52 protein-coding genes, 7 tRNA genes and 1 riboswitch (1 of these 60 running past the window's edge) are annotated in these 57671 nt (G+C 43.0%); of the genes, 49 read left to right on the top strand and 10 right to left on the bottom strand.

Annotation, left to right across the window (positions count from 1 at the left end; translation table 11 throughout):
• From LJE09_RS09580 to LJE09_RS09565, 4 genes are all read right to left on the bottom strand, one after another.
• Nucleotides 1-261, bottom strand: the beginning of a protein-coding gene (locus LJE09_RS09580) for a TylF/MycF/NovP-related O-methyltransferase (protein WP_008708066.1). The gene continues 600 nt to the left of window position 1, outside the view; only the first 261 of its 861 coding nucleotides appear in the window; its start codon is at nucleotides 259-261; the stop codon falls past the left edge of the window.
• Nucleotides 258-1283 (bottom strand): XdhC family protein, encoded by a 1026-nt coding sequence (locus LJE09_RS09575; RefSeq protein WP_055059910.1) that lies wholly within the window; start codon nucleotides 1281-1283, stop codon nucleotides 258-260. Before LJE09_RS09575 ends, LJE09_RS09580 begins: the two co-directional genes overlap by 4 nt.
• A 69-nt stretch (nucleotides 1284-1352) precedes the next feature.
• Nucleotides 1353-2426 carry a histidine phosphatase family protein gene (locus LJE09_RS09570; protein ID WP_227311250.1) on the bottom strand — a complete coding sequence of 358 codons (1074 nt, stop codon included), beginning with the start codon at nucleotides 2424-2426 and terminating at the stop codon, nucleotides 1353-1355.
• Nucleotides 2419-3348 (bottom strand): NTP transferase domain-containing protein, encoded by a 930-nt coding sequence (locus tag LJE09_RS09565; protein ID WP_055059912.1) that lies wholly within the window; start codon nucleotides 3346-3348, stop codon nucleotides 2419-2421. Before LJE09_RS09565 ends, LJE09_RS09570 begins: the two co-directional genes overlap by 8 nt.
• Before the next feature lie 210 nt (nucleotides 3349-3558).
• Here LJE09_RS09565 and LJE09_RS09560 point away from each other — a divergent pair, with 210 nt between their 5' ends.
• From LJE09_RS09560 to LJE09_RS09525, 8 genes are all read left to right on the top strand, one after another.
• Complete coding sequence (locus LJE09_RS09560) at nucleotides 3559-3819, top strand: hypothetical protein (protein WP_008708070.1); 261 nt, start codon at nucleotides 3559-3561, stop codon at nucleotides 3817-3819.
• A 36-nt stretch (nucleotides 3820-3855) separates the two neighbouring features.
• Complete coding sequence (locus LJE09_RS09555; protein WP_055059913.1) at nucleotides 3856-6618, top strand: molybdopterin-dependent aldehyde oxidoreductase; 2763 nt, start codon at nucleotides 3856-3858, stop codon at nucleotides 6616-6618.
• An 83-nt stretch (nucleotides 6619-6701) separates the two neighbouring features.
• Nucleotides 6702-8996: a pyridine nucleotide-disulfide oxidoreductase/dicluster-binding protein gene (locus LJE09_RS09550; RefSeq protein WP_055059914.1), complete on the top strand. Its 2295-nt coding sequence runs from the start codon at nucleotides 6702-6704 to the stop codon at nucleotides 8994-8996.
• Nucleotides 8996-9217 (top strand): DVU_1557 family redox protein, encoded by a 222-nt coding sequence (locus tag LJE09_RS09545; RefSeq protein ID WP_005427475.1) that lies wholly within the window; start codon nucleotides 8996-8998, stop codon nucleotides 9215-9217. Before LJE09_RS09550 ends, LJE09_RS09545 begins: the two co-directional genes overlap by 1 nt.
• Entirely contained in the window at nucleotides 9218-9751 is a 534-nt protein-coding gene (locus LJE09_RS09540; protein WP_022380795.1) for a class I SAM-dependent methyltransferase, read from the top strand. It begins immediately after the preceding gene.
• A 3-nt stretch (nucleotides 9752-9754) separates the two neighbouring features.
• A complete protein-coding gene (locus LJE09_RS09535) occupies nucleotides 9755-10186 on the top strand; it encodes a DVU_1555 family C-GCAxxG-C-C protein (RefSeq protein ID WP_008708077.1) in 432 nt (143 codons plus the stop codon).
• Nucleotides 10183-11508, top strand: coding sequence for a radical SAM (seleno)protein TrsS (trsS, locus tag LJE09_RS09530; protein ID WP_022380797.1), 1326 nt, complete (start codon nucleotides 10183-10185; stop codon nucleotides 11506-11508). Before LJE09_RS09535 ends, trsS begins: the two co-directional genes overlap by 4 nt.
• A gap of 20 nt (nucleotides 11509-11528) precedes the next feature.
• Complete coding sequence (locus tag LJE09_RS09525) at nucleotides 11529-12701, top strand: DVU_1553 family AMP-dependent CoA ligase (protein WP_334303161.1); 1173 nt, start codon at nucleotides 11529-11531, stop codon at nucleotides 12699-12701.
• Between the two features lie 75 nt (nucleotides 12702-12776).
• Here the strand turns inward: LJE09_RS09525 and LJE09_RS09520 are convergent, their stop codons facing one another.
• Both LJE09_RS09520 and LJE09_RS09515 read right to left on the bottom strand, forming a co-directional pair.
• Nucleotides 12777-13514, bottom strand: a complete 738-nt coding sequence (locus LJE09_RS09520; protein ID WP_008708080.1) for a DUF5714 domain-containing protein — start codon at nucleotides 13512-13514, stop codon at nucleotides 12777-12779.
• Nucleotides 13515-13519: 5 nt separating this feature from the next.
• Nucleotides 13520-14551: a 3-deoxy-7-phosphoheptulonate synthase gene (locus tag LJE09_RS09515; protein WP_118758770.1), complete on the bottom strand. Its 1032-nt coding sequence runs from the start codon at nucleotides 14549-14551 to the stop codon at nucleotides 13520-13522.
• Nucleotides 14552-14842: 291 nt separating this feature from the next.
• On the opposite strand from LJE09_RS09515, the gene LJE09_RS09510 reads away from it, so the two are divergent.
• The 11 genes from LJE09_RS09510 (at nucleotide 14843) to xylB (ending at nucleotide 26237) form a co-directional block, all read left to right on the top strand.
• Nucleotides 14843-15079 (top strand): hypothetical protein, encoded by a 237-nt coding sequence (locus tag LJE09_RS09510; protein WP_022380801.1) that lies wholly within the window; start codon nucleotides 14843-14845, stop codon nucleotides 15077-15079.
• A 76-nt stretch (nucleotides 15080-15155) separates the two neighbouring features.
• Nucleotides 15156-15674, top strand: a complete 519-nt coding sequence (locus LJE09_RS09505) for a GNAT family N-acetyltransferase (RefSeq protein WP_020437248.1) — start codon at nucleotides 15156-15158, stop codon at nucleotides 15672-15674.
• 31 nt (nucleotides 15675-15705) lie between these two features.
• Nucleotides 15706-16404 (top strand): metallophosphoesterase, encoded by a 699-nt coding sequence (locus LJE09_RS09500; RefSeq protein WP_173681174.1) that lies wholly within the window; start codon nucleotides 15706-15708, stop codon nucleotides 16402-16404.
• Between the two features lie 165 nt (nucleotides 16405-16569).
• A complete protein-coding gene (locus LJE09_RS09495) occupies nucleotides 16570-17655 on the top strand; it encodes a leucine-rich repeat protein (RefSeq protein WP_227311247.1) in 1086 nt (361 codons plus the stop codon).
• 21 nt (nucleotides 17656-17676) lie between these two features.
• Complete coding sequence (locus LJE09_RS09490) at nucleotides 17677-19044, top strand: vWA domain-containing protein (RefSeq protein WP_227311254.1); 1368 nt, start codon at nucleotides 17677-17679, stop codon at nucleotides 19042-19044.
• Between the two features lie 116 nt (nucleotides 19045-19160).
• Entirely contained in the window at nucleotides 19161-20714 is a 1554-nt protein-coding gene (locus LJE09_RS09485) for an ATP-binding protein (protein WP_227311245.1), read from the top strand.
• Nucleotides 20715-20870: 156 nt separating this feature from the next.
• Nucleotides 20871-21308, top strand: a complete 438-nt coding sequence (locus tag LJE09_RS09480; RefSeq protein ID WP_025578938.1) for a GatB/YqeY domain-containing protein — start codon at nucleotides 20871-20873, stop codon at nucleotides 21306-21308.
• 191 nt (nucleotides 21309-21499) lie between these two features.
• Complete coding sequence (locus tag LJE09_RS09475) at nucleotides 21500-22348, top strand: AraC family transcriptional regulator (protein ID WP_173683517.1); 849 nt, start codon at nucleotides 21500-21502, stop codon at nucleotides 22346-22348.
• Between the two features lie 94 nt (nucleotides 22349-22442).
• Entirely contained in the window at nucleotides 22443-23060 is a 618-nt protein-coding gene (locus LJE09_RS09470; protein ID WP_008708127.1) for a DUF4867 family protein, read from the top strand.
• 93 nt (nucleotides 23061-23153) lie between these two features.
• Entirely contained in the window at nucleotides 23154-24635 is a 1482-nt protein-coding gene (locus tag LJE09_RS09465) for an L-fucose/L-arabinose isomerase family protein (protein ID WP_008708129.1), read from the top strand.
• 144 nt (nucleotides 24636-24779) lie between these two features.
• Nucleotides 24780-26237 (top strand): xylulokinase, encoded by a 1458-nt coding sequence (xylB, locus tag LJE09_RS09460; protein WP_173743646.1) that lies wholly within the window; start codon nucleotides 24780-24782, stop codon nucleotides 26235-26237.
• A gap of 110 nt (nucleotides 26238-26347) precedes the next feature.
• Here xylB and LJE09_RS09455 read toward each other — a convergent pair whose 3' ends face one another.
• Complete coding sequence (locus LJE09_RS09455; protein WP_227311244.1) at nucleotides 26348-27283, bottom strand: LysR family transcriptional regulator; 936 nt, start codon at nucleotides 27281-27283, stop codon at nucleotides 26348-26350.
• Between the two features lie 97 nt (nucleotides 27284-27380).
• Between LJE09_RS09455 and LJE09_RS09450 the strand changes: the two genes are divergently transcribed.
• Nucleotides 27381-28823: an aspartate ammonia-lyase gene (locus LJE09_RS09450; RefSeq protein ID WP_008708134.1), complete on the top strand. Its 1443-nt coding sequence runs from the start codon at nucleotides 27381-27383 to the stop codon at nucleotides 28821-28823.
• Nucleotides 28824-28931: 108 nt separating this feature from the next.
• Here LJE09_RS09450 and LJE09_RS09445 read toward each other — a convergent pair whose 3' ends face one another.
• The 3 genes from LJE09_RS09445 to LJE09_RS18800 all read right to left on the bottom strand — a co-directional run bounded on the left by LJE09_RS09445 (nucleotide 28932) and on the right by LJE09_RS18800 (nucleotide 31217).
• Entirely contained in the window at nucleotides 28932-30617 is a 1686-nt protein-coding gene (locus tag LJE09_RS09445) for a formate--tetrahydrofolate ligase (RefSeq protein ID WP_008708136.1), read from the bottom strand.
• Between the two features lie 164 nt (nucleotides 30618-30781).
• A riboswitch (ZMP/ZTP riboswitch) is annotated at nucleotides 30782-30867 on the bottom strand.
• A gap of 169 nt (nucleotides 30868-31036) precedes the next feature.
• Nucleotides 31037-31117: a hypothetical protein gene (locus LJE09_RS18805; protein WP_306505412.1), complete on the bottom strand. Its 81-nt coding sequence runs from the start codon at nucleotides 31115-31117 to the stop codon at nucleotides 31037-31039.
• A gap of 46 nt (nucleotides 31118-31163) precedes the next feature.
• On the bottom strand, nucleotides 31164-31217 hold the full coding sequence (locus tag LJE09_RS18800; RefSeq protein WP_319792444.1) for a DUF6783 domain-containing protein: 54 nt from the start codon (nucleotides 31215-31217) through the stop codon (nucleotides 31164-31166).
• Between LJE09_RS18800 and LJE09_RS18795 the strand changes: the two genes are divergently transcribed.
• From LJE09_RS18795 to LJE09_RS09305, 29 genes are all read left to right on the top strand, one after another.
• Complete coding sequence (locus LJE09_RS18795; RefSeq protein WP_319792445.1) at nucleotides 31194-31286, top strand: DUF6783 domain-containing protein; 93 nt, start codon at nucleotides 31194-31196, stop codon at nucleotides 31284-31286. The two genes, LJE09_RS18800 and LJE09_RS18795, sit on opposite strands and share 24 nt — an antisense overlap.
• Nucleotides 31287-31905: 619 nt before the next feature.
• Nucleotides 31906-33363, top strand: a complete 1458-nt coding sequence (locus LJE09_RS09440) for an aminotransferase class I/II-fold pyridoxal phosphate-dependent enzyme (RefSeq protein ID WP_020435601.1) — start codon at nucleotides 31906-31908, stop codon at nucleotides 33361-33363.
• 2 nt (nucleotides 33364-33365) lie between these two features.
• A complete protein-coding gene (gene speE, locus LJE09_RS09435) occupies nucleotides 33366-34226 on the top strand; it encodes a polyamine aminopropyltransferase (RefSeq protein ID WP_008708139.1) in 861 nt (286 codons plus the stop codon).
• The gene (locus LJE09_RS09430) at nucleotides 34223-35503 is read left to right on the top strand and encodes a saccharopine dehydrogenase family protein (protein ID WP_008708140.1); all 1281 of its coding nucleotides are present in this window, start codon (nucleotides 34223-34225) and stop codon (nucleotides 35501-35503) included. Before speE ends, LJE09_RS09430 begins: the two co-directional genes overlap by 4 nt.
• Entirely contained in the window at nucleotides 35493-36614 is a 1122-nt protein-coding gene (gene nspC, locus LJE09_RS09425; protein WP_008708141.1) for a carboxynorspermidine decarboxylase, read from the top strand. Before LJE09_RS09430 ends, nspC begins: the two co-directional genes overlap by 11 nt.
• A gap of 34 nt (nucleotides 36615-36648) precedes the next feature.
• Complete coding sequence (gene aguA, locus LJE09_RS09420; RefSeq protein ID WP_008708142.1) at nucleotides 36649-37752, top strand: agmatine deiminase; 1104 nt, start codon at nucleotides 36649-36651, stop codon at nucleotides 37750-37752.
• Nucleotides 37753-37853: 101 nt separating this feature from the next.
• Nucleotides 37854-38732: an N-carbamoylputrescine amidase gene (gene aguB, locus LJE09_RS09415; RefSeq protein WP_008708143.1), complete on the top strand. Its 879-nt coding sequence runs from the start codon at nucleotides 37854-37856 to the stop codon at nucleotides 38730-38732.
• 199 nt (nucleotides 38733-38931) lie between these two features.
• Entirely contained in the window at nucleotides 38932-39393 is a 462-nt protein-coding gene (locus LJE09_RS09410; RefSeq protein ID WP_008708147.1) for a DUF1700 domain-containing protein, read from the top strand.
• 202 nt (nucleotides 39394-39595) lie between these two features.
• Nucleotides 39596-44305, top strand: coding sequence for an isopeptide-forming domain-containing fimbrial protein (locus tag LJE09_RS09405; RefSeq protein WP_227311242.1), 4710 nt, complete (start codon nucleotides 39596-39598; stop codon nucleotides 44303-44305).
• A complete protein-coding gene (srtB, locus tag LJE09_RS09400) occupies nucleotides 44302-45189 on the top strand; it encodes a class B sortase (protein WP_020437297.1) in 888 nt (295 codons plus the stop codon). The genes LJE09_RS09405 and srtB overlap by 4 nt, the downstream gene beginning before the upstream one ends.
• Before the next feature lie 191 nt (nucleotides 45190-45380).
• Nucleotides 45381-46472: a GntR family transcriptional regulator gene (locus LJE09_RS09395; RefSeq protein ID WP_008708150.1), complete on the top strand. Its 1092-nt coding sequence runs from the start codon at nucleotides 45381-45383 to the stop codon at nucleotides 46470-46472.
• Between the two features lie 49 nt (nucleotides 46473-46521).
• Nucleotides 46522-48021, top strand: coding sequence for an L-arabinose isomerase (gene araA, locus LJE09_RS09390; RefSeq protein WP_008708151.1), 1500 nt, complete (start codon nucleotides 46522-46524; stop codon nucleotides 48019-48021).
• 226 nt (nucleotides 48022-48247) lie between these two features.
• Nucleotides 48248-49852 (top strand): xylulokinase, encoded by a 1605-nt coding sequence (locus LJE09_RS09385; protein ID WP_055053063.1) that lies wholly within the window; start codon nucleotides 48248-48250, stop codon nucleotides 49850-49852.
• Nucleotides 49853-50296: 444 nt separating this feature from the next.
• Nucleotides 50297-50494 (top strand): hypothetical protein, encoded by a 198-nt coding sequence (locus tag LJE09_RS09380; protein WP_022379894.1) that lies wholly within the window; start codon nucleotides 50297-50299, stop codon nucleotides 50492-50494.
• A gap of 125 nt (nucleotides 50495-50619) precedes the next feature.
• Nucleotides 50620-50931 carry a rhodanese-like domain-containing protein gene (locus tag LJE09_RS09375; protein WP_025581338.1) on the top strand — a complete coding sequence of 104 codons (312 nt, stop codon included), beginning with the start codon at nucleotides 50620-50622 and terminating at the stop codon, nucleotides 50929-50931.
• Nucleotides 50932-51192: 261 nt separating this feature from the next.
• Complete coding sequence (gene yfcE, locus LJE09_RS09370) at nucleotides 51193-51735, top strand: phosphodiesterase (protein WP_008706224.1); 543 nt, start codon at nucleotides 51193-51195, stop codon at nucleotides 51733-51735.
• A gap of 33 nt (nucleotides 51736-51768) precedes the next feature.
• Complete coding sequence (locus LJE09_RS09365) at nucleotides 51769-52920, top strand: THUMP domain-containing class I SAM-dependent RNA methyltransferase (RefSeq protein WP_008706223.1); 1152 nt, start codon at nucleotides 51769-51771, stop codon at nucleotides 52918-52920.
• A 50-nt stretch (nucleotides 52921-52970) separates the two neighbouring features.
• Entirely contained in the window at nucleotides 52971-53555 is a 585-nt protein-coding gene (locus LJE09_RS09360; RefSeq protein WP_008706222.1) for an XTP/dITP diphosphatase, read from the top strand.
• The gene (locus tag LJE09_RS09355) at nucleotides 53552-54031 is read left to right on the top strand and encodes a metallophosphoesterase family protein (RefSeq protein ID WP_008706221.1); all 480 of its coding nucleotides are present in this window, start codon (nucleotides 53552-53554) and stop codon (nucleotides 54029-54031) included. The genes LJE09_RS09360 and LJE09_RS09355 overlap by 4 nt, the downstream gene beginning before the upstream one ends.
• A 441-nt stretch (nucleotides 54032-54472) precedes the next feature.
• Nucleotides 54473-54547: transfer RNA gene (locus LJE09_RS09350), tRNA-Pro, on the top strand.
• Nucleotides 54548-54582: 35 nt separating this feature from the next.
• Nucleotides 54583-54653 (top strand) — tRNA-Gly (locus tag LJE09_RS09345).
• Between the two features lie 21 nt (nucleotides 54654-54674).
• Nucleotides 54675-54748 (top strand) — tRNA-Arg (locus LJE09_RS09340).
• A 5-nt stretch (nucleotides 54749-54753) separates the two neighbouring features.
• Nucleotides 54754-54827, top strand: a tRNA-His gene (locus tag LJE09_RS09335).
• A gap of 9 nt (nucleotides 54828-54836) precedes the next feature.
• Nucleotides 54837-54908: transfer RNA gene (locus LJE09_RS09330), tRNA-Gln, on the top strand.
• A gap of 10 nt (nucleotides 54909-54918) precedes the next feature.
• Nucleotides 54919-54991, top strand: a tRNA-Lys gene (locus LJE09_RS09325).
• 97 nt (nucleotides 54992-55088) lie between these two features.
• A tRNA-Leu gene (locus LJE09_RS09320) sits at nucleotides 55089-55169 on the top strand.
• 99 nt (nucleotides 55170-55268) lie between these two features.
• A complete protein-coding gene (locus LJE09_RS09315) occupies nucleotides 55269-56033 on the top strand; it encodes a hypothetical protein (RefSeq protein WP_008706220.1) in 765 nt (254 codons plus the stop codon).
• Nucleotides 56034-56071: 38 nt separating this feature from the next.
• Nucleotides 56072-56776, top strand: a complete 705-nt coding sequence (gene deoD / locus LJE09_RS09310; protein WP_022380050.1) for a purine-nucleoside phosphorylase — start codon at nucleotides 56072-56074, stop codon at nucleotides 56774-56776.
• A 432-nt stretch (nucleotides 56777-57208) separates the two neighbouring features.
• Nucleotides 57209-57589 carry a metal-dependent transcriptional regulator gene (locus LJE09_RS09305; RefSeq protein ID WP_008706218.1) on the top strand — a complete coding sequence of 127 codons (381 nt, stop codon included), beginning with the start codon at nucleotides 57209-57211 and terminating at the stop codon, nucleotides 57587-57589.
• The last annotated feature ends 82 nt before the right edge of the window (nucleotides 57590-57671 follow it).

Here is a 57671-nt window from a genome sequence, read left to right as displayed (position 1 = left end):
ATAACCTAAGTTTTCCATCTGCTTTATCATAGAATTGCGCCGTTCTTCATCCAGAACTCCCAGGATGACCAGATCCGGGAGAAGTGCTGCTGCAGTATCCGGAGAACAGACTGGAATATTTCCAATATATGATCCGTGTTTATGGGGGTCATTATCAGCAAAGCACAGGAGCTGACAGGGACTGCTGAGAAGTCTTGCGGTCATTTGTCCAATTTGTCCGGCACCAAATATTACAGTTTTATATACTGATTTTGCCATCATTTTGATGTATCCTTTCTGTCAGCGCGAACCTGGATCATCTGTCCTGTGATGGAGATGGCGATTTCAGCCGGTGTTTCTGCTTTGATCTCCAGTCCTATAGGTGAGATGATACGGTTTAAATCTTGTTCATTAATGTTGTATTCTTCAATCAGACGGCGAAATACAGCAGCTTTTTTTGCACGGCTTCCAATGACGCCTATATAACATGCAGGTGTAGCGAGAAGCTGTGCCTGTACAATGGTATCATAGGAATGTCCACGTGTCATGACGCAGCAATAATCAGCAGCTGTAATAGAAACATACTGGTCCAGATGGTTGAAATCACAAAGTATTGTTTCAACTGCTCCTGGGAAAAGAGCAGGATTTGTAAATTCCGGCCGGTCATCCAGGACAACACAGCGAAAATCAACGCTTGCAAGGATTGGGACAAGCTTTTGTGAGACATGTCCGCCGCCGAATACATAGACAGTTCCTGAGGTTCCAATCTGTTCAGAAAACAGATCATAATCTTCACTGTGATATCGGTGTGGCTTTAGAGACAAAGAAGATAATACAGAAGAAGGAACATTGGCAGTTCCGATGAGACCGCATGCAGGACTGTAAAGGCTCACACCGGAGGTGGTGAGAAGATCGCAAATCAGCCAGAAATCTTTTCGCTCTTCATAGAATTTTTCAGCAGTTTCCGTGATTTCCATAATAATCGGATCGTTATGATCAAGATACTGGAAAAAGGCCGTAACATCACCACCACAGATCATACCAATATTTTCAACATCTTTATGATTCAGCCGGAATTCATGCTCGCAGGATTCCTTTTTTTCAAGAATATCCAATGCCATACATTCAGCACGATATTCTACAGCTCCACCTCCGATGGTTCCGGAAATTCTGCCGTTTTTTCCGACCAGCATGCGGGAACCGGCACCTCTTGGTGTAGACCCTGAGGATGCTGTAACGGAAACAAGTACAAGATCGTTTCCCTCCAGGAATTGTTGTTTTATTGTCTGAAATAATGTTCTCATATAATAAAATACCTCCTAACTAAATTAAGTGATTTTTCTGCTCCAGTTGTGTACGTCTGCCCGCCTGAACTAAAGCGTGATATGGCAGAGTGATTGTATAATGTCCTGCAGTTTGCGGGCTTGTTCTAACTGCTGCTCATGAGCTTTGCGAGCTTCCGGACTTTTGCATTTACTCATGCTGTCGGCAAATCTTTTTTCTATGGTTACACGCTGTGTTTCCTGAATCAGTTTATCAGCCAGAAATACAATAGCTGCTTCATCCAGCGTGGCTTCCAACAGACCATGGTGCTGTGAAATGATCTGGCTGATCTCAGGATAACCTAACTGTAAGAAAAGTTCACCGCCTGTTTTTGTGTGATGCCTCTGAAGTCTGGCAATATCATGCAGAAGTGCACCGGAGCGAACAAGCTTCTGGTCAAAGATATAACCATTGGATTCCAGCATATTGCATAAACAACAGGCAAGTTCAGTAACAGCATCACTGTGAGCTTGTACATGACGGGGCAGAGAAACAGCATTGCGAAGCCTGAGACATAGTCCGTCATTTAATTCAGGATGAGGCAGTATATAACTGGGATCAGAGAAAGAAATATTATTTTTTTCATTCACTTCCAGATGATAGTAAGAGCCGCAGGGCAGACGAAACTGCTGCCTGCTGTACATATCAGAATGTAATGCATGTAAATAAGAAGAGATTACATCTGTATGAGTTACCACTGCAATATCACCTTCAGAAGCGCAAAGAATCTTATGAACTGCCTGCGAAAAGCGAAAACCAGATGCAGCAGGAGTTTCTGCTCCCGGGATCGGATGATCAGGGTTATTCCCACGCGCTTTATAAATGTCCGGCCATCTCTGGCGTATTTCATCAAAAGAAAGGCCATCCCATTCTCCCAGATTTCGTTCTGACAGATCAGAAACAATGATATGTGGAAGCTCAGGTGCCATATGGCCTGCTGTCTCAACAGTTCTTAACAAAGGACTGCAGTATACCCCTGATATTTTATCGGACAATTCTTCATTAAGAAGGACTGCCTGCAGATGTCCAAGCATGGATAGAGAGAAATCTGTCTGTCCTACACAGTAAGAATGTTCATCCGGATACTGTGGTTTTCCATGCCGGACCAGATAAAGGTTACGCATTTAAAAACCCTCCGAAACATTCTTCAAATATTTTTTTTGAACAGGAACGTGTTTCTTCTGAAAAACGGGCATATCGTTTCAGAAATTCTTCGCCGTATGGTGTCAGTTCGCTATGGCTTCCCCTTGTACCGCCCTGGCTTCTGATGATCAGAGGTTCATGAAGCTGTGATTCCAGGGTATGGATCAGGTTCCAGCTGGTAGAATAGGAAATGTGCATGCGCTCACAGGCATCGCGGACAGATCCTGTTTCATGGATCAGTGTAAGCAGCGAATAGAGTTTTTCATCAAAAAAAACTTTTTCCCGGGCTAGCTGAATATGGATTTCAGAACGGATCAGACTCTGGTTGTGTATGCGGAGAAGTTCAGCATAATCCTCTGGTGTATCAGCATCATGAATAATACCAGGATCCTTTACATTAAGATAATACATGGGTTCCCCGCAGTTATCCACAGCACCTTTAAGTCCTGATTTTCCGTCATCACTTAGGATGGAATCAATCAGTGTGGAACGGATCAGAATGGGATGACCGGGATTGCCATTACAGACCGGAGTTACAAGGGGACGCCCCAGAGAGAGCATTTGAGTGACTGTCTGGGCTGTGAACAGCGGAACATCAACAGGTGTAAAGAGCACCGTATCCACTTTGTCTTTCAGATACTCAAGTCCGATTCGGACAGAATCAAACATATGAGTGTTTGCATAGTTCTCATTTCGAAGAAAGACTACATTATTGGAAGCCAGGTGGCATTCCAGAACATCTGCATGATATCCGGTTACCACTACTACTTTGGAGATTCCGGCCTGCCGGAAATTATTGATCACGCGCTGTGCGATGGAAATGGAGCCAAGCTGAAGCATGGGTTTAAAGTCTACCATTCGTGATGATTTCCCCGCAGCCACGATGAGGGCGCCTGTCTGCATTTAGATACCTCCTTCTTTCAATGATATTATACAAATTTGATATTATTATAACATATAAAAGAATAAAAATAGTTAAAATTTTAAATAAAACAAAATAAAATTGTCTGCAATATATAAAATAGCCAACTATTAATTATTTGTAATTTGTATAATTGTGCAAAATTATGGTAGTATGGATATATAAAATAACGTGGACAGGAGAACTTTTTTATGGATAAGATTTTTGAGATTACCGCAAAAGAAGTTACTGTACAGGTAAAAGATGAGCGTACAGGGGTTGTATATAGCCGGACGCTTCCCATCGATTATTATGAGAATGCAAATGTTTTAAAGCTCAGCGGTGAGAATCTGGACGGGAGCAGCTCTTCCATTGTTTTCTATTCCGCCAGAGGAATAGAGAGACTGAAAGATCTGACAGGCAGGGGAGCTGACCATGATTCGTGCGGAACACATAAGCCTGAAGATCAGTAAGATTGAAATGAATTTTTTTAAAAGGAGGAATGGGACATGATTAAAAAGACATTGAAGATTAATGGTGTTGAGAGAATACTTATTCTTGATAAGGATGAGACACTGGCGCAGGTGCTCCGTGATCACCTTCTTCTTACAGGATGTAAGATTGGCTGCGGTGAAGGTCACTGTGGAGCCTGTAATGTTATTATGAACGGAAAAGTCACAAGATCCTGTATCTACAAGATGAGCCGTGTTCCCGATCATGCAGAGATCACAACCATTGAAGGTGTGGGAACACTTTCTGATATGCATCCGATCCAGGTTGCATGGATGGCATATGGATGCGCACAGTGCGGTTTCTGTTCACCGGGATTTATTATTTCAGCAAAAGTGCTTCTGGACAATAATCCAAGTCCTACCCGTGAGGAGGTAAGAGACTGGTTTAACAAACAGCGTAATCTCTGCCGTTGTACAGGCTATAAGCCGCTGATCGATGCTACTATGGCTGCAGCAGCAGTTATGCGCGGCGAGATGACAAAGGAAGACCTTGTGTTCAAACAGACAGGTGATTCTATTGTTGGAACAAATTATATCCGTCCGTCAGCAGCACAGAAGGTAACAGGTACCTGGGATTTTGGTGCAGATGATGCATTAAAGATGCCATCAGGAACACTTCGCCTTGCTCTTACACAGGCAAAGGTTTCTCATGCAAATATTCTCAATATTGACACAGCAGAAGCAGAGAGTATGCCTGGTGTTGTTCGTGTTATCACAGCAAAAGATATTAAGGCAGCAGGCGGAACCAATAAGATCAATGGTCTTGTAATGCTTCCAAAACACAACAAGACAGACGGTTTCGAACGTCCTGTACTTTGCGATGAAAAAATCTTCCAGTTTGGTGATGCGATTGCCATCGTAGCTGCTGATACAGAAGAGCATGCAAGGGCAGCAGCAGAAGCAGTTAAAGTTGAGATCGAAGAGCTTCCTGCATATATGAATGCAATGGATGCCATCGCACCGGATGCGGCAGAGATTCATCCCGGTATTCCGAACGCATTCTTTGAGACAAACTGTATCAAGGGTCCTGATTTTGACTGGGACAGCATTCCGGATTCACAGCAGGTTGAGATCGAATCTTACTGTTCACGTCAGCCTCATCTTCATCTTGAGCCGGACTGCGGTTATGGTTACATTGACGAAGACGGTATGATAACTGTTCATTCCAAATCCATTGGTATCCATCTGCATATGCCTATGATCGCTGATGGTATCGGTGTGCCAATGGAGAACTTACGAATTGTTCAAAACCATGCAGGAGGAACCTTTGGTTACAAGTTCTCTCCTACAAATGAGGCTCTGATCGGCGCTGCTGTTAAGATCCTTGAACGTCCTGTGTCTCTGGTATTTAATCAGTTCCAGAATATTACTTATACAGGAAAGAGATCCCCTGCATTTATGAATATCAAGCTTGCAGCAGATGAAAATGGTAAGCTTCTTGCACTCTGGGGCAATAACTATGTGGATCATGGTCCATACTCAGAATTCGGTGATCTGCTTACAATGAGACTTTCCCAGTTTACAGGTGCAGGCTATGGAATCAATTCTATCCGTAACAAATCTACAACAGTGTTTACAAACCATGCATGGGGTTCAGCATTCCGTGCTTACGGATCTCCTCAGTCTTATATGGGATCTGAGATTGCGATAGATGTTCTGGCTGCAAAGATGGGAATCGACCCCTTCGATATCCGTGAAATGAACTGTTACAAAGAATCAGAAGGCAGTACGATCCCTACAGGTTATCCGCCTGAAGTATACTGTGAAGAAGAACTGTTCAAGACAGCTCGTCCACTGTATGAAGCAGCTAAGAAACGTGTGGCTGAAAAGAATGCAGCTTCTGATGGCAAGATCAAATATGGTATCGGTGTATCTCTCGGTGTATATGGCTGTGGTCTTGATGGTGTTGATACATCAAACGCATTTGCAGAGCTGAATCCGGATGGAACAGTTACAATGTATGCTGCATGGGAAGATCACGGACAGGGCGCTGATATGGGGGTTCTTGTATCATCACATGAAACACTTCGTCAGGCAGGAATCAGACCGGAACAGATCAAACTTGTTATGAATGATACCAAGACATGTCCTAATGCAGGTCCTGCAGGTGGATCACGTTCACAGGTTATGTCAGGTAATGCATGTCGTCTGGCAGCAGAAAACCTTGTGGCAGCCATGAAGAAAGAAGACGGAACCTTCCGTACTTATGATGAGATGGTGGCTGAGGGTCTTGCAACAAAATATGAAGGTAACTGGGTGACAACCTTCTGTGCAGATCATCCGATCGATCAGGATACAGCACAGGGTGATCCGTTTGCAACCTACATGTATACGATCTTCCTTCCGGAAGTTGCTGTTAATACAGAAACAGGTAAAGTTAAAGTTGAAAAATTCACCTGTGTGGCTGACGTAGGTACCATCATGAACAGACTTCTTGTAGAAGGCAACTTCTACGGCGGCCTTGTACAGGGTATTGGTCTTGCTCTTACAGAAGATTTCGAGGATCTGAACCATGATACTTCTCTGAAGAACTGTGGCATTCCGTATCCAAATGATGCGCCGGATGATATTGAACTTCATTTCAATGAAACATATCGCCCAAGCGGTCCTTACGGTGCTGCCGGCTGTGGTGAGGCTCCGCTGGATGCTCCTCATCCTGCAATCCTGAATGCGATCTACAATGCTACAGGCGCACGTATCACACGTGTTCCTGCCCGTCCTGAAAAGGTTCTTGCAGCATTAAAGGAACTTGAGAAATAACTGTCAGTATAATTTTATCATGTGATATAATAAGGGGAGACGGGAGACTGTCTCCCCTTTGGAAATGAAAGGAGTATCGGGTTATGACATATATACAGGAAAGAGGTTCCACTCATGTTTATCACGTAAATCGAATGTCAAAGGAAGAGATGGATCATATGATCAGCCTCTGTGTTCATGAACAGCCGGCGTACTGTGTTGCAGCCTGTCCTTTCAAAGCAGATACAAAAGAAATGCTGTTTTATGCTGCAAAAGGAAACTTTAAGAAAGCTCTGGCTATCTATGAAAAGATCACACCATTTCCCATGATCCTCTGTAACGGATGTACTGCACCATGTGAGGAAAAATGCAGACTCTGTGAGCTGGGTGATGGCATATCCATACGTGAAGTAGAGCGTGCCATTGTACGATATGGGGAACCTGGAAAACGGAGCAGTGTATTTCGTATCAGAAAGAAAAAAAAGGCTGTGATCTTTGGCTCAGGATTGTTCCCGCTGTTTCTTGCAGGGGAACTGGAAAAGAAGATGTATCCTGCAACCATTTACTGTCAGGAGAAAGATTATGAAGCCTATATTGCAGCAGCAGCTCCGGAGCTTTTGGAATCAGATCGCAAAAATGAGGTAAAACGTCTCAGTTCCATGGACCTTTCCTTTGAATTCGGATGCAGTCTTGACCTTCCGTTTATCAGAGCGAAAATGAAGGAGGCAGATGTGGTCTGTGCTTCAGAGGAGGTGGCCAAAAAGCTGGCTCCAGAGGAAACAGCAGACGCAGAGATCATGCTGAGAGAACAGGCGGGAATTGTCAGCGGTCCGGTCCGGTCTGTGATGGATGCAGCTTTTGCTGCAAAGAGAGCTGCCCTGACTGTAGACCTCCTTGTACAGAATCTTTCGCCCCACAGCAACAGAGGCAGTGAAGGAGCAGTTACCACCAGGCTCTATACAAATATGGACGGGATGAAAGGCTCCAAAAAGATTCCCTGCAGCACAGATGGATATTCAAAAGAAGAAGCTATTGAGGAAGCAAAGCGATGCATTCAGTGTCACTGTGATGAGTGTATGAAAAGCTGTGTCTATTTAAGGGAATATAAAAAGCATCCGGGTCTTCTTGCACGTGAGATTTATAATAATACCCAGATCATTATGGGAGATCACCAGATGAATAAACCGATGAATTCCTGTTCACTCTGCGGACAGTGTACTGTAACCTGTCCAAATGGGTTTGATATGAGCCAGGTCTGCAAATCTGCAAGAGAAAACATGGTATCTACAGACAAAATGCCTCTGGCACCTCATGAATTTGCACTGATGGATATGCTGTTCTCCAATTCGGAGGCTTTCTTATGCAGACCTCAGCCGGGATATGAAACCTGCAGATATGTATTTTTCCCAGGATGTCAGGCAGGAGCTATAGCGCCGGATGTTGTCACAGAGGCATATGAGGATCTGTGCAGGAGGACAGAGGGCGGTGTTGCTCTGATGCTGGGATGCTGTGGTGCTATCAGTGAATGGGCAGGACGCTATGAAATGACAGAAAAGGTAAATGAACAGTTGAAGCAGGAGCTTGCAAAACTGGGAGATCCTATGATTATAGCAGGCTGTCCAAGCTGTATGAAACAGTTAAAAGAGAGTCTTGGCGCCAAAGTCACAGGAATCTGGGAGATCTTAAAGGAAATCGGACTTCCCGGACAGGCAAAAGGACTGGAGATACCTGTTGCAATACATGATGCCTGCGGTGCCAGGGGAGATACACAGACACAGGATACAATAAGAGAGCTTCTTGCAGATATGGGGTGCACTGTTGTAAATACAGAATATTCCAGAGATCGGTCTCCCTGCTGCGGATACGGCGGACTGACTGCCTACGCTAATAAAGAGATGGCAGATAAAATGACAGAAAAGTGTCTGGAACGATCCGATTGCCCATATATAACGTACTGCATGGCATGCAGGGACCGATTTGTCAGGGAAGGCAGGGAATCCAGACATATCCTGGAACTTCTGTATGGTATAAATGCCGCCAATATGCCGGATATCAGTGAGAAACGCTACAACCGGCTTGAGCTAAAAGAGAAGCTTTTAAAAAATATATGGAATGAGGAACTGATGATGGAGAAAAAAGATTATACCGTTGCATATACAGAAGATGCCATCAGTATGATGGATGAACGTATGATCCTGAAAAGCGATGTGGAGCGTGTATTATCAGATTACAGAGAAAATCAGGAAGCGATCTTTGATGAAGAGACAAAAGAACTGGTGACAAGGAGCAGACTTGGAAATGTTACATTCTGGGTGAGATTTGTGGAAACAGAAGAAGGGTATCTGGTACGCAGAGCATACAGTCATAGAATGAATATTATGAAAAGGGTGGGACAGTAATGGCAGTAGAGAGAACATATTATACCATTGATCCTGAGGGAAAGCTGACCTGCATGAAATGCAAGGTTCCTCTTGTAAAGGGAAAAGCAAAATTTATGTATCTGGAGAACGGTTTTCCTGTTGAGATGCCGGTCTGTCCCAAATGTGGCTTTGTCTATGTTCCGGAAGAACTGGCTCTTGGAAAGGTTTTGGCAGTGGAACGTGCACTGGAGGATAAATAGATGAACAGACATCCCGGCAGGGAAGAGCAGACAATTCATCTTCTGAAAAGCATAGAACTGAAAAAAGGAATGAAAGCTCTGGATCTGGGAGCAGGAGAGGGAGAGACCGTGCGGATCATGAAAGCATTTGGTCTGAATGTGCAGGGTGTGGATCTTGTTCCGCGAAGCAGTGAGGTGCAGCAGGGAGATTTTCTGGACCTTCAGTATGCAGCAGACAGTATGGATCTCTGTATCAGCCAGTGTGCATTTTTTGTCAGCAGAGATCAGAAAAAGGCAGTCTCTGAATGCTGGCGTGTACTGAAAAAGGGAGGATTTCTTTTGCTGTCAGATCTGGATCCGGGCAATCTTCTGGAAATTGTGAAAGAAACAGGGTTTACGATTCTCTGTCAGGAGGATCAGACTGCTCTCTGGAGAGAATATTATCTGGAAGCAATCTGGAATGATTCATTCTGCTGCGAGGATCATAAGCTTCTGCAGAAAGAATACAAAGGCAGAAAAATAGGCTATACCATGGTGGTTGGCAGAAAGGAGTAATGTATGGATCTTTACGAAAGAATAATGGAATTAGGTAGCATGGGATATCATTGTTCACAGATCATTATGATCATGACTCTGGAAACCATAGGAGAGGAAAATCCACAGCTTGTAAAGGCAATGGGAGGCCTTGGCGGAGGAATCGGTTACTGTGGAGATACCTGCGGATGTCTGACAGGAAGTGCCTGTGCCATCGGATATTTTCTCGGAAATCTGGCTCCTGAGGAGAAGGAAGATGCACAGATGAAACCGGCTGTACAGGAATTATATCAGTGGTTCCGCCAGAAGACAGAGGAAGAATTCGGAGCTTTTTACTGTAAGGATATCACTCATCTGGACTGGGGTGTGATCATGGAGAAATGTCCTGGACTTATTGCAGATACTTATACAAAAGTTATGGAAATTCTGACAGAGCGGGAGGTACTGAAGCTTTGATCACCATCGGCAAAACAAAGAGTGTCTGTCCGGAATGTATGAAGGTAGTTCCTGCCATAAAAGGTATCGGTGAAGACGGGATCTATCTGGTAAAGGAATGCAATGCTCATGGAAAATTTCAGACCCTGATCTGGGAAGGAAATGCAGCAGATTATCTTTCCTGGGGAAGAGAAAATCTCTCAGCAGAAACGCCTGTAAATCCGAAGGTTAAAGAAAAATCCTGTCCGGATAATTGCGGACTCTGTGAGGAACATGAAAGAAAAGGCTGCTGTATGATCCTGGAAGTTACAAAACGCTGTAATATGCATTGTCCTGTCTGCTTTGCTTCAGCAGGAGAAGACAGGGAAAAGGGAGATATTCCCATCTGTGAAATAGAAAAACAGTATGATTTTCTGATGGCTCACGGAGGTCCCTTTAATATACAGCTTTCAGGAGGAGAACCAACCATGAGGGACGATCTGCCTGAAATCATACATATGGGAAGAGAAAAAGGATTTACATTTTTTCAGTTAAATACCAATGGGATCCGGCTTGCCAGGGAGGAGGGGTATGCCGGAAAGCTGAAAAAAGCAGGACTGAATACAGTATTTCTTCAGTTTGACGGTGTGACAGATCAGGTTTATGAGACTTTACGTGGACAGGCTATGATGGAACTGAAGAAAAAGGCGGTCTTAAACTGCTCAGAAGCAGAGCTTGGTATTGCTCTTGTGCCGGTCATTGCGCCGGGAGTAAATGATATGCAGGTAGGGAATATTCTGAAATTTGGTCTGGATCATATGCCCTTTGTTCGTGGCGTACATTTTCAGCCTATCAGTTATTTTGGCAGATGTTCCCAGAAGCGCCCCCAAAATCCCATCACCATACCAAAGATGCTGAGACTTATTGAAGAACAGACAGAGGGACTGATGAAAATTGAGGATTTTGCAGGCGGCGGCGCAGAGAATCCCTACTGCTCCTTTCATGCAAGTTATCTGAGAAAAGGAGAGCGGGAACTGAAGCTTCTTGAAAAAAAATCAGGAAAAGGATGCTGCTGTACTACCAGTGATGATTCCAGGCAGTATGTGGAAAATCAGTGGAGCTACAGTACAAAAACCTATGATGAGGGAGAAATGACACAGACAGATGCGCTAGATGAGTTTCTGATCCGGATACATAATGAAACCTTTGCAGTATCAGGTATGATCTTTCAGGATGCCTGGAATCTGGATCTTGACCGTCTGAAACGCTGTTATATCTGTGAAGTGGATCCTGATCACGGAATGGTACCGTTCTGTGCATATAATCTGACTAATCTGAAAGGAATATATTTATACAGAAAGTGAAACGATCCAATATAGATGCAATGATCTGTAGGCAGGAAAAAATTACAGATATTACAAGGGAAACAATAAACAAAATACAGTTGGATAAACTGAATGCTGTTCTGAAAAGAGAAAAAGAAAGGCAGGGATTTTATAGAGATCTGCCGGAAAGGCTGGAAAGCATTGATGATCTGAAAACCCTTCCCTTTACAACGGAATCCGACCTTGCTCAGAAAGGGGGCAGGATGTTACTGTGCTCTCAGGGAGAAATACAGAGGATCATTTCAGAACAGACAAGCGGAACAACAGGTGCAGGTAAACGTGTATTTTATACAGAAGGAGATTGTGAACATACCATAGAACTTTTTATGGCCGGACTTGGTGAGTTTATTTATCCGGGAAGCAGGACTATGGTTGCCATGCCGTTTTCAGGTCCTTCTGGACTGGGAGAGCTGATCGCAGAAGCAATCAGACGTATAGGAGCACACCCCCTTTTAACCGGGAACAATAAAACCTATGGTGAGTTAAAAACAATTCTGGAAGAGGAGCGGCCGGATACTTATGTAGGTATGCCGACAGCACTGCTTTCCATGCTCAGAATGTGTGGAAAAGGCAGTATAAAGAGAGCACTGATATCAGGGGATGCCTGTCCGGAAACAGTAATGAAAGCAATAGAAAAAATTTTGGGAACACCACTCTGGCCTCATTATGGTTCCAGAGAGATGGGGCTTGGGGGTGCGATTTGCTGTCAGGCTCATGAGGGCATGCACATGAGGGAGAATCATTGTATCACAGAGATCATAGATAAAGAGGGAAATGTTCTGCCTGACGGTCAATGGGGAGAACTGGTGATCACAACCATTGGGATGGAGGCACAGCCTATGATCAGATACAGGACCGGCGATCATACACGTATCATCCCCGGAAAATGTATCTGCGGAAGTGAGGTAAGGCGTCTGGATTTTGTAAGGCGCATCGACCAGTCCAAAAGTATGAGAGAAATGGATGAATTACTGTTTCAGTTTCCGGAACTGGTAGATTACTGTGTAAGGAGTGTTGGAGGGAAAAAAGAAATCACAGCACTTTTTATATCAGATAACGGAGAAGAACTGATCAGAAATGTCTGCACAGAGAAGAATATTATTTCTTTGGACTGCAGAAAAGCAGAATGGAGCGATAGGGCATTGTATCCTGCGAAACGTATTATTTTATAGAGAAACTATTAGAAAACAGAACGAAACCCATTGACTATCAGTCGGATTTCGTTCTGTTTTTTATTTTATGAATAGTTATTTGTTCACAGGATAATACGGACAGTCCTCTCTGATACATTCTTTATTATCTTCAAAATATTTACATAGTACAGAAGACAGCGGAATCTTTACAGAGCTGAACTGCCTGTAAAACCTGATCGCTTCTTCAATAGCAATTCTGCTGGTGCGTTTACAGCAGCGCGGACCACCAACATCAGCCAGTTTGGATAAAATAACAGAGACAAGCTTCTGAGGAAAGGGCCATGCATCCTTATGGAGGGGACCGGATCCGGTCATAACAGACATAAAGATTCCGGCACCTGCTGCTGCACCACACACTCCCCAGTAACCGCAGGTACCACCGGGAACCTGCCTCGCTCTTTTACAGATTTCAGATAATGCGGTATCGTAATTCATACGCTCTCCATTATTGCGAAGTGCAGTCAGAAGAACACTGGGAACAATGGCATGATGTTCAGGTCCATGCATGTGGACAGAAGGAAGGTCCATGATCTCTTCCAGAAGCAGCAGGGGATCCTTCTCTGTGCTGCTTCTGAGGGCTATGATCACCGGTATATAAGTACCATAGCTGTGACAGGCATCACAGACAAAATGGCCATTTTCACAGACAGCATTTGTCAGCTGCTCTTTGTGGCAGATGCTGCAGGTTTTCACAGAACTTTCGACGCTGTATGTGACCGGTGCTCCACAGATCAGGCAGCCTGAAAAATGTTCTGTCTCTCCACAACAGCAGGAATTATTTGTATTATCCATAAAAATCAGCATTTCTCAGCAATATCATAGATAAGCCGTTCTGTATCTTCCCATCCGAGGCAAGGATCTGTGATGGAACAGCCAGGAGTCATATGATCACTGATATCCTGGCGGCCTTCGAGAAGGTAGCTTTCAATCATAACACCTTTAACCAGCTTTCTGAGATCCGGATTATAGTTGCGGCTGTGAAGTACTTCTGAAACAATACGGATCTGTTCCTTGTATTGCTTGTTGGAGTTTGAGTGGTTGGCATCTATGATGATGGCAGGGTTCTTAAGATCTTTTTTAGCATACAGAGCAGACAGACGTATCAGATCTTCATAGTGGTAGTTAGGAATAGTCTGTCCGTACTGGTTTACACCACCTCTGAGAATTGTGTGTGCCAGATCATTTCCTGAAGTTTCCACATCATTTCCTCTGTAGATGAAGTGGTGTGGATGCTGTGCAGCAGTGACGGAATTCAGCATAACAGAGAGATCACCGCTGGTAGGATTCTTCATACCGACAGGAATATCCATGCCACTGGCAGTGAGACGATGCTGCTGGTTCTCCACAGAACGTGCACCTACAGCTTCATAGGAGAGAATATCATCCAGATAGCTGCGGTTTTCAGGATAAAGCATCTCATCTGCAGAAGAGAGTCCTGTCTCCTGCATAACTCTCATGTGCATCTTGCGGATAGCAATAATTCCGGCAAGAAGGTCAGGAGCCTTATCAGGGTCTGGCTGATGAAGCATTCCTTTGTAACCGTCACCTGTGGTACGGGGCTTATTTGTATAGACTCGCGGGATGATCATCAGTTTGTCAGAGACTTTATCTGCCACTGTTTTCAGTTTGCGTACATATTCGCAGACTGTATCTTCGTTATCAGCGGAACAAGGTCCTACAAGGACGATAAATTTATCTGATTCACCGGTGAAGATACGGCGTATTTCTTCATCGCGCTGTTTTTTTACTTCTTTGAGTTCCTGGCTGAGAGGGTACTGAGATTTCAGAACCTCCGGTAAAGGGAGCTCGTGATTAATTTTCATAGACATGATTTATTTCCTCCATATAAGTACATGCAGATCTTTCATAATGCCGGAAGTCAGAAATATTTTGTACCTGACCGGACTGCCTGCATATTTTCCTTCACAAGTATAACATGGTGTTATCTAAAATTCCAGTACTTTAGCACTTTAAATCGACATATTTTGAGAAAATGTAATCAGACCGTTTTTTATGCCTGTTTCTTAGCTTCACAAAAATGCTTTCAGATGTTACAATCAAATAAAAGGTATTAGGAAAGAAATATCAAAAGAATACCAAAGAAAGCCGGGGTGAATGTTATGGAGATTAAGAGTATTCTGATAAAGGATACAACCAGAGAGGAAAGAAAACAGATTGTGGAAGAATCTTTTGGGAATATTTCTGCAAGCTGTGATGGCTGTATGGCGGGACTGGCAGAGATGTATCAGGAATATATTGATGGTACGAAGGAAATCCGCGACATTAACATGGAGTTTAATGCACACTACGTACGGGAAGATCTGGATGAGAAATCAAAGAGAAGCTGCCCGATGTAGATAAAACAACTATATGGGAAACTGGCAGATTGCGAATATGCAGGAAATAACAAGATAACAGGAGAAGGATATAAAAATGAGTACAAACAATATGGATAGATTTGAATTCAGATGTATCAGACCGGAGGAGACACAGCAGGCGATAGAGATCGAGCAGATCTGTTTCCCGCCAAATGAGGCATGTTCCCCGAAAAGTCTGACAGAGAGAATAAAAGCAACAGCAGAAACATTTCTGGTAGCTGAGGATAAGGAAACCGGAAAGCTGGCTGCATTTCTTAATGGAGTTCCTACAGATGAGGAGGCTTTCAGAGATGAATTCTTCACAGATATTTCCCTGAGTAATCCTGAAGGCAAAAATATCATGCTTCTGGGTCTGGATGTCCGTCCGGAATATCGTATGCAGGGACTGGGACGTGAACTGGTATCCCGATACTGCCAGAAGGAAGCACAAAAAGGACGAAAGAAACTTTTCCTCACCTGTCTGGATGAAAAAGTGAAGATGTATGAGAAATTCGGCTTTACAGATCTGGGTCAGGCAAACTCCACCTGGGGCGGAGAAGCCTGGCATGCCATGAGTATCGAGATTGGAAGATAATTAACGAGCAGAACAGACAGGAGAGTGTACAATGAGCCTATATGCAATCGGTGATTTTCATCTTTCGTTTACAGTCAATAAACCTATGGATGTATTTGATAAAAGATGGAAGAACCATGTAGTTAAGATTGAGAAGTACTGGAAGAAGAGAGTAACAGAGAATGATACAGTAGTGATAACAGGAGATCATTCCTGGGGGAGAGATCTTGCAGAGTGTCAGGCGGATCTGGATTTTATTATGGCTCTGCCGGGCAGGAAGATTCTGCTTCGGGGAAATCACGATATGTTCTGGGATGCGAAGAAGACAGAAAATCTGAATGAGATGTTCAGAGGAAAGCTGGAATTTTTGCAGAATAATTTTTATACATATGAGGATTATGCGCTGGTGGGAACCAAAGGCTACTGTTATGAAGGAAAAGACAGCTATGAGCATTTTCTGAAGATCCGAGAGCGGGAGTTGGGGCGGCTGCGCTGCTCTTTTGAAGCGGCGAAGGCAGCAGGATATGAGAAGTTTATCATGTTTCTTCATTATCCGCCTACAAGTATTGGAGAGATGGAGAGTCCGTTTACCCTGATGGCACAGGAATTTGGCGCCGAGAAGGTGATCTATTCTCACTGTCATGGAGAGAAGCGATATGATGACAGCTTTAAAGGCTATGTGGATGGAATAGAGTACAAGCTGGTGTCGGGAGATTATCTGAACTTTAAACCGGAGCCAGTATTATGCTAATGGTAATCTTTATATCGGTATTCGATTATAGGTGGGTAGTGGAGTGCGAATATCTGTTTAATATTAAGCATCAGTAGTATGGAAAAAATCCCTGGGAAGTATTATACTTTTCAGGGATGATTTTATGTGCTTTGAGAGAAAATATCTTCGGGGAGAAATGAGAAAATGAAGATTTACTACAGAGAGAAATCTGGCGGGATTGAAATTCTGCGGTGTTTTGGAATAGAGGGCAGAGTTGAGATTCCGGGAATGATAGATGACAAATTGGTAATCAGTGCGGCACCGTATGCATTTTCTAGCCATATGGATGAGAAGGAAGACCTGAAAAATGCCAGTCTGTGGGAAGTGTCAGATGGTCTTGAGTTTGGCAGAGAAGAGCATGTTCTGGCAGGAAATGACGTGGAGGAGATTGTTTTTCCTTACACTTTAAAAGAGATTGGACGATATATTTTTTATGGCTGCGGGAATCTGAAAAAGCTGGAGTTTTCTGACAGCCTGATGCAGATAGGCTGTGGTGCATTTACAGGCTGCCATGCATTGGAGAAGCTGACTGTTCATATGAGACAGGGAAAGAAGTCAGGCGTTAAGGAAATGCTGGGCGAGATGTGGCAGAGGATAGATGTAAACTTTCTTTATGAGTATGAAGAAGCCAGACTTGTATTTCCGGAGCATTATGATGAGGCGGTTGAGAACACTCCGGCGCGTATTTTGTATACGGAATATCATGGATCAGGCAGTAATTACAGGCAGTGTTTTTATGATAAGGAGCTGAATTATCAGGAATATGACAGGCTTTTTGAAATGGCGGTAGCCATGGATAAGCTGGAAGTTCTGGTTGATATGTCATTTGGCAGATTGGAGTTTCCTTATGAACTGACCGGGAAAGCCAGGGAGAATTACAGGGAATATATCCGTAAGAATCTGGGAGATATTGCAGAATATCTGGTAAAGCAGGAGGATATGCACAGATTGGAAGTGATATCCTCGCAAAAACTCTGGACACTGGAAGGAATTGATCCTGCGTTAGATTGTGCATCTAAGAGAAAAGAAACGGAAGTATCCGCATTTTTGATGAATGAAAGAGCAAATCTGGTGGATAATACGGCAGGAAGTGAACGTATAGATGTGGATAAGCTGCAAAATAGTCAGGAAGCTGACAGGACAGAGCAGGGGAAAAATGAACAATCACAAACTACAGAAAAATCTTTGAATAGAAGAACTATACTAAGAAAAAAGAGGTTTGAACTGTGATAGATATAGAGGAAAATAATGATGCAGCCAGAGGATAAAATACAGGAAATAGCAGAAAGAGCAGAGCGTTTGCAGGAAATCGGCAGCAGTATTCTCAGGGCTGCGCGGGATGAATTATATCTGGGAATGCGGTTTTTGGATGTGGCGCTGAGCAGTTTTTCTTATCAGATGGATGGTCAGGTCCATGGATTTGGAACGGATGGAAGAGTGATGTATTTCCAGCCGCAGATGCTGGGAGGCTTATATAGAGAGAACAGGATTCTGGTGAACAGAGGGTATCTGCATATGGTATTCCACTGTATTTTCCGGCATTTTGCATGGAACGGTACAGAAAGTAAGAAGAGGGCAGACGATGGAATCACAATCCAGGAACGTATGCGTGATCTGAGTTGTGACATTGCAGTGGAGCATATGATAGATGGGATGAGCTATCGGAGTATCCGTTTCTCACGCAGTCTTCTGCGAAGGGAAACCTACCGTCTCCTTGAAAAAGAGGGAAAAACCCTCAACGCACAGAGAGTATATAAAATATTGTCAGAATGGAATCTGAACGAAAAGGATCTTACAAATCTGGAACAGGAATTTCGCACAGATGACCACAGATACTGGGAAAGTAAGAAACCGGATCAGAAACCGAATCCCATGCTCAGCCGCAAATGGGGGGAGATCAATGATGGAATCGAGACGGACCTGGAAACCTTTTCACAGGAGGCAGGTGAGCGGGACGGAGATTTCCTGGAGCAGATAAAAACAGAGAACAGAAGTCGGTACGATTACAGAGAATTCCTGCGGAAATTTGCAGTTTTTCATGAAGAACTGGCAGTGGATGATGACAGTTTTGATTACAATTTCTATACCTACGGTCTGCGTCTTTATGGAAATATGCCGTTGATCGAACCATTGGAATCCAAAGAAGTTAAGAAGATAGAGGAGTTCGTGATCATTATCGATACCTCCATGTCTTGTTCAGGAGAACTGGTGAGAAAGTTTCTGGAGGAAACCTACGGTGTACTTAGTGAGAGTGAGAGCTTTTTTACAAAAATCAATGTGCACATCATTCAGTGTGATGAGAAAGTCCACACAGATAAAAGGATTACCTCCCGGAAAGAAATGAAAGACTATATGGAACATCTGGAACTGTATGGAGATGGCGGAACAGATTTCAGGCCTGCATTTGAATGGGTGGACAAACTGCTGGAACAGCATGAATTTCATAACCTGAAAGGGCTGATCTATTTTACGGATGGATTCGGGATTTACCCGAAGAAAATGCCACCATATAAGACTGCATTTGTGTTTATGCAGGATAATTACAGAGATGTGGATGTGCCGGTATGGGCTATGAAACTGATCCTGGATGAGGATGATTTTGAGAAGCCAGACAGGTAATGAAGAGAGAAAATTATAATTGCGGGAGCTGCAAATCGCGGAGTAATTCGTGGATATCAAGGAAATGAGAAAACTGAGTAAAAGTAAGAAGTGTTCAGCAGGAAAGGATTTACATTATGGATATAAAACGAGCAAAACAGGAGATAAAGGACTCAATAGAAGCATACCTTGCGAAGGATGAATTTGGAGAATACCTGATCCCGGCCATACGCCAGAGACCAATTCTCCTTATGGGGGCACCGGGTATTGGAAAGACGCAGATTATGGAACAGATCGCCAGGGAATGTAAGGTAGGTCTGGTATCTTATACTATCACACATCACACCCGTCAGAGTGCAGTAGGACTGCCGTTTATCAAAGAGAAAACCTTTGGTCAGGAGACTTTTTCTGTCACAGAATATACTATGAGTGAGATTATTGCCTCTGTCTATGAAAAGATGGAAAAAACAGGTCTCAGAGAAGGAATTCTTTTTATTGATGAGATTAACTGCGTATCAGAGACCTTGGCGCCTATGATGCTGCAGTTTCTTCAGGGAAAGACATTTGGCAATCAGAAAGTACCGGAAGGATGGGTGATCGTGACAGCAGGAAACCCGCCGGAATACAATAAATCTGTCCGCGAATTTGACGTAGTAACCCTTGACAGAATCAAGAGGATTGATGTGCAGCCGGATTTTGAAGTGTGGAAAGAATATGCCTATGAGCAGGGAATCCATCCGGCTGTGATCTCTTATCTGGAGCTTCGCAGAAAGAATTTCTACAGAATGGAGAACACAGTAGACGGACGGATTTTTGCCACTGCCAGAGGCTGGGAAGATCTTTCAAGGCTGATACAGGTATATGAAACACTGGATAAAGAAGTGGACAGAGAGGTGGTATATCAGTATATCCAGCATCCAATGATCGCAAAAGATTTTGCCGCATATCTGGCATTATACAATAAGTATAAGACAGACTATGCAGTGGAGGATCTGCTTCAGGGTAAATGGACACCCATCACTCTGGGTAAGATCCGCAATGCTTCATTGGATGAGCATCTGAGTATTGTTGGTCTGCTGAACGGAAAGCTCAGCCAGTTATTTGCAGACTGTTATTTTATGGATGCCTATGTGACAAAGCTCTATGGTTACATGACAGAATACAGAGATAACCTTCCGGAAATGACGCTGGAATCCATTTATAAAAAGGCAGAAAATGATTTTCAGACTGCAAAAAAATCTGAGCTTCTCACTAAAAATGAAGAAAAAGTATTTATCCGTACAGTGGATTTTCTTGAGAAATTATGGATAGAACTGAGGGGAGAAACTGGTTCTGAAGATAAAACAGAGAATAATAAAGCTGTTGAAATTTCGGAAAAAGATACCTATGAGCAGACAAAAACTGCTTTTACAGCGGAGGCAGACAACCTGGAAACTCAGACAGAATATATCTCTCAGACGCTTCAGAATGTTTTTGATTTTATGGAAGCAGCCTTTGGTGACAGCCAGGAAATGGTAGCATTTATTACGGAACTGAATGCAAACTTTTACAGTATCTGGTTTATCCGGGAAAATGGTTCTGACCAGTATTACCGTCACAACAAGGGACTACTGTTTGATGACAGACAGAAACTGATCCTGGGACAAATGGAAGAACTGGAGAACACGATGAAGCGGGGACTAAAAAATTAATTTTTATGTCAATTAGCATTGGATTTTCAGATAAATCGTGGTATGCTGATGAATAGAATTATGATTTGAGTGAAAAATATCAGGAATGCAGGCGCATTTGACTGTGCAGCAGTAGAACGATATGGAATCACTAGAAAAAACGAGGAGGAATATAAAATGGAATTAGAAGTATTAAGAAAAGATATGGTTGCAGCTATGAAAGCCAAAGATAAAGTAACAAAAGAAGCAGTCTCCTCTCTGATCTCTGCAGTAAAAAAAGTAGCGATCGATGAGGGATGCCGTGATGAAATTAAGAGCGATCTGGTGGACAGAGTTATTTTGAAGGAGTTGAAAACTGTAAAAGAACAGTTGGATACCTGTCCGGAAAGCCGTGAGGATCTGAAGGCTGAATATCAGGCAAGGTATGATGTGATTGCCAAATATGCACCAAAACAGATGGATGCAGCAGAGGTAAAGACATATCTGGAAGAAAAATTTGCAGATGTGATCGCAACGAAAAATAAGGGGCAGATCATGAAGGCTGTTATGGCTGATATGAAAGGAAAAGCAGACGGAAAGGTAATTAATCAGGTTGTGGCAGAGCTCTGCAAATAATGTGTTATCTTAACCGAATCAAGTAAGTCCCCTGCTTCAATTGCGAAAAGCAATAAGCAGTGGGTGGGACTATGTGAAGAATAGGATCATCCAGCAGATTTGGTATGCAGAAAGCTGGATAGTTATCGAAATAGCCGCAGTATATTGGAGTATCCGAATACTGCGGTTATTTTGTTAGGAGGTGAATATATATGGAGTTTCAGCATGAACTGATCATTCCTAATGAGGGACTTCCGTTTAAGGTTTTTCTTTTTGAAGGAGGAAATGGCAATTATGTGCGTGAGAAGCACTGGCATACGTCTGTAGAGATTTTTGCTGTGATGGAGGGGCGACTGGATTTTTTTGTAAATAAGGATGAATATCCGCTGAAAGCTGGAGAGCAGATAATCATTAATTCCAATGAGATCCACTCTATCCATGCTGTGGAGAAAAATAAAACAGTAGTTCTGCAGATTCCTCTGAAACAGTTTGAGAATTATTTTACTGCCCAGAGATATATCCGTTTTCGGGGGCAGGAGGAGCTGGTGGATAAGAAACTGGCTTCTTTGCTTCGTAAATTATATCATGTGTATTCCGAGCGGAAAATTGGATATGAGTTCCGGACAATTTCTATTTTTTACGAGATCATGTATATCCTGGTGAAGGATTACCGTGTGACAGAGACCAGGGAGAAGGATATCCGACACAGCCGCCGTCTGGATGCATTGTCAAAAATCACCACATATATGCGTGAGCATTACAGGGAGGAACTGAAGCTTTCTGATGTGGCGGCTACTTTTGGATACTCGGATGCATATTTGTCGCGAATGTTTCAAAAATATGCAAAAATCAACTATAAAACTTATCTGCAGGATATCCGTATGGCATATGCGTACAGGGATTTGCTGAATACAGACCATACAATTAGTCAGATTGCACTAGATAATGGATTTTGCAGCAGCAGGGGTTTTTCCGGGGAATTTCAGAAAAGATATGGGATACTTCCAAGTGAGATGCGAAAACAGATAAATGAAAAAGGTCAAAAAAACGCTATAGATTAGACAAGAAAACTGGCGAAAAATACCCTTTATTCTGATATATTCTAAGCACAGTCAAGAAAACGTAATATCGACAGAATATAAGGAGGTTTTTGAAGTGAAAATTCAGAATGTAACAGATGCTTCCTTCCGTAAATATGGAAAGGTGCTTGAAGGGTATGACTTCAGTGCTCTTCTCAAAGAAATGAAACATACACCGGTTCCGGATGATGTGGTTTATGTACCATCTGTTGAGGAGCTGGAAGCTCTGGATGTAGCAAAAGCACTGCAGAATAAAGGATTTGGCGGAATCCCGATCGAAATTGGATACTGCAACGGACATAATAAGAAATTAAATGCAGTAGAATATCACCGCAGTTCAGAGATCAATGTAGCGGTAACAGATCTGGTGCTGCTTATCGGAAGCCAGCAGGATATCACAGATGATTTTACATATGATACTTCTAAGATCGAAGCATTCCTGGTACCTGCAGGAACAGGTATTGAAGTATATGCAACTACACTTCATTATGCGCCATGCAATGTACAGGATGGCGGTTTCCAGTGTGTAGTCGTACTTCCGGCAGGAACCAATACAGATCTTACATTTGAGACAGCTAAGACAGGCGAGGACAGCCTGCTGACAGCTAAGAACAAATGGCTCATTGCACATGAAGATGCGGCAATCGAGGGTGCAGTAAACGGACTTCGTGGAGAGAATATCACCATTGACTGAGTTGCTCGGAATCTGTGGCAGTAGAGTATCAGAATATAGTAAATGAATAACAAAATCATATAAATACATATCAAATATGGAGGAATTTATATTATGAACAATATACCAGTAGTAAAACTTGGATTAATCGCAGTAAGCCGTGACTGTTTTCCGATTCAGCTTTCTGAAAAGAGACGTGCAGCAATCAAGGAAACTTATAAAGGTGAACTTTATGAATGTCCTGTAACTGTTGAGAACGAGAAGGATATGGAGAAAGCTCTTGAAGATGTAAACAAAGCAGAGTGTAATGCGCTGGTTGTTTTCCTTGGAAACTTCGGACCTGAAACTCCTGAAACTCTGATCGCAGAGAGATTTGACGGACCTTGTATGTATGTAGCAGCAGCAGAAGGTGACGGTGATATGATCAACGGCAGAGGTGATGCTTACTGTGGTATGCTTAACTGCTCCTACAACTTAAAAATGCGTCATCTGAAAGCATATATTCCGGAATATCCTGTTGGAACAGCAGATGATATTGCAAAGATGATCGCTGATTTCGTACCGGTTGCACGTGCAGTCATCGGTGTCAGCAATCTTAAGATCATTACTTTCGGACCACGTCCACAGGACTTCTTCGCATGCAACGCACCTATTAAAGGCCTCTATGAGCTGGGTGTTGAGATTGAAGAGAACTCAGAGCTTGATCTTCTTGTTTCTTTCAAAGAGCATGAAAATGATCCTCGTATCCCGGAAGTTTGTGCAGATATGGCAAAAGAGATGGGCGAAGGCAAATATTATGCTGACCTTAATGTGAAAATGGCACAGTTTGAGCTTACACTTCTTGACTGGGCAGAGGCTCATAAGGGAGCAAGAAAATATGTTGCATTTGCTGACAAATGCTGGCCAGCATTCCCGTCACAGTTTGGATTTGAACCTTGCTATGTAAACAGCCGTCTGGTTTCCAGAGGAATCCCGGTATCCTGTGAGGTTGATATCTACGGAGCACTTAGTGAGTACATCGGACTTTGCATTTCCAATGATGCAGTTACACTGCTTGATATCAACAACTCTGTTCCACAGTATATCTATGATGAAGATATCAAAGGAAAATACGATTACAAGCTTACTGATACATTTATGGGATTCCATTGTGGAAATACTCCTGCATGCAAGATGTGTGATTCCAGAGCTGTTAAATATCAGCTGATTCAGCACAGACTTCTTGAGCCGGCAGGATCTGAACCAGACTTTACAAGAGGAACTCTTGAAGGTGATATTGCTGCATCTGACATTACATTCTATCGTTTACAGTGCAATTCCGAGGGCGAGCTGGTTTCTTATGTTGCAGAAGGTGAAGTACTGGATGTACCTACAAGATCATTCGGTGGTATCGGTATTTTCGCAATCAAAGAAATGGGAAGATTCTACCGTCACGTACTGATCGAGGGCAACTATCCGCATCATGGAGCAGTTATGTTTGGACATTACGGAAAAGCATTCTATGAGGTAGTGAAATTCCTTGGACTGGATGTTAAGAAGATTGGATATAACCAGCCGGCAGGCGTAAGATACCCGACAGAAAATCCATGGGGTTAATGAGAAATCAGTAAAACGGATTATTAATGTTCATGTGAAGTGAATGAATCTGAATACAGAATAAATAAACTGACACTATATTAAAGGCATCCCGGGGCTTTGCTCTGGGATGTATTAGATTAGAAATAGAAAAGGAGAGCACTTATGTATTATATTGGTATTGACCTTGGTACTTCCGCTGTAAAACTTCTTCTTATGGAAGAATCAGGAAAAATCTGTAACATCGTATCCAGAGAATATCCTTTATTCTTCCCACATCCGGGCTGGTCTGAGCAGAAACCGGAAGACTGGTTTGCGCAGAGTATGGAAGGAATGAAAGAGCTGACAAAGGATATCGACAGAGCGCAGGTAGCAGGAATTGGTTTTGGCGGCCAGATGCATGGTCTGGTAACACTTGACAAGGATGATAATGTGATCCGTCCTGCAATCCTCTGGAATGACGGACGTACAGGCGAAGAGACAGAATATCTGAATACAGTGATCGGAAAAGACAAACTTTCACAGTATACAGCAAATATTGCTTTCGCAGGCTTCACAGCACCGAAGATCCTCTGGATGCAGAAAAACGAGCCTGAGAACTTTAAGAAGGTAGTAAAGATCATGCTGCCTAAGGATTATCTGGCATATCGCCTGTCCGGTTCCTTCTGTACAGATGTTTCTGATGCTTCCGGTATGCTTCTTCTTGATGTAAAGAACCGCTGCTGGTCAAAAGAAATGCTGGAGATCTGTGGAATCACAGAAGAACAGCTTCCGAAACTGTATGAGAGCTGGGAAGTAGTAGGAACTTTGAAACCTGAGATTGCGAAAGAACTTGGATTCAGTGAAGATGTAAAAGTTGTTGCAGGTGCAGGTGACAATGCGGCAGCTGCTGTAGGAACAGGTACAGTTGGTGACGGTCAGTGTAATATTTCTCTTGGAACATCCGGAACTGTGTTTATTTCCAGTAAAAACTTTGGTGTGGACGAAAATAACGCACTTCATTCTTTCTGTCATGCAGATGGAAGCTATCATCTGATGGGATGCATGCTCAGCGCAGCTTCCTGTAACAAATGGTGGGCAGAGGAGATTCTTCAGACAAAGGATTTCGCAGCAGAGCAGGCTCCAATTCAGAAGCTGGGAGAGAATCATGTATTCTTCCTTCCATATTTGATGGGAGAACGCTCACCTCATAATAATCCTGATGCAAGAGGTGTATTCTTCGGAATGTCCATGGACAGCACAAGAGCAGACATGACACAGGCTGTTCTGGAAGGTGTTGCCTTTGGTCTTCGTGATTCCCTGGAAGTTGCAAGAAGCCTTGGAATCAAGATTGAGAGAACCAAGATCTGCGGTGGCGGAGCTAAGAGCCCACTGTGGAAGAAGATCATTGCAAACGTTATGAACCTGAAGGTTGATGTTCTGGAGAACGAAGAAGGCCCGTCCATGGGTGGTGCTATGCTGGCAGCAGTAGGCTGTGGTGCTTACCCGGATGTAGAAACCATCGGTAAGAAATTTGCCAAAGTTGTTGATACAGTAGAACCGGATCCTGAACTGGTTGCAAAATATGAAGAGAGATATCAGAAGTTCAGAACTCTGTATCCGGCGATGAAGCCATTGTTCTAATCGAATATCTGCCTGACATACTGGGGTTGTTGTGCTTATTTAGCACAACAACCCCATTTTGACGTACATATGATGATGACCAATCACCATAGCCTATTGATTATGACATATCAGGAAAAGGGCAGCTTCAGGAATTCTTCCATGGCTCTGCTGATATAGCGGCCTTTCTTCCAGTAAAAAAATACAGTGCGTTTACTGCTCTGACCGGGCAGCTTATAAAAAACAAGTTCTGAATTTGTTGGAACTCTGGAGAGCAGAAGATCCCCGATGAAAGTGATACCCATTCCCAAACATGCAATATTATAGGCAGTCATCTGCTGATCCAGGCGAAATACTACAGAAGGTGAAAAGTGATTTTCCTGACAAATGGTCAGCGCACGCTTACCGGTATCGTTATCTGAACGAAGAATAATAAATGGTTCGTTCTCAAAGTTGTTTAATGGAACAGAAGGAATATGAGAAGAACGGAACTGCCCGTTCCGGATTTCCTCAATAGGAATCTGATATTTCTGCAGTCTGGTATTTACTGAATAATTTTTGGGAACCGCTAGAAGAAGTTGTTCTTTCTGGTAGATATAATGTTCAAAAATCTGGTTATCCAGAATACAGTTATCAATTACCAGATCTAACTTTCCGGCCTGGAGAAACTGGGATAGCTTTGCTGTACTTTCTTCTACAAGAGAAATTTGAACATGGGGGAATTTTTGGGAAAAATCAGCAATAAGGGGAGGCAGAATCCACGAAGAAAAAAAGTTACTGCCACCTACATTAAGAGTTCCTGTTTTGAGATTTCCCAGATCCAGTAGGTAGTTTTCGAGATTATTTTCAATATCCATGACTTTTTCAACAGCCTGTACATAATGTTTTCCAACTTCAGTTAACTGCAAAGGTTTGGTACTTCGATCAAAAATAGGATAGCCAATACGGTTTTCCACACGTTTTACATTGGCGCTTAAAGAAGGCTGCGAAATGAAAAGAGCAGCAGCAGCTTTGGAAAAGCTTTTTTCCTTGTAGACCTCATAGATGTATTCCATTCCCTGAAACATATAAACTCCTCCGATATATAATTTAAACACTATATATTTTATAAAAATATATGTATTTGATTATATTATAGCAGAGATATATAATGAGGGCAAATACATGGGAGGGCGAATAACTATGAAAAAAACAGACTATCGTGTAGAAAGGGATTCTATTGGTGTAAAGGATATTCCGGAAGATGTATATTATGGAGTACAATCCTTACGTGCGGCTGAAAATTTTCACATTACGGGGCTGAATATGCATCCGGAAATTATTAACAGTCTTGCATACATAAAAAAAGCAGCAGCGATAACCAATTGTGAGGTGGGGCTTCTTGAGAAGAAAAAAGCACAGGCGATTGTCCAGGCATGTGATGAAATTGTTTCAGGAAAATTCCATAATGAATTTATTGTGGATCCTGTTCAGGGAGGAGCTGGCACATCTTTAAATATGAATGCCAATGAAGTAATTGCAAATCGCGCGATTGAGATACTGGGAGGAAAAAAGGGCGATTATACAATTATAAATCCTAACGATGATGTGAATTGTGGACAGTCTACCAATGACGTTATTCCTACTGCCGGTAAAATGACTTCTCTTCGTTTGTTGCAGAATCTGAAAAAACAGCTTCTTCGCCTCTATGATGCTCTTAATGAAAAAGCTACAGAGTTTGATCACATAATAAAAATGGGGCGTACACAGATGCAGGATGCAGTACCAATTCGTCTGGGACAGGAATTTAAGGCATATTCGGTAGCAATCATGCGTGATATCCACAGAATGGATAAAGCAATGGATGAAATGCGGACTCTTAATATGGGAGGTACTGCTATTGGAACAGGAATTAATGCAGATGAGGGCTATCTGAGAAGAATTGTTCCAAATCTCACTGAAATATCGGGAATGGACTTTATACAGGCTTTTGATCTGATTGATTCCACTCAGAATCTGGATCCATTTGTAGCCGTTTCCGGTGCTGTGAAAGCATGTGCGGTAACTCTTTCCAAAATGTCAAATGATCTCCGTCTGATGTCCTCCGGTCCACGTACTGGTTTTGGGGAGATTAATCTTCCGGCAAAACAGAATGGTTCCTCTATTATGCCAGGTAAAGTTAATCCGGTTATTCCTGAAGTAGTGAATCAGGTTGCTTTTAATATTATTGGTAATGATGTTACCATTACCATGGCTGCAGAGGCTGGTCAGCTGGAATTAAATGCGTTTGAGCCGATTATTTTCTATTGCATGTTTCAGTCTATCGATACTCTTGGCTATGCAGTCCAGACATTGGTAGATAATTGTATTGTAGGAATTACGGCAAATGAAGAAAGATGCCGTTATCTGGTAGAAAACAGTGTAGGTATTATCACTGCAATCAGCCCCCATCTTGGATATCAGAAGGCTGCGGATATTGCAAAAAAGGCAATTAAGACAGGCGAATCTGTAAGAAGTCTGATTCTGAAAGAAAAGCTTATGGACGAGGATGAACTTAATCGCATTCTGGATCCGATCCATATGACGGAACCTGGTATTTCCGGAAAAGATTATCTTATAAAAAAATAAAGAAAAAAACAGGCGGGAAAATCTTCCCGCCTGTAAAATCGTCTGGACACATATCATATATAAATATGATTTTTATATTTTTGAATTATTCGATTGATTTCAACTGGATTAGAACAGACCTGTGATCTTACCTGTCTCGTCTACATCGATTCTCTCAGCAGCCGGAACTTTAGGAAGACCTGGCATTGTCATGATCTCGCCTGTAAGAGCTACGATGAATCCTGCACCAGCGGAAATCTTCAGGTTACGTACTGTAACTTCGAAGTCAGTAGGAGCACCCAGTTTAGTCTGGTCATCTGTTAAGCTGTACTGTGTCTTAGCTACACAGATCGGGCAGTTGCCAAAGCCAAGAGCTTCTAACTGTTTCGCCTGTTTCTGAGCGTTAGCTGTCAGAACTACTTTCTTACCGCCATATACTTTCTGAACAATCTGGTTCAGTTTGTCTTCGATAGAACCTTCCAGTTCATATGCATAGGAGAAGTCGTTTGGTTCTTCAACAAGACGGATAACTTCTTCTGCAAGTTTGATTCCGCCTTCGCCGCCTTTTGCCCATACTTCAGAAAGAGCAACGTTAACGCCCAGTTCTTTACATTTAGCTTCTACAAAGTCAAGCTCTGCTTTTGTATCTGTAGGGAATGCGTTGATAGCAACAACACATGGAAGTTTGTATACGTTTTTGATGTTGGAAACGTGTTTTAACAGGTTCGGGATACCTTTTTCAAGAGCTTCCAGGTTTTCATTGTTAAGGTCAGCTTTAGCAACGCCGCCGTTGTATTTCAGGGCACGTACTGTAGCTACGATTACAACTGCGCTTGGTTTTAAACCAGCCATACGGCATTTGATATCAAGGAATTTCTCAGCACCAAGGTCAGCACCGAAACCAGCTTCTGTGATTGCATAATCAGCAAGCTTCATAGCCATCTTTGTAGCTGTTACAGAGTTACATCCATGAGCGATGTTTGCGAATGGTCCGCCATGTACGATTGCAGGAACGTGTTCCAGAGTCTGTACAAGGTTTGGTTTCAGAGCATCTTTTAACAGGGCTGTCATAGCGCCTTCTGCGTGAAGGTCACCTGCTGTTACAGGTTTCTGCTCGGAAACTTTTCCGTATGTATATCCGATGATGATCTTGGATAATCTTTCTTTCAGGTCCTTGATGTCGCTTGCAAGACAGAGAACTGCCATGATTTCAGATGCAACTGTGATGTCGTATCCGTCTTCACGAGGCATACCGTTTGTCTTTCCGCCAAGACCATCTACTACGTTACGAAGCTGACGGTCGTTCATATCTACACATCTTCTCCATGTGATCTTACGTGGGTCGATGTTTAATGCATTGCCCTGGAAGATATGGTTATCGATCATAGCTGCCAGTAAGTTGTTAGCTGCGCCAATGGCATGGAAGTCACCTGTGAAGTGAAGGTTAATATCTTCCATAGGAACAACCTGTGCATATCCGCCGCCTGCTGCACCACCTTTTACACCGAATACCGGTCCTAAGGATGGCTCACGAAGAGCTACCATAACACTCTTGCCAAGTCTCTGCATACCATCTGCAAGACCTACAGTAGTAGTAGTTTTACCTTCTCCTGCTGGAGTTGGGTTGATAGCTGTAACGAGGATTAATTTTCCATCCTTCTTATCACTTTCTTTCAGAAGATTGTAGTCGATTTTTGCTTTGTATTTTCCGTACTGCTCCAGATATTTGTCGTCAATACCTGCTTTCTCTGCGATCTGAGTAATTGGAAGCATCTCGCATTCCTGTGCAATTTCAATGTCTGATTTGAATCCCATAATTGTTTTTCTCCTTTCGTTTCCGCATAACATGAAAAACTTCTGTTGCTGTTCACTCCGCGATCAGCAACAATTATTAATTGAAAGAAGTATTGGCCGGTCTGCCTGGTATTCCTGATTTCTGCCCTGAAAGTTATAAAAAAAGGCCAGTATCTGAATATTTCAAATACTGCCCAGACGGTCGGCTCCCACAAACCTCCGACTCCACGTGGTTTGCACTCCACTCTTTCCGTCAGTACTCGAAGGTTCTTTCAATTGATGAATACAATATATCATTTTGAGAAAAAAATGTCAAGAAAATTTTGTTGAAACGTCAAAAAATGTGAGTAAACTGGATAAAAGTTGTGCAAATTGATAAGAGAAGAGAATCGTAATCCCTGGTCATGAAAGAAAATACGTTTTCTCAAGGAAAGAAATTGTTAAAAAATAAACACAGTTTTCCCTGATAAATGAAGAAAATATAAAAAGCGGGTAAAGCTAGAGCGTGTCTGAAAAATCATTCCCGCAATCTGCACGCCCCCACTTTGCGGGATATTTCACCCGAATTCAGTTGCCGTAGCCCGCTACGGCGCCCTCATCCGGGCAAAATATCCCACAAATTGTGACGCACATCTTGCAGAAAGCCTTTTTCAGACACGCTCTAGTGCAAAATATGGAAAATGGAATTGACAACAGTTCAGAAGATATGTTATTCTCATCTTTAGTATGAAAAGACATTATCGTTTTCATGCAAATATTTGCTCACATTCAGAGACAGTTTCTGAATGTTAAGCCATACGGACAGGCGGGGCAGTTGCCGGGTGGGAGACACCACATTATTGATTGAGTTAGGAGCTCAAATTTTATAAGTTGATTACTTTATAATAATCAGTGCGTAAGCACACATCATCTTGTGAAACGGTCAATAAGAGCATAGCATATATTTGCCAGCGATTGAAGACGACAGCAGTCATGAATATTTCAGAATACGGGAACAGGCACAGGATACAGACGGATTTATACGGGAAATCCGGTCAGTATATAAAGAGACAGAGCCTGAGAAATTCTATAGATCATGAGAGAAGCAGATGGTGAATGAACTTATCTGCTTCTTTTTTTGTGCAGATATAGCAAATATAAAGGATATGGTTGGAGATAAACGCTTTGCGAGGATGTGTCTCACATGCGTTCGACTTGAATATATAGAGAAATAATTGAATCATTGTGCCGGTTTGAGGCAGTATACAATTGCTGAATGATAGAACTGTATTTGCCGGTACATGACGACAGGAAAAGAGGAACATGTCAAATGGATTATGAAAGACAACAGCATGCGCCCATATATGAAGCACTGGAACGTTTCCGAAAGAAGAGAGTCGTTCCCTTTGATGTGCCGGGACATAAAAGAGGAAGAGGAAATCCGGAGCTTGCACAGTTGCTGGGAGAGAAATGTGTGGGGCTGGATGTTAATTCTATGAAGCCGCTGGACAATCTCTGCCACCCGGTTTCGGTGATCAGAGAAGCGGAGGAGCTTGCAGCAGATGCTTTTGGCGCAGCGCATGCATTCCTTATGGTAGGAGGAACCACATCTGCAGTGCAGAGCATGATCCTGTCTGTCTGCAAGGCAGGGGATAAGATCATTCTGCCGCGAAATGTACATAAAAGTGCCATCAATGCCCTGGTACTGTGCGGTGCAATTCCGGTTTATGTAAACCCGGAGGTGAATGCGCAGCTGGGCATTTCCCTTGGCATGGAAGTCAGTCAGGTGGAGAAGGCTATGGATGAGAATCCGGATGCGGTGGCAGTTCTTGTAAATAACCCTACCTATTATGGAATCTGTTCGGATCTGCGGACTATCGTAAAGAAGGCTCATGCAAGAGGAATGAAGGTGCTGGCAGATGAGGCTCATGGAACCCATCTTTATTTCGGCAGAAACCTTCCTGTATCCGGAATGGCGGCAGGTGCTGACATGGCGGCAGTTTCCATGCACAAATCCGGCGGAAGTCTGACACAGAGTTCGCTGCTGCTTTTGAATAAGAGTATGAATGCAGAGAAAGTGCGCCAGATCATCAATCTGACTCAGACCACAAGCGCTTCTTATCTTCTGTTGTCCAGTCTGGATATCTCCAGAAGAAATCTGGCACTCAGGGGAGAGGAATCCTTTGAAAAGGTTGCAGGGATGGCGCAGTATGCCAGAGAGGAGATCAATGAGATCGGCGGTTATTATGCATATGGTATGGATCTGATCAATGGAACCAGTGTTTTTGATTTTGATGTTACAAAACTCTCCATTTATACACTGGGAAATGGGTTGGCAGGTATTGAAGTTTATGATCTTCTCAGAGATGAATATGATATTCAGATCGAGTTTGGAGATATCTGTAATATTCTGGCTTACATTTCCATCGGAGACAGGCTTCAGGATATTGAGAGACTGGTAGGGGCATTGGCTGATATTGAACGTCTGTATAAGAAGGACAGCACAGGTATGCTTTCCGGGGAATATATCGCACCTGCAGTGGTGGCGTCTCCACAGCAGGCATTTTATGCGGAGAAAGAATCTCTGCCCATGGAACAGGCGGCAGGCAGGATCAGCGGTGAATTTGTTATGTGTTATCCTCCGGGAATCCCGATTCTTGCTCCTGGAGAAATGGTGACACAGGAAATTGTAGAATACATTCTTTATGCAAGAGACAAAGGCTGTTCCATGCAGGGAATGGAGGATCCGAAGGTAGAAAATCTTCAGGTCCTGAAAGGGGGTATCTGATCATGGAATTATGGTATTCCGAGTTCCATACAGGAAATGTAAAGCTTTCTGTCCGGATTAACCGACAGTTATTTTCAGGGGAAAGTGAATTTCAGAGAATCGATGTGTTTGAGTCTGAAGAATTTGGAAGATTTGTGGCTCTGGACGGTGAGATCGTATTTTCTGACAAGGATGAATTTATTTATGATGAAATGGTCACGCATGTGCCAATGACAGTACATCCCAATGTAAAAAATGTTCTGATCATCGGCGGCGGTGACGGTGGAGTTGCCAGAGAACTGATCCATTATCCACAGATTGAGAGCATTGATGTGGTGGAATCCGATAAAATGTTTGTGGATGTATGTGCGGAGATGTTTCCGGATATTGCCCAGGGACTGAAGGATGAGAGAGTCAATATTTATTATGAAGACGGCCTTCGGTTCCTGCGGAATAAAAAGGCCAGATATGACCTGATCATCAATGATTCCACAGATCCGCTGGGACATACAGAGGGACTTTTTACAAAGGAATTCTACGGAAGCTGTTATAAGGCTCTCAGAGATGACGGAATCATGGTTTATCAGCATGGAAGTCCTTTTTATGATGAGGATGAGGTGGAATGCAGAAAGATGCACAGAAAGGTTTTCCGGTCATTTCCGGTGAGCAGGGTTTATCAGGCACATATCCCTACCTGTCCCTCGGGATACTGGCTTTTTGGATTTGCATCAAAGAAATATCATCCACTGGAAGATTTCAGGCCGGAGAGGTTTGATAATCTTAATATAGAAACATGGTATTATACAACAAACCTTCACAGAGGAGCATTTATGCTTCCAAAATATGTAGAAGATTTACTGGAAGAGGAGGAAAACAGTTTATGAGTAGATTATTGGTAATCGGATGTGGTGGGGTAGCTTCAGTGGCAATTCGCAAATGCTGTCAGAACAGCGATGTTTTTACAGAGATTATGATCGCAAGCAGGACAAAGGAAAAATGCGATGCACTCAAAAAGAAGATTGAAAGTACAACGAAGACAAAAATTGAGACAGCAAAGGTAGATGCGGATAATGCAGCAGAGGTCGCAGAATTGATCAGAGCCTATAAGCCGGATGCTGTCCTGAATGTGGCACTTCCATATCAGGATCTTACCATCATGGATGCATGTCTGGAAGCCGGTGCGGATTATATTGATACTGCCAATTATGAAGCAGAGGATACAGAAGATCCCACATGGCGTGCAATCTACGAAAAGAGATGTAAAGAAAAAGGCTTTACTGCATATTTCGATTATTCCTGGCAGTGGGCTTATAATGAGAAATTTAAGGAAGCAGGACTGACTGCTCTTCTGGGAACCGGTTTTGATCCGGGTGTTACCAGTGTATTCAGTGCCTATGCCTTGAAGCATTATTTTGATGAAATCCATACCATTGATATTCTGGACTGTAACGGCGGTGATCATGGATATCCTTTTGCCACAAACTTTAACCCGGAGATCAATCTTCGAGAGGTTTCCGCAAATGGTTCCTACTGGGAAGACGGACATTGGGTAGAAACAGAGCCTATGGAATTTAAATCTGTCTATGATTTCCCTGAGGTAGGAAAGAAGGATATGTATCTTCTTCATCATGAAGAGATTGAATCACTGGCAAAAAATATTCCGGGAGTACAGAGGATCCGTTTCTTTATGACATTCGGACAGAGCTATCTGACACATATGAAATGTCTGGAAAATGTAGGAATGCTTTCCACCGCACCTGTGGAATTTAATGGACAGGAGATCGTGCCGATCCAGTTTTTGAAAGCTCTTCTGCCGGATCCTGCATCTTTGGGTCCGAGAACAGTGGGTAAAACAAATATCGGCTGTATTTTCACAGGTGTTAAGGACGGAAAAGAGAAAAGTATTTATATTTATAATGTATGTGATCATCAGGAATGCTATAAAGAGGTGGAATCCCAGGCAATCTCCTATACAACAGGTGTTCCGGCTATGATCGGTTCCATGATGGTAGTGACCGGACAGTGGAAGAAGCCGGGTGTATTTAATGTGGAAGAATTTGATCCGGATCCATATATGGAAGCACTGAACAAATGGGGACTTCCATGGAAAGTCTGCGAAGATCCTGAACTGGTAAAGGTCTGGAAAGCCAATGAAGATTAATCAACTGCAAACTCCCTGCTATGTGATCGATGAGAAGAAGATGCGGGAGAATCTGGAGATTTTGAAAAAAGTCCAGGAGGATACCGGGTGTAAGATCCTTCTGGCGCAGAAAGCGTTTTCCGGTTTTGCTCTGTATCCCATGATCGGAAAATATCTGGCAGGTACCACTGCCAGCGGTCTGTTTGAGGCAAGGCTTGGATATGAAGAGATGGGGAAAGAGAATCATGTTTTTTCCCCTGCTTACCGTACAGAAGATATAGAGGAACTGGATCGGATCTGTGACCATATTATCTTTAATTCCACAGCACAGCTGAAGAAATTTAAAGAAGTGTGTACCGGAGCCAGTCTGGGACTCCGTATTAATCCGGAATGCTCCACTCAGGGGGATCATGCGATCTATGATCCCTGTGCGCCGGGTTCAAGGCTGGGGGTTACCAGAGAGAACTTTGACGGGGAATGTCTGAAATGGATCGACGGACTGCATTTTCATACGCTCTGCGAACAGAATGCGGATGACCTGGAGAAAACATTGCAGGCGGTAGAGGAGAAGTTTGGAGAATTTCTGTCTGAGGTTTCCTGGCTGAATATGGGTGGCGGACATCATATTACCAGAGAGGATTATAATGTAAAGCTCCTGGAAAAATGTATTCAGCATATGAAGGAAACCTATGATCTGGATATTTATCTGGAGCCCGGGGAGGCTGTTGCCCTGAATGCCGGATATCTGGTGACAGAGGTTATGGACATTGTGGAAAATGAGATCAGAACGCTGATTTTGGATGCTTCTGCAGCCTGCCATATGCCGGATGTGCTGGAGATGCCCTATCGTCCGCCTCTTAAGGACAGCGGGGAAGCAGGGGAGAAGGCATATACCTACCGCTTATCTTCCTGCACCTGCCTGGCAGGAGATGTGATCGGAGATTATTCCTTTGACAGAGAGATCCAGATCGGGGACAAGCTGTATTTTATGGATATGGCGATTTATTCTATGGTGAAGAATAATACATTTAACGGTATGCCGCTGCCGGATATTGCGGTTATGCATGAGGACGGAGAGTGTGAGGTTATCAGACATTTCGGATACGAAGACTTTAAGAGCCGGCTTTCCTGATATCTGCCGGGCTATCAAAGAAAAGGAGACAGACATGGAAGTTACAGAGAAGAACAGAACAAAATATCGTATGCCCGGAGAATTTGAGCCTCATGAGGGATGTGTGATGATCTGGCCGGAACGTCCCGGTTCCTGGAATTATGGGGCAAGGGAAGCACAGAAAGCATTTGTGAAAGTTGCAGAGGCTATTGGAGTGAGCGAAAAGGTGTATATGCTGGTTTCCAAAGCTCAGATGGAGAATGCAAAGAATCAGCTTGGGAATGTTTCCGGTGTGACTTTGCTGGAATGCGAGACAGATGACGCCTGGGCCAGAGATGTGGGAGCAACCATGGTTCTGGATGAGAAAGGGGCGGTCTGTGGAGTTGACTGGCAGTTTAATGCCTGGGGAGGTACCTTTGACGGGCTTTACCGGAACTGGGAAAAGGATGACAGGGTGGCTGCCTTTATCTGCAGGACTCTCGGTTGTCCATGTCTGGATGCCAGACCTTTTGTGCTGGAGGGCGGTTCCATCCATTCTGACGGAGAGGGGACTCTGATTGTTACAGAGGCCTGTCTTCTGAGTCAGGGACGCAATCCTCAGATGAGCAGGGAACAGATAGAGGAACAGTTGAAGTACTGGCTCGGTGTCCACAAGATTATCTGGCTTCCATGTGGAATCTATCAGGATGAAACCAATGAGCATGTGGATAACGTGTGCGCTTTTGTAAGGCCCGGAGAGGTTGTGCTTGCATGGACAGAGGATGAGACAGATCCGCAGTATGCCATGTCTTTGGCTGATCTGAAGGTGCTGGAACAGGAAACAGATGCAAAGGGCAGAAAATTTAAGATTCATAAGCTTCCGATTCCTCAGAAACCGGTCTGCCTTACCCAGGAAGATGTGGATGGCTTTGTGTTTGAAGAGGGAGAAGACGAACGGGAAGCAGGAGAACGGATGGCTGCCAGTTACGTGAATTTCTATATTTCCAATGGAGGGATCATCCTTCCACAATTTGGGGATGAAAATGACAAAAGGGCAGTGGAGATTCTGCAGAAGTGTTTTCCTGAAAGAAGGATTTATCCCATTGATGCCAGAGCCATCATTGTTGGCGGTGGAAATATTCACTGTATCACCCAGCAGATTCCCGGAAAAAATATCTGACCTTGATGCAGAAAACTTTGAGAGTCATGTGTTTGAGGGTTATTACCTGAAAGTTATGAAAAAACTTACTTATGTAAACAGGAGCAGGAGGAACAGACAGGATGAGAAATGTAACAGTGGCAGCAGTTCAGATGAAATGCAGTAAAAGTGTGGAGAAAAATATTGCCCATGCAGAGGAACTGGTGCGTCAGGCAGCAGCAAAGGGAGCTGAGATTGTTCTTCTGCCGGAGCTTTTTGAACGGCCCTATTTCTGCCAGGAGCGCAGATATGAGTATTATGAATATGCGCAGACTGCAGAGGAAAACCCTGCAGTGCGTCATTTCAGCAGGGTAGCGGCAGAGTTGGGGATTGTGATTCCGGTCAGCTTTTATGAAAAAGAGGTCAATAATACTTATAACAGCGTTGCGGTTCTGGATGCAGATGGAAAGAATCTCGGCATTTATCGGAAAACACATATTCCGGATGACCATTATTATCAGGAAAAATTCTATTTCACACCGGGAGATACCGGCTTTAAGGTTTTTGATACCAGATTTGGAACCATTGGAGTTGGAATCTGCTGGGATCAGTGGTTCCCGGAAACGGCAAGATGTATGGCACTGCAGGGAGCAGAGCTTCTCTTTTATCCCACTGCCATCGGAAGTGAACCCATCCTGGAATGCGACAGCATGGAACACTGGAGAAGATGTATGCAGGGACACGCTGCCTCCAACCTGATCCCTGTGATCGCTGCCAACAGAATCGGTGAGGAAACAGTAGAGCCATGTCCGGAAAACGGAATGCAGAAATCTGCTCTTAATTTTTACGGCTCTTCTTTTATCACAGACAACACAGGTGCTCTCTGTGCAGAACTGCCCGGAGGGGAAGAGGGGGTGCTTGTAAGCACTTTTGACCTGGATGCATTAAAGGCAGACAGACTGAACTGGGGACTTTTCAGAGACCGCAGACCGGAGATGTATGCAAAAATTGTCGGAAAATGACGAAAGCAGGAGAATCCGAGTGGATTTGCAGTGTTATTTCCAAAACGATATATGTGTTTATAAGAATTTCATAAAAAGTTTATGATTATATTAGTTGCTACCTGCGGTATATATGGTAAAATAAGAGTACGAACGTTACTGATAACGGAGAGAGCAGTAGAGTTTTGATATGTATTTCTGGCAAAATGGAGTGTAGAAGATGAACAGAAAAGAATTTTTGGAAATCCTGAGAAGCCAGCTTGCCGGGCAGATGCAGGAGGGCAAAGCAGCAGCACATATCAGGTATTATGAAGATTATATACAGTCTCAGGTACGTGGCGGACGTTCAGAGCAGGAAGTACTGCAGGAACTGGGAGACCCGCATCTGATAGCAAAAACTCTGATCGATACAGATGATGGAAGTACACAGGAAGATTACGGAGAGTATTCTTCTTACGGAAGTAGTTATGGCAATGAGACAGAGCTTCCTCATCAGCAGGAGAAAAGATGGAAAAAAGTAATCGATCTTTCTACCTGGCATGGCAAGGCTGTTGTTATTGCAGCGGCGGCTGTTATAATTGTTTTACTGATACTGATAATCGGAGTTGCGATTCCGTTTTTTATTATTCTTGCAATTATTCTTTATTTTCTTTCATGGCTGAAGAAAAGAAATGATCAATGAAAATCTGTGCAGGGTTTCAGAAAAGAAACCCTGCGCAGAATCTTAAAATCTTAAGTGTAAACGTTCTTGTTTCACGATATTAATTCCCCTTGAATATTTATAATCATACAATCTCAACTTATTTCTATTCTTTAATCCTGCCAGGTGCAGGGAAAAATCCCACATTCATTTTTATATTTTTTGTTCGGAAAGGAGACGGAAAATGAAACACAATTTCAAACTGAAAGAACGCCTTGGAGCTTTGCTGCTTGCAATGCTTTTTATTCTGCAGGCAATTCTGGGGCTTGTGCCTGTCTGCGTAACTCAGGCGGCACCGTTAACTGTAGAAACATGGGACAGTGACAAGGTGGTAGATTATGGTTATCGCTTTAACATGAAGTTTCAGCCCGGAATTACCACATATGAATCTTTTGGGTGTGATAATCTGGACAGGGAAGCTTTTTCAGACAATGGAAAAAGCGAACGTGACACAGAGTGCGTTCGTGTAGGAGCGGACTATAAAGCCGGAAGCGCAGGGATGCGTTATAACAATGTAGGAAAAGATGGAAATGGAAATATTGTTGATGTCAGACTCATTCTTGTGGGAGTAGAGAATGCAGAACCCCGTTATGATCTGCGCACTGCAGAATCGATTGTTCAGAATAAAGGCGGAGCTACGTTTGCATGGAAAGATAATGAAGCTTATCCAATGGTTGGCTTTTCCAAAAACAGTATCGGTGTATTTATTTATTCTGTAGGATACGCAAAGGTTAAGTTTCAGTTTCTGAAGCATGGAACAGAAGAAACACTGCCGATCAGTGGCCATGGAACCATACGTGATATTGATGCGGGACAGGGAGTCCGTATTCCGTCAGACAGCAGTCTGGATAATGCATATGTTCTGAAAAACAATGATTATCTGACGGTAGATGGAAATTCTGTAAGCTCACCCCTTGGTTCCGTTGAGCCGGATGATCCGAGAGGATGGCTGAATCTTTTTTATAATACAGATAATTTTACGGTAGAATTCTGTCATCAGTTCAGACTGGATAAATGGGATAAAAGTCGTGAAGATGCCATTGCAAAAGCCGGTTCTCAGGAAAGATGGGCAGAGATTACAAGAAATAAATATCTGGATCCATCAGGCAACAGTTATTGTCCGAACTTTAAAGGACAGAAATACTGTAAAGCATATGCATATTTTGATTTTACATCCTATTGTTTCGGCGATGTTGAGATGAAAAAAGCGCCTGAGAAACGTGTGGGAGAGGCAAACTGTACATGGGAACAGGCAGCTGCTGCATCAAAAGAAAAACCTTTTGGCATTCGTCAGGGACAGGAATTTCAGTATATGATCCGGGCAGAGGTGACACCCAATAGACTGAAATCCTTTGTGGTACAGGATATACTTGAGGATTGTCTTACTATAGAGGATGCATCAAAAGTCAGTATTGTGAATGATGCAGGGCAGACAGTGACAGACTGGTTTGATGTTGCTGTTGAAGGACAGAAAGTGACCTGCAGGGCCAAAGCAGAGAGCCTTCAGGATGAAGCATTTACAGATAATCAGACTTACACATTTACTTTAAAAGTACGCCAGAGACCGGAATCAGAAATTAATATTTCAAAATACCTTGCAGAGGATGGATACAGTATTCTTGTACCAAACCATGCATCCATGAGTTATGAACGTACAAACGGAAGCGGAGATACAATGGATACGGAAACAGTGTGGGTAAAGGGTGTGATTCCACCGGAACTGGAAGTAAAGAAAAATACTTCTCAGTATGAATGGAAAACGGGAGATATCATAGATTATGAGATTCTGGTTTCTCAGACAAAACAGGATGTAAAAGCAGTAAATGTTGTTATTACAGACGAGCTTCCATCATGTCTGCAGCTTCTGGAAGGGCAGTATGCTGTAGAGACAAGTCAGGGAGGTGAGAACTGTACGCTTACCGGACAGGGAGAAAATGGATGGAAAGCAGAGTGTCCGTCCCTGAAGTATGGGGAGACGATCACAATCCGTTTTAAATGTCAGGCATCTGCGGAGTCCAATGGACAGGAATGGGAAAATATTGTGACTGCAACAGCGGATAATCTGATCAATCCTGAGACAGGAGAACAGGAATCCAGAAAGGATATGGCAGAAGTATGGCCGAACAGTCCACAGCTTGAAATTGATAAAACAGCAGACAAATATGAATGGCAGGCAGGAGAGCAGGTAGCTTACCGGATCGTAGTGAATAATGTAACGGCAGGAACAATCGCAAAAGATGTAACTATTACTGATATTGGTCTGCCGCAGGGACTGGTTCTGGCAGGTGGTGCACAGAGCATGGAAGTACTGGGAGTTCAGCGACAGGTAAACTATCCCGTACCGGATAAGAAAACAGGACAGGCATATGAAGCGAGACCTGTGGATTCTCAGTTGAATGCAGATGAGAACGGATTTTCTTTTTATTGTTCTTATGTACCATACAGTCAGCCTGTAACGATTATTTTCCATTGTATCGCACAGGAAGAGGCAAATGGACACGAAAGCGTAAATGCAGCAACTGTAAAAGCTGCTAATACAGATGAGAGATCTGATGATGCAGAAGTATATGTAAATTCAGGAGAATTCTGGATTGAGAAATCTGCAGATCATTATGAATGGCAGGTCGGAGAACAGGTACAGTACAATGTGGTGGTGGAGAATAAAAAAGCAGGTACAGTGGCCCGGAACGTAACTGTCTGGGATACCGGTATGCCGGCAGGACTTGCGCTTTCATCGGCAGAGGATGTATCGGTAAGCGGAATCCCACAGAATATTACGCAGCTGACAGCAGGGACCAAAGATGTTTTGAACCAGCTCAATCCGGAATTTTATAATGAGACATCAGAGAAACCGGTGAATTATGAATTTCTTCAGGAGGGAAGCGGATGGAGACTGAACATTTCAGATCTTCCGGCAAATACTCCGGTTATGATTTCTTTCCTTTGCACAGTTACGGAAGCGGCAAATGGAATGGAAAGCATTAATGTTGCCAATGTGCAGGCGCAGAATGCCCCTGTTTCACAGGATGACGCAGAAGTGTATGTAAATACAGCAGTTCTTTCTATTGAGAAAAGTTTTCAGAATCCATATCTGGCAGCCGGGGACGGACGTGCGGAAAATGAATTTCGGGTAGGAGAACAGGTGAATTATCAGGTTACGGTTAATAATCTTCAGAAGGGATCTATTGCAAGAAATCTTGTGATCAGTGATCTTTCCCTTCCTGAAGGGCTGGCTCTGGACGGAGCTGAAGATGCTGTTACTGTAAGCGGTGTTCCGGCTGTTATTCAGAATCCGGTGGCAGGAACTGATGATGCAGGAAATCAGCTGAATCCGGAAAATTATAAAGAAACAGTGGAAAAACCGGTCAGCTGTCAGGTTACACGTCAGGGAACCGGATGGATCGTGACGATTTCAGATCTTCCGTATCAGACACCTGTGACTGTTAATTTCCGCTGTACTGCGCAGGAAAGCGTAAATGGGATGGAGATTGTAAATACAGCACAGGCGTATGCAGATAATGCACAGAAAGTAAAGGACTCCTCAAAAATCTGGGTGAACTCGCCTGTTCTTAAAGTAGAGAAGACGACGGACAAACCATTTTACAAATATGGTGATATTATTACATACCGCATTGTCCTGACACAGGAGCAGACCGGATGTGTGGCGCGTAATGTTACTTTGCAGGATGTGATCGATACTCAGGGAGTACGTCTTCTGAAGGATTCGGTGATTCTGATGGATGAGAAAGGAAATGTGGCAGATGCTGATGTACAGATCAATGATGATAATACTTTCCTGATGTCAACAGGCAGGACACTGGTCAGGGATAGTAGATATAGTATCTGCGATAATGATAAAGGCGGTCTTTTTGAGCAGGTAATGTATAATCCTCTGGACTGTCAGGAACAGAAAAGTATGATCGTGGAATATCAGGCAGCAGTGATTGATGCAGCCCTGGCAGGACAGAAAGTGCACAATACTGCAGTTGCAGACAGCAGTGAAAAGATACCTGCAACCGGGGAAGCAGAGACAGAGGTACACAGTCCGATTCTGGAAATTGTGAAGGAATCAGATAAGAAAGAGTATGCGTCCGGTGAAAAAGGATATTATAAACTGACAGTAAGACAACTGCGTGAGGATGTCACAGATCAGAATATTGTTATCGAAGATAAACTGGAAACCCAAGGGGCTTCCATTGTAAAAGACAGCATTTTTGTGAAGAAAAACGGTATAGAACTGAAAGATGCCAAAATAGAGGCAGATGATACAGGATTTGTAATTCAGACAGGAGCATCGTTGTCAGATATGGATAAAATTGAAGTCTGCTATGAAATGGTATTTAAAACAGAAAGCACAGAGCCTGAAAAAATTGTAAACACAGCGAAAGCAAGAGGTGATATTTCACCGGAAATTACTGCACAGCAGGAGGCATATGTGAAAGCAAAAGCAGAACCGACTGCCACACCAACACCGTCTGTAACACCGAAACCAACAGAAACACCAAAGCCGACAGAGACACCAAAACCTACAGAAGTACCGAAACCGACAGAGCAGCCAAAAGCCACACCAACACCATCTGTACCGGGAACCTGCCCGAAAATGACTCCTGTACCGACGAAAGCACCGTTGGCATCTTACAATGGTGGAAATAATGGAGGAACGACTTCCGGAAGCGGAGGCAGCAGTTACGCAAATTCGGGTGGATATTCCGGTGGATACGGAAGCTATCAGGGTGGTTCCATGGCAGGAAGTTCTAAAACAGGAGATGTCAGACCGTTTAAAATGATGGCTGTTCTTGGACTTATCGGAATGGGACTGCTGACAGGAGGTGTGGTGATCTACAGAAGAACTGTTTCCGGGAAAAGAAATATAAAGGGTATGCCGCGGAAATGAAAAAACTCAGAACATTTGCAGTAAGTATGATCATAGCAGCAATCGGGCTTCTTATATATTGTGCCGGCTTCTATATAAAAAGTTATGAACAGAATCTTGCAGCAAGGCAGGAATATGCAGAGCTTTCCCAAATGGCAGGGGTGAAGAACAGAGAAGGTGCCGGATTATTGGCAGATGGCAAAAAAACTGATGAAGACAGCAGTACAAAAAACAGTGAAAAAAAACGCAGGAAAAAACAGAGAAGATCTTCTGAATCAAAAAACAAAAACTGTACAGATGAAATCAGGGAATCCTTCGGGATTTCCTGGGAAAATTTAAGAAAGATCAACTCTCAGACAGTTGCCTGGATTACTGTCCCGGGAGCCGATATTTCTTATCCTGTAGTTCAGGCGGCGGATGATGAATATTACCTGAAACATAATTTCAGAGGAGAGGAAGATCTGTTTGGATGTATTTTTCTGGAACATGACATAAAAAAGAATTTTACAGATTCCCACAGTATTCTTTACGGGCATAATATAGAAGGTAATATGATGTTTGCAAATCTGAACCGTTATGAACAGCCTGAATTTCTGAAAAAATGTCCTGAAATTGAGATCACAACACCAAAAAGAAAGTTTCTGTACAAAATTTTTTCTGTGGAACAGGCATCTTCCCAAAGCCCGGCATTTGAATATGGATACAAGTTATCCAGTCCTGCATACAGGAGACAATTATCTATATTGAAAAATAATTCCATGTATGACACAGGAGTAGAGCCTGATGAAAGGGAGAGAATGGTGACTCTGATCACCTGTAATTCACGTCTGGATAAAGAAATACGTATGGCGGTACATGGGATTTGCCATGAATGTTATGGTATAGAAAAAGCTGGGCCGAAGTGATGTTGAAATCAATCGGATATTGGTAACTTTCGTAAAGGATGAACTGTTACTGTTCACATATCACTATCCCTCGAGGTGTTTTGGAAAAAACTAATGAAAAATCTCTCGATATTTTGTATAATTTATGCATAAAAAACAACTTGTTCGTACGTGCGTACAAGTTGTATCCTAAATACAGGAGGGAAGAAGACATGACAGATAATGGAAAGCCGAAATATTTCTCACTGATGGAACAGCTCAGAAGTGATATTATGTCAGGAGCTATCCGACCGGGAGAGAAGCTTCCTTCAGAAAACGAGCTTTCACAGAAATATTCCCTGAGTAGACATACAGTTCGTAAAGCACTGGGAATCCTGGAGCAGGACGGATATGTAGAGGCATTTCACGGAAGAGGTACTTATTGCTCTGAGAATATGCGCCATATAAAGAATTCAAAGAATATTGCGGTAGTGACCACATATATTTCTGATTATATTTTTCCGAGACTGATACAGGGAATGGATAATGTCCTTTCAGAAAGCGGTTACAGTATTATCCTGAAAAACACAGCAAACAGCAGACAGAAAGAGGCCAGATGTCTGGAGGAACTTCTGAAGAAAGATATTGATGGACTGATCATTGAACCAAGCAAAAGTGAGATGATCTGTAAACACAGAAATCTTTATCAGAATCTGGATAAATTTGAAATTCCGTATGTGTTTATTCAGGGAATCTATTCAGAAATGAGGGATAAACCTCATATTCTTATGGATGATGCACAGGGAGGCTATCTTGTAACAAAATATCTGCTGGAACTGGGACATAAAAAGATCAAGGGTTTCTTTAAGGCAGACGATATGCAGGGACTGGAGCGCCACAAGGGATATGTGAAGGCCTTACAGGAGTCAGGGATTGCCTATGATCCTGATGATGTTGTCTGGTTTCATACAGAGGACAGGAAAGTAAAACCTGCACTGATGGCAAAAGAAATGGTACAGAGCGGACAGCTTCCGGATGGAATCGTCTGTTACAATGATCAGATTGCTGTTCAGGTTATGGAAGAACTGGAGAAAATGGGAGTCAGGATACCGGATGATATTTCCATTACCGGTTATGACAATTCACTGTATGCTCAGCGAGGAAGCGGAATCACAACGATAGCTCATCCGCAGGAAAAGCTGGGAGAAATGGCAGCAGAGCTTATACTTGAGAAGATCAACGGAGTTCCTGAAGAAGAAAGTAAGGTTGAAAGACTGATTTATCCGGAACTGATCATACGGGGATCATGCAGAAAAATATTGTAAACAAATGAAATAAATAAAAAATAAAAATAAATCCGGGAGGAATTTTATCATGAAAACAGGAAGAAACTATAAGTTCTGGTTTTGTACAGGTTCACAGGATCTTTACGGAGATGAGTGCTTAAGAAAAGTTGCTGAGCATTCCAGAATCATTGTTGAGGAATTAAACAAGAGTGGTGTTCTTCCATTTGAATTAGTATGGAAACCAACACTGATCACAAACGAACTGATCCGTAAAACATTTAATGAGGCAAATGCAGATGAGGACTGTGCAGGTGTTATCACATGGATGCATACTTTCTCACCGGCAAAATCATGGATTCTTGGTCTGAAAGAATACAGAAAACCGCTTTGCCATCTTCATACACAGTTTAATGAGGAGATTCCTTATGATACCATTGATATGGATTTTATGAATGAAAACCAGTCTGCTCATGGCGGTCGTGAATATGGTCATATTGTTACAAGAATGGGAATCGAAAGAAAAGTTATTGTCGGACACTGGGCAGATAAAGATGTTCAGGAAAGACTTGCTTCCTGGATGCGTACAGCAGTTGGTATCATGGAGAGCAGCCATATCCGCGTATGTCGTGTAGCAGATAACATGAGAAACGTAGCTGTTACAGAAGGTGATAAAGTAGAAGCACAGATCAAATTCGGATGGGAAGTTGATGCTTATCCTGTAAATGAGATTGCTGATTATGTAAAAGATGTAGCTAAAGGTGATGTAGATGCGCTGGTAGATGAATACTACAGCAAATATGATATTCTTCTTGAGGGAAGAGATCCGGAAGAATTTAAACGTCATGTAGCAGTTCAGGCTCAGATTGAGATCGGATTTGAGAAATTCCTGGAAGAGAAAAATTATCAGGCAATCGTTACACACTTTGGAGATCTGGGTGCTCTTAAACAGCTTCCCGGACTTGCAATCCAGAGACTTATGGAAAAAGGCTATGGATTCGGTGCAGAAGGCGACTGGAAGACAGCTGCAATGGTTCGTCTGATGAAGATCATGACAGCTGGTGTAAAAGATGCAAAAGGAACTTCCATGATGGAAGACTATACATATAACTTTGTACCTGGAAAAGAAGGAATCCTTCAGTCTCATATGCTTGAGGTATGCCCGTCTGTCGCAGATGGTAAGATCGGCATTAAAGTATGCCCGCTTTCCATGGGTGACAGAGAAGATCCTGCAAGACTTGTATTCACAAGCAAGACAGGCCCGGGTATTGCAACATCCCTGATCGATCTTGGAGACCGTTTCCGTCTGATCATCAACGATGTGGAATGCAAGAAGGTTGAGAAACCGATGCCGAAGCTTCCTGTAGGAAGTGCATTCTGGACACCACAGCCAAATCTTAAGACAGGTGCAGAAGCATGGATCCTTGCAGGCGGAGCCCACCATACAGCATTTTCCTATGACCTGACAGCAGAGCAGATGGGTGACTGGGCAGCAGCTATGGGTATTGAAGCTGTTTACATTGATAAAGATACAAATATTCGTGATTTCAAGAATGAACTGAGATGGAATGAACTTGCATTCAGAAAATAATAATTTTTGTAATTAATACAGAGGCTGTCATATCAGGCTGAAATTAACTGCCTGGAATGGCCGCCCTGAGAAGTTTAAAGTAATAAAAAGTATGTTAAAACCGTAAAATTTCCATGGTAAAACAATAAAAGAAATGCAATAATATTGGTGTACAAACAATATATGATTATAGATTGTCGAATGATCTGTAATCATAAATAACAGAGAAACAGGGAGGTACATAAAAATGGGAGCAGCAGAAGCAAAAGCAGCGATTCTCGCTAACAAAACAGCGCTTGGTATTGAATTTGGTTCTACCAGGATCAAAGCAGTACTTGTAGATGATAAAAATCAGCCAATCGCATCTGGCGGTCATGAATGGGAAAATCGTTATGAAAACGGTGTCTGGACATATAGCCTTGATGATATCTGGACAGGCATTCAGGACTGTTATCAGGATATGGCAAGGGATGTGAAGGCAAAATATGACATAGAACTGGAATCTGTAGGTGCATTTGGCGTCAGCGCCATGATGCATGGATATATGCCATTTAACAAAGAGGGAGAACTTCTTGTACCATTCCGTACATGGAGAAATAATATTACAGGGGAAGCCAGTGAAAAGCTGATGGAGCTGTTTAATTACAATATTCCTCAGAGATGGAGTATCGCACATCTGTACCAGGCAATTCTTAATGGCGAGGAACATGTAAAAGATATCGATTATATTACAACTCTGGAGGCTTATGTCCACTGGAAACTGACAGGAAAGAGAGTTCTCGGTATCGGTGACGCAGCAGGTATGTTCCCGATTGATACCACAAAGGCAGATTACAACCAGGAGATGGTTGATAAATTCGATGAACTGGTTGCTCCTTATGGATTCTCATGGAAACTTCGCGATATTATGCCGAAAGCCCTTGTTGCAGGTGAAGATGCCGGTGTTCTTACAGAAGAAGGTGCGAAACTTCTCGACGTAACAGGAAAACTGAAAGCCGGAATCCCGATGTGCCCTCCGGAAGGTGATGCAGGAACAGGCATGGTTGCCACAAACAGTGTAGCAGTACGTACGGGTAATGTTTCCGCAGGAACTTCTGTATTTGCCATGATCGTTCTGGAAAAAGAGCTTTCCAGACCTTATAAAGAAATTGATATGGTTACCACTCCGTCCGGACATCTGGTAGCTATGGCTCATTCCAACAACTGTACTTCTGACCTGAATGCATGGGTAAATATATTTAAAGAGTTTGCAGAAGCTATGGGTATGGAAGTGGATATGAACAAACTGTTCGGAACCCTTTATAATAAAGCACTTGAAGGAGATCCGGACTGTGGCGGACTTCTGTCTTACTGCTATTTCTCAGGCGAGCATATGACAGGCTTTGAAGAAGGACGCCCGTTATTTGTACGTTCTCCTGAGAGCAAATTCAATCTTGCAAACTTTATGAGAACCAATCTGTATACATGCCTTGGAGCCATGAGGGTAGGTCTGAACCTTCTGTTTGAGAAAGAAAATGTAAAAGTAGACCGTCTTCTTGGTCATGGAGGATTATTCAAGACAAAAGGCGTAGGACAGCAGATTCTGGCAGATGCTGTCAATGCACCGGTATCTGTAATGGCTACTGCAGGTGAGGGCGGAGCGTGGGGAATCGCACTTCTTGCTTCTTATCTGGTAAATAAAGAAGAAGGTGAGACTCTGGAAAGCTTCCTTGATAATAAAGTGTTTGCAGATCAGGAAAGCAGCACACTGGATCCAAAACCGGAAGGTGTGGCTGGATTCAATGCATTTATGGACAGCTATATGAAAGGTCTTTCTATTGAAAGAGCAGCAGTAGAGTCTGAAATCTGGTAAATGTTGAGAAACAAACTGTTTGCCGGCGCATATGAAAATGAATAGGAAAAGAAGAATATAAAAAACAGAGCAGCATCGCAGATCATGAGACCGGCGATGCTGTTTTTTGCAGTTTTTCTGAAATTGTTATCAAGTGATTCGCAGCCGAATAAATACAAAGAGAAAGCCCCGGCAGGGGAGCTGCCGGGACTTTCAAGGGGAGTATAAATAATTAAATAAGGGGTTTATGTAAAAAAAATTTTTGAAGGGTAAATTCTTTTTACAGCTATGATTATAATATAGCTTGGTGAAAAAAGCAACATATTTTGATGAATATTCCCCCCGGTTTTTGGGATAATAGTCAATGTGAAGCACTTTCAGCGATGAAGTGTGGAAGAAAAAAACCGGATTTTGCAGAGTATCAGGAGATCCGGGCAGATAAATCTCATCAGGAGGAAAATAATAATGGCAAAAAACTATGAATCTGAGAGTAAAAACAGCAGAAATTACACAGGAACTTCAGATAAGAACAGCTATGGTAATGAAATGAACCATGCTGGTAATGCAAAAAACAGTGTGAAAAGCAAAAACGAGACAGATTGTAGAAGTAAAGCAAAAAATAAAACTTCCCAGTCTTACAGCTCAGAAGAAGACAGATATTGATTGGATCAGGAGGGGGAAATGCCCCTCCTGATCTGCTGTGAGCCAATTTATGTGTCGGCTGTTTTTTGTCAGGCAGTGGCACATCTGTCCCTGATATCATATGATATAACAAAAAGGAGTCTGCCATGTTTCCGGTGGAAACGATTTCTGCAAAAATGCTGGATTATTATGTGGGCCGAAGGGACACGTTGATCATAGATCTGAGAGAAAAAGAGTCCTATATGCACAGTCATGTAAAAGGAGCCGTAAACATGCCATATGGAGAAATAGACGGATATACAGCCTTTCCAAAAGGAAAAATACTGGTTCTGTACTGCGACAGGGGCGGGGCAAGCCTTCTGCTTGCAAGGCAGCTTGCAAAGCTTGGGTACTGTACCAGGTCTGTCATAGGCGGTTTTGGAGCATATCGGGGAAGAAATCTTGTAATTTCGCCATAAGCATGATAAGGTGTAAGAGAAAAAATACGAACCGGTATATCTTCAGGTTATTTCAGAAATCAATCTGTCGGCATACCTATTGTGCCAACAAGTTGATTTTTCGAACAATCTTGCGTCTAAATTTCTTATTTCCGCGTTGTCGTCGGTCGCCGTAGCCACCGCTACGCCTCCTTCCTCCGCCTTGAAATAAAAAAATTTATCCTGCAAGATTGTTTCAAGAATCAACTTGTCGGCACACTATAAAAGAGGAGACACAAAACTATGAAATATATGTTTGCATCAGATGTCCATGGTTCTGCATACTACTGCAGAAAAATGCTGGATGTCTATAAAGAAGAAAAGGCAGAACGCCTGGTACTGCTGGGCGATCTGCTCTATCATGGCCCGAGAAATGATCTTCCCAGAGAATATGCTCCCAAACAGGTCATTTCCATGCTTAATGACATGAAGAAAGAAATTTATGCTGTACGTGGGAATTGTGAAGCTGAGGTCGATCAGATGGTCCTGCAGTTTCCGGTTATGGCAGACTACTGTATTCTGAACCTGGATGGAAGAACCTTTTATGCCACACATGGGCATATTTACAATGAAAATAATCTGCCTCCGATCCAGGAAGGAGATATTCTGATCCATGGACATACCCATGTACTGAAAGCAGAGCAGAAAGAAGGCTATGTACTTCTCAACCCGGGTTCTGTTTCCATTCCAAAAGAAGGAAACCCGCCTACATATGCGATCTTTGAGGACGGTGTGTTTACAATTAAGGATTTTGAGGGAAATATTGTTAAGAGCATAGAATTATAGGGAAGTCCCATCTACATATAGAAAGGATAAAGAATGGAAAAATTTGAACTGATCGCTCCATGTCATTTCGGTATGGAAGCTGTGCTGAAACGTGAGATCCTTGATCTGGGCTATGAGATTACCAAAGTAGAGGATGGAAAAGTAACATTTGAGGCAGATGCACAGGGAATCGCAGATGCCAATATCTTTCTGCGTTCCACAGAAAGAATTCTGCTGAAAGTAGCAGAAGTAAAGGCAGAAACCTTTGACGAGCTTTTTGAAAAGACAAAAGCCCTGCCATGGGAAAATTATATTCCCAAGGATGGGAAATTCTGGGTTGCCAAGGCCAATTCTGTGAAGAGTAAGCTCTTTAGCCCGTCTGATATCCAGTCCATTATGAAAAAAGCCATTGTAGAGCGTCTGAAGGGCGTATACGGGGTGTCCTGGTTTGAAGAGGATGGGGCAAGCTTTCCTATCCGCGTGGCATTTATGAAAGATGTGGCCACGATCGGTATTGATACCTCAGGGGTATCTCTGCATAAAAGAGGATATCGTAAAATGACAGTGAAAGCTCCGATCACAGAAACACTGGCATCTGCTCTGATCATGCTTACGCCATGGAATAAAGACAGGATTCTGGTAGATCCTTTCTGCGGAAGCGGTACCTTTCCTATTGAAGCAGCAATGATGGCAGCAGATATTGCACCCGGCATGAACCGTTCCTTCCTTGCTGAGGAATGGAAGCATCTGGTTCCGAGAAAATGCTGGTATGATGCAAATGAAGAGGCACAGGACAGGATAAATCTTAATATTGAAACAGATATCCAGGGCTTTGACATTGATCCTGAGGCGTTGAAGGCTGCCAGAGCTAATGCAAAAATGGCAGGTGTGGACAAGCTGATCCATTTCCAGCAGAGAGCGGTAAAAGATCTCCGCCATCCCAAACCATATGGATTCATCATCACAAACCCTCCTTATGGGGAACGACTGGAAGAAAAAGAGAATTTAACTCAGCTTTATCGTGAAATCGGGGAAAGCTATGAAAGGCTTGACAAGTGGTCCATGTATCTGATCACATCTTATGAGAAAGCGGAGAACGATATCGGGCGAAAAGCAGATAAAAACCGTAAGATCTATAATGGTATGCTTAAGACCTATTACTATCAGTTCCTTGGGCCGCGCCCACCGAAGAAAAACCGTAGCTGAGTGCTTCTGTAATTGCGAAAAATCAAAATAAAAAGAGGATACAAAGGATTATGAAAAAAATAATTTTTGCTACCGGAAATCAGGATAAAATGAGAGAAATCCGCGAGATCCTTGCAGATATGGATGTAGAGGTTGTTTCTATGAAAGAAGCGGGAATCCATGCAGATATTGTAGAGGATGGTTCTACTTTTGAGGAAAATGCTGTGATCAAGGCGAAGACAATCTGTGAACTGACAGGGGAGATCACTCTGGCAGATGATTCCGGTCTGGAGATTGACTATCTGAATAAAGAGCCGGGCATTTATTCTGCCCGTTATATGGGAGAAGATACCTCATATCATATCAAAAATGCAAGTCTGATAGAGAGACTGAACGGAGTTCCGGACGAGAAGCGTACTGCAAGGTTCGTATGCGCCGTTGCAGCGGCTTTTCCGGATGGAAGTGTAAAAACAGTGCGTGGAACAATGGAAGGCCGTATAGGCTATGAGGAGAAGGGAGAGAACGGCTTCGGCTATGATCCGATTTTCTACCTGCCGGAATATGGATGTACTTCTGCAGAGCTTTCCGGCGAAGAGAAAAATAAGATCAGCCACAGAGGAAAAGCATTACGTGCCATAAAGGATGAACTGAAATGAAGGTACTGATCGTCAGCGATACTCATGGACTGGATGAGAATCTGGAAGAGACAGTGCTCAGAGAAGCTCCCTTTGATTATCTGATCCACTGCGGGGATGTGGAAGGCAGAGAGATTTTCATTGAGGCACTGGCAGAGTGTCCATGTACGATTGTCGCAGGAAATAATGACTTTTTTACAGACCTTCCCTATGAGGAAGAGGTTACTCTGGAGGGACATAAGATACTGGTTACACATGGACATCATTATTTTGTGTCCCGGGATTATGATAAACTTGTTGAGAATGCGCAGGCTAAGGGATGTAAGATTGCAATGTATGGTCATACTCACATGCCTGTGATCGAGAATGAGGATGGGATTCTGGTAATTAATCCCGGCAGTCTTACCTACCCGCGTCAGAGAGGCCGCAGGCCAAGCTATGCAGTTATGCAGATAGAAGAGGGAAAAGATCCTCAGGTCGAGATCAGATACCTCTGAAAAATTATTTAACTGAATCAGGTAAGTTACTTGCGGAGGCTGCGAATATCCGCCTGACTCATCTGACTGTATATTTTTGAGGTATTGTTGATCGGATAACGGCAATACCTCTTTTTACAGATACGTGACAGTAAAAGAATAGAAGAAAAAATAAAAAAAGTTAAGATTTTTTTATTGTGCGAAAAAAATATTTTTTTACAAAAAATCTTAAAAACCAGTAAAAAATCCCTTTTTGCGAACAAAAAAACGATTTTTTTGAAAAAAGTGAAAAGCCCGCAAAGCCTTGTATTTAGCGGGTTTCATGGACTTTTCGAGGAATAAAAAATCACTTTTTTAAAAAAAATCAAAAAAAATTGAAAAAAGGTGTTGACATTTGGGGTTGCTTAACATATAATATGTCTTGCGTCGGACAACGAAGCACAAATAAATAAAGAAAAACAGCGGGGTGTGGCTCAGCTTGGCTAGAGCGCCTGGTTTGGGACCAGGAGGCCGCAGGTTCGAATCCTGTCACCCCGACTGCTGTAACAACAACATTACCGTTTCAGCGAAATGCGGGTGTAGTTCAATGGTAGAACACTAGCCTTCCAAGCTAGATACGTGGGTTCGATTCCCATCACCCGCTTCTCTGTATGTACAGAGAGATGTGTCTGTAGCTCAGCTGGATAGAGCAACGGCCTTCTAAGCCGTGGGTCGGGGGTTCGAATCCCTTCAGGCACGCTGTGGTGGGTATAGCGCAGTTGGTTAGCGCGCCAGATTGTGGCTCTGGAGGCCCAGGGTTCGAATCCCTGTATCCACCCTTCGCCTTTGGGCTATCGCCAAGCGGTAAGGCACAGCACTTTGACTGCTGCATTCGCTGGTTCGAATCCAGCTAGCCCAGTCTTTTATATGGAGCATTAGCTCAGTCGGTAGAGCACTTGACTTTTAATCAAGTTGTCCGGGGTTCGAATCCCCGATGCTTCATTAATAGCGGAAATCTTCTGTGAGGTTTCCGCTATTTTATTGCTTTTGCAGAGTGCGAGAATGATTTTTCAGGTACACTCTGAGAATATGAGAAAATGCGGATATGGCGGAATTGGCAGACGCGCTGGTTTTAGGTACCAGTGGGCTTCCCGTGCAGGTTCAAGTCCTGTTATCCGCATTCAGAAAAAGTACCGGTTAAAACGGTGCTTTTTTTGTTTTACAGACATAGTTTTTTGTTGTATAGTTAAGTTATAAACAGGACAGGGAGATTTTGACTATGGATATACAGAAATTTCAGCAGAAACTTACAGAGGTGTGTGAACTTGGAGAGAAGAATGGCAAAGTGTTGAAACCGGAACAGATAAAGGAATGCTTTGGCGAACTTGATCTGGACAAGTCACAGCTGATCAAGATATTACAGTATTTAAAATTAAAAGGTATCTCCATTGAAGGTGCGGAGGAGATTTCAGCAGCATCTCAGACCGGCCCGGAAGAAGTATCCGAAGAAAAAGAAGAAAAAGTTCCTCTGACAGCAGAGGAAGAGGCATATCTGAAAGAATATCTGGAAGGTCTTGAAGAACAGGAGCAGGGAGAGAGAAGTGCGGAAGAACTTTTTGAACTGCTTTCAAAGGGAGATGCTCTGGCACAGGCAGAGCTGTCACAGAAGTATCTGCATGCAGCAGCCGAAATGGCGGTTGAAATGAACTGTGAGGAGATTTTTATCGCTGATCTGATTCAGGAGGCAAATATAAGCCTTCTGATGGCTCTGGGAGAGGAAGAACCGGAAGAGAAAGATGAGAAATGGCTGCTTGGACGTATCCGGTGTGGAATCCGCCATGCTATCGAGGAGCAGACACAGAGGAAATTTGAGGATGACTATCTGGTAGCAAAGGTGGAGAAGCTGGAAGCGGCAGTCCGGGAACTTACAGAGGATGAAGAGGATGAAAGTTCAAAGTTCAGTGTAGAGGAGCTGGCAATCATTCTTGATATGGATGAAGAAGAGATCAGGGATGTGCTGCGGCTTACAGGTGATGACAAATAATGCAGTGATGTAGCATTACGGGAAAGGAGAGGGTGATTATGAGTATTCCAACACCACACAACAGTGCAAAGAAAGGTGATATTGCAAAGAAGGTTCTGATGCCGGGAGATCCGCTGCGTGCGAAGTATATTGCGGAGACATATCTGGAGAATCCGGTATGTTTTAACACAGTGAGAAATATGTTTGGTTATACCGGAACTTATAAGGGTGAGCAGATATCTGTCATGGGCAGCGGTATGGGGATGCCATCTATGGGTATTTACAGTTATGAGCTTTATAATTTTTATGATGTAGAGAAGATCATTCGTATAGGTTCTGCGGGTGCGCTGCAGGATGATGTAAGCGTAATGGATGTTGTGATCGCTATGAGTGCATGTACGGATTCAAATTATGCAAGCCAGTATCAGCTGCCGGGGACTTTTGCTCCTACAGCAAGTTATGAACTGGTTGCAAGGGCTGTAGAGGTCGCGAAGGAGCAGGGTACACCGGTTCGCGTGGGTTCTGTTGTATCTTCGGATGCGTTCTATGGAGATAATCCGGAGAGTTCGAAGGCATGGAGAAAGATGGGGGTTCTCTGTGTGGAGATGGAGTGTGCGGCGCTGTTTATGAATGCTGCGAGAGCCGGTAAGGAGGCACTGGGGATTCTTACGATTTCGGATCATGTTTTCAGGGATGAGGCAATTTCTGCGGAGGCCAGACAGACTTCGTTTAACAGGATGATGGAGATTGCTTTAGGAATTTAAAAGATAATCCTGGTATAAAAAGGTTCTTTGGCTGGTATGTGGGAATGCTGGTCAGAGGGCTTTTTTTAATTCAGTAGGGACGCGTCAAAAAATATTTCATTTCATGTGCGGTTTCGGACACTAAGATATTCTAAGCCGTCAAAAATCTGCTAAAAGCATGAGCCATCAAGGACAAACTCGCTTCGCTCAGACAGTGTCCTTGATGGCTCATAACGCAGATTTTTGGCGGCTAAGAATATCTAAGTATCCTGCAAATGCACATGAAATGAAATATTTTTCGATGCTGTTTTTTCATATGGAATGAATGAAATTTTGGCTACGTTACTGAGAACGGAGTGAGCAGTAACAGTTAATGACGACTGTTCTCAAGAAGAGCGATTGAAAAATTTCTCATATTGTGTTAATATCAAAACAATATGGGAGGTATTTTGAATGCAGATCAGAAAATCAGCGGAGGATTATTTGGAGGCAATCCTGGTATTGTCAAAACAGGGTGGCGGAGTTCGTTCTATAGATATTGCAACGATGCTTGGGGTATCGAAACCGAGTGTAAGTCATGCTATGAAGCTGCTTCGTGAGGATGGTTATATTGCGATGGACCGTTATGGTACGGTGACACTTCTTGAGAAAGGAAATGATATTGCGGTTCATATCTATGAGCGGCATACAGTGCTGAGCAAGATGCTGGAACATCTCGGCGTAAGCCCGGAAGTTGCAAAAGAAGATGCGTGTAAGTTAGAGCATGACCTGAGCGATGAGAGTTTTACTAGGATAAAGGAGCACTTCCACAAGGTGATTGGGGAAGTTGAATAGCGGATAAAATAAACTCCCCCCGTCGGATGGTATGCTCCCCGTCAAGAGGACAATAAAAAATAATAAATTTTTGTATCGTCAG

This window comes from Blautia sp. DFI.3.45 (assembly GCF_020593505.1).
Lineage (GTDB): Bacteria > Bacillota > Clostridia > Lachnospirales > Lachnospiraceae > Blautia_A > Blautia_A wexlerae.
The sequence above is the reverse complement of the archived record's forward strand: the minus strand, read 5'-3'. Positions and strand labels throughout refer to the sequence as shown.

Coding starts and splice junctions, on each gene's coding strand:
- LJE09_RS09575 (WP_055059910.1), bottom strand. CDS start 1,283: ATGAGAACATTATTTCAGACAATAAAACAACAATTCCTGGAGGGAAAC.
- LJE09_RS09570 (WP_227311250.1), bottom strand. CDS start 2,426: ATGCGTAACCTTTATCTGGTCCGGCATGGAAAACCACAGTATCCGGAT.
- LJE09_RS09565 (WP_055059912.1), bottom strand. CDS start 3,348: ATGCAGACAGGCGCCCTCATCGTGGCTGCGGGGAAATCATCACGAATG.
- LJE09_RS09560 (WP_008708070.1), top strand. CDS start 3,559: ATGGATAAGATTTTTGAGATTACCGCAAAAGAAGTTACTGTACAGGTA.
- LJE09_RS09555 (WP_055059913.1), top strand. CDS start 3,856: ATGATTAAAAAGACATTGAAGATTAATGGTGTTGAGAGAATACTTATT.
- LJE09_RS09550 (WP_055059914.1), top strand. CDS start 6,702: ATGACATATATACAGGAAAGAGGTTCCACTCATGTTTATCACGTAAAT.
- LJE09_RS09545 (WP_005427475.1), top strand. CDS start 8,996: ATGGCAGTAGAGAGAACATATTATACCATTGATCCTGAGGGAAAGCTG.
- LJE09_RS09540 (WP_022380795.1), top strand. CDS start 9,218: ATGAACAGACATCCCGGCAGGGAAGAGCAGACAATTCATCTTCTGAAA.
- LJE09_RS09535 (WP_008708077.1), top strand. CDS start 9,755: ATGGATCTTTACGAAAGAATAATGGAATTAGGTAGCATGGGATATCAT.
- LJE09_RS09525 (WP_334303161.1), top strand. CDS start 11,529: ATGATCTGTAGGCAGGAAAAAATTACAGATATTACAAGGGAAACAATA.
- LJE09_RS09520 (WP_008708080.1), bottom strand. CDS start 13,514: ATGGATAATACAAATAATTCCTGCTGTTGTGGAGAGACAGAACATTTT.
- LJE09_RS09515 (WP_118758770.1), bottom strand. CDS start 14,551: ATGTCTATGAAAATTAATCACGAGCTCCCTTTACCGGAGGTTCTGAAA.
- LJE09_RS09510 (WP_022380801.1), top strand. CDS start 14,843: ATGGAGATTAAGAGTATTCTGATAAAGGATACAACCAGAGAGGAAAGA.
- LJE09_RS09505 (WP_020437248.1), top strand. CDS start 15,156: ATGAGTACAAACAATATGGATAGATTTGAATTCAGATGTATCAGACCG.
- LJE09_RS09500 (WP_173681174.1), top strand. CDS start 15,706: ATGAGCCTATATGCAATCGGTGATTTTCATCTTTCGTTTACAGTCAAT.
- LJE09_RS09495 (WP_227311247.1), top strand. CDS start 16,570: ATGAAGATTTACTACAGAGAGAAATCTGGCGGGATTGAAATTCTGCGG.
- LJE09_RS09490 (WP_227311254.1), top strand. CDS start 17,677: ATGCAGCCAGAGGATAAAATACAGGAAATAGCAGAAAGAGCAGAGCGT.
- LJE09_RS09485 (WP_227311245.1), top strand. CDS start 19,161: ATGGATATAAAACGAGCAAAACAGGAGATAAAGGACTCAATAGAAGCA.
- LJE09_RS09480 (WP_025578938.1), top strand. CDS start 20,871: ATGGAATTAGAAGTATTAAGAAAAGATATGGTTGCAGCTATGAAAGCC.
- LJE09_RS09475 (WP_173683517.1), top strand. CDS start 21,500: ATGGAGTTTCAGCATGAACTGATCATTCCTAATGAGGGACTTCCGTTT.
- LJE09_RS09465 (WP_008708129.1), top strand. CDS start 23,154: ATGAACAATATACCAGTAGTAAAACTTGGATTAATCGCAGTAAGCCGT.
- xylB (WP_173743646.1), top strand. CDS start 24,780: ATGTATTATATTGGTATTGACCTTGGTACTTCCGCTGTAAAACTTCTT.
- LJE09_RS09455 (WP_227311244.1), bottom strand. CDS start 27,283: ATGTTTCAGGGAATGGAATACATCTATGAGGTCTACAAGGAAAAAAGC.
- LJE09_RS09450 (WP_008708134.1), top strand. CDS start 27,381: ATGGGAGGGCGAATAACTATGAAAAAAACAGACTATCGTGTAGAAAGG.
- LJE09_RS09445 (WP_008708136.1), bottom strand. CDS start 30,617: ATGGGATTCAAATCAGACATTGAAATTGCACAGGAATGCGAGATGCTT.
- LJE09_RS18805 (WP_306505412.1), bottom strand. CDS start 31,117: ATGATTTTTCAGACACGCTCTAGCTTTACCCGCTTTTTATATTTTCTT.
- LJE09_RS09440 (WP_020435601.1), top strand. CDS start 31,906: ATGGATTATGAAAGACAACAGCATGCGCCCATATATGAAGCACTGGAA.
- speE (WP_008708139.1), top strand. CDS start 33,366: ATGGAATTATGGTATTCCGAGTTCCATACAGGAAATGTAAAGCTTTCT.
- LJE09_RS09430 (WP_008708140.1), top strand. CDS start 34,223: ATGAGTAGATTATTGGTAATCGGATGTGGTGGGGTAGCTTCAGTGGCA.
- nspC (WP_008708141.1), top strand. CDS start 35,493: ATGAAGATTAATCAACTGCAAACTCCCTGCTATGTGATCGATGAGAAG.
- aguA (WP_008708142.1), top strand. CDS start 36,649: ATGGAAGTTACAGAGAAGAACAGAACAAAATATCGTATGCCCGGAGAA.
- aguB (WP_008708143.1), top strand. CDS start 37,854: ATGAGAAATGTAACAGTGGCAGCAGTTCAGATGAAATGCAGTAAAAGT.
- LJE09_RS09410 (WP_008708147.1), top strand. CDS start 38,932: ATGAACAGAAAAGAATTTTTGGAAATCCTGAGAAGCCAGCTTGCCGGG.
- LJE09_RS09405 (WP_227311242.1), top strand. CDS start 39,596: ATGAAACACAATTTCAAACTGAAAGAACGCCTTGGAGCTTTGCTGCTT.
- srtB (WP_020437297.1), top strand. CDS start 44,302: ATGAAAAAACTCAGAACATTTGCAGTAAGTATGATCATAGCAGCAATC.
- LJE09_RS09395 (WP_008708150.1), top strand. CDS start 45,381: ATGACAGATAATGGAAAGCCGAAATATTTCTCACTGATGGAACAGCTC.
- araA (WP_008708151.1), top strand. CDS start 46,522: ATGAAAACAGGAAGAAACTATAAGTTCTGGTTTTGTACAGGTTCACAG.
- LJE09_RS09385 (WP_055053063.1), top strand. CDS start 48,248: ATGGGAGCAGCAGAAGCAAAAGCAGCGATTCTCGCTAACAAAACAGCG.
- LJE09_RS09380 (WP_022379894.1), top strand. CDS start 50,297: ATGGCAAAAAACTATGAATCTGAGAGTAAAAACAGCAGAAATTACACA.
- LJE09_RS09375 (WP_025581338.1), top strand. CDS start 50,620: ATGTTTCCGGTGGAAACGATTTCTGCAAAAATGCTGGATTATTATGTG.
- yfcE (WP_008706224.1), top strand. CDS start 51,193: ATGAAATATATGTTTGCATCAGATGTCCATGGTTCTGCATACTACTGC.
- LJE09_RS09365 (WP_008706223.1), top strand. CDS start 51,769: ATGGAAAAATTTGAACTGATCGCTCCATGTCATTTCGGTATGGAAGCT.
- LJE09_RS09360 (WP_008706222.1), top strand. CDS start 52,971: ATGAAAAAAATAATTTTTGCTACCGGAAATCAGGATAAAATGAGAGAA.
- LJE09_RS09355 (WP_008706221.1), top strand. CDS start 53,552: ATGAAGGTACTGATCGTCAGCGATACTCATGGACTGGATGAGAATCTG.
- LJE09_RS09315 (WP_008706220.1), top strand. CDS start 55,269: ATGGATATACAGAAATTTCAGCAGAAACTTACAGAGGTGTGTGAACTT.
- deoD (WP_022380050.1), top strand. CDS start 56,072: ATGAGTATTCCAACACCACACAACAGTGCAAAGAAAGGTGATATTGCA.
- LJE09_RS09305 (WP_008706218.1), top strand. CDS start 57,209: ATGCAGATCAGAAAATCAGCGGAGGATTATTTGGAGGCAATCCTGGTA.